The organism is Falcatimonas sp. MSJ-15 (assembly GCF_018918265.1).
In the GTDB taxonomy this organism is placed as follows: domain Bacteria; phylum Bacillota; class Clostridia; order Lachnospirales; family Lachnospiraceae; genus Falcatimonas.
Window position 1 is genome coordinate 115343 of record NZ_JAHLQC010000007.1, and the last position, 57671, is coordinate 173013.

Consider the following 57671-nt stretch of genomic DNA (forward strand, 5'->3'; position numbering starts at 1 on the left):
CTAATCAGTATTATTTAAATCCAATTATTAAGATTGAACCTGATTCAGCTGAGACAGATTATACAGAGGATGAACTTCCAGCATTAACAATTTACTTAAAGAAAGATGTACAGGTTGATCACGAGTGGTTCCCTAAGAAACAGCGTCACGATGTGACAGCATCAAAATATTATGGTACTGCATTAACCAATGCCGCAAAAGTTGTACTTGCAAAATTTAAAAAATAATTGAAAGGGTGTGAACTGTTATGATAATGTCAGTTGCTGAACTTAAACAGTTCATCACTACAGATAAAACAGATTCAGAATTAGAGGGTCTTTTACAGGCCCTCGAGCTGATGATAAGAAGTTATACAAATAATAACTTCCAACAGCGAACATATAGAATTGTATGTAATATACGCAATGGAGTTATTGATGGTATAACTCAGTTGTTTAAGACAGGAGATACCGTTGAAGTCTCAAATAGCGCATATAATAATGGTATCTATACAATTAACCATATAGATACAGAAAACGTCTGTATGAGCCTAAATGACCCCTTAATCGATGAGTTACAGATAACATTAACCAAAATTAAATATCCCGCTGATGTGAAAATGGGAGTTGTAAATCTAATCAAATGGGATATAGATAAACGTTCAAAGGTTGGGGTGCAGTCTGAGACATTAAGCAGACATTCAGTAACATATTTCAATATGGACGGTGATAATTCTGTTATGGGTTATCCAAAGTCATTACTTGGCTTTTTAAAGCCTTATATCAAAGCAAGGTTTTAATATGAGAGGTGGAAGATGGAAGATGATTGATGGTAATACAATAGCACAGATACAGAGGAAGAAAGTCACAACAGGTATTATAGGTGAACAGATTACTGAATGGGAGAATGTTGATACAATAAGTGGTTATCTTGACTTGGCAACAGGTAACAGTAAATATACAGAGCAGAATGTCAAAACACAGGAGTCAACACATATATTCATTGCAGAGTATAAACACATAAACATTACAGCACAGGACGGAAGACTTGTTATAAACAATCAGCCGTATGACATAATGTATATTGATGACGTTATGGGACTGCATCAGCATTATGAGATATATCTTAAATATGTGGATGGTGATAAGAATGTCAGTGATGTTTAAAAATAATACCATGAATGTTAAAAATGCACTCAATGAGAAAGCTATAGCATATCTGTATGAAGCATCAGGAGAACTGCTACATGAAGTACAGGCAAATACAAGAGTTGACACAGGACAGTTAAAAGGATCATGGAGATATAAAGTCAATGAAGGTGACCTTGAATCAGTAATAGGTTCCCCACTTGAAAATGCAATCTGGGAGGAATTTGGTACAGGTGAGTATGCTGTAGGCGGTAATGGCCGTAAAGGCGGTTGGTTCTATGTGGATGCTAAAGGTAAAGGACATTTTACAAGAGGTAAAAAGCCACAGCATGGATTTAAAAATGCTTTTGACAGTATAAAAGATGTACTTATCAGACGTGCTGAGAGTATCCTTGGGGAGATGGGAGAGGAATGACAACAGAGGTATTAAGCTATATTGATAGCAGATTAAAACAACTTAATATAAATTATGCGTTTATGCGTCATGAAAATCATCCGGGTTATCCATACTGTGTAGGTGAATACAGAGAAGTTGATAATAATTGTGAAGATAAATCAAGCGAGAGTGTATTTACTCTTGCTTTTTTTACGCGTAATACGTGGATTGAATTATTAACAATGAATGAACTCATAAAAAGCAGATTTGATAATAAAATTGTTAGACTGTCAGATGGACATACAGCGGCTTTTTATTATGAGGGTCATAATCTTATTGATGATGAAGATCCAAACCTTAAACGCATGGAATTAACAATCAGAATAAAAGAATGGAGTGAATAGCATGAGAAAATCAGGCATTAATAGTAATACACCAAATGATTTTTTACTTGGTGCAGGTGTAGTATTTAAGAATTTTAAATATGTATACTCAAAAGTGGAAGATGAGACAGCAGGAGCATTACAGATAGTTGCAGATGGTACTGTTGAAACAGATAAAACTATTCAGTTGTCAAAAGTAAAATCAGATAAATCATTTATCGGATTAGCACAGACTTACGCAAGTCCTGCCGTTGGCGACTACGTTATCGGAGCATGGACAGATGATGAAGAACATGTACTTGGAACCACGAATGGCGGTAATAAGTTGTCAATTGTGCCAGAGATTACATCTATTGAAGTCGATGGTGCAACTGTTGAGATTAAAGGACTTAGCCAGAAAACAGGTGAGAGTGGTACACTTGAAGTCAACCTCGCTCAGCATACAGTTGAGTCACTCAAAAGAGCAATCGTTGGTAAAGAGGTTGACACACTTATCAAAGGTTATACACAGATCCAAACAAAGTCATTAATTGAATTAAGTGATTATCTTGATAATCTTGCATTTGTTGGTACGAAAACAGATGGTACAGAGATTATTATAATCATGGAGAATGTCATCTGTTCAAGTGGTCTTGAACTTGATAACAAGAATAAAGAGACATCAGTAACAACGGCAACATTTAAAGCTACTGCTGATTTTGCAAGTGGTGTTTATGATACTTTACCAATTTACATTTTTTATCCTAAAAAATCAGCATAATAAGGAGAGATGACCATGAAAGACAACGTAAAACGCGCGTATACGTTAAGAAATTTGAAAGACAGTGATTTATTCCCATTATTAAAAATAATGCGTAAAATCGGCATTAAGGACTTAGAACAGGTATTTACTATTGACCGTACAGATAAAACAGACGAGGATGCAGGTAAACTTGTAGTCCTTGGAATAGCTGATATTGTAATTGGTAATCTGGACAGAGCAGAAACAGAGATATATGAATTTTGGTCAAATCTTAGTGGAATGACAGTTGACGAACTTAAAGACAGTGAATTTGGTACACTTCCACTTATGATTTTTGATACATTTTCAGGAGTAAAGAATACTGATTTTTTCAAGGTGCTTTCCAAATTGCTGTAATTGGTGATTTTGAGTTCATGGATTTGCTGTACAGCCGTTACAGCAATCCAATGGAACTTATGCAGATGTACATTAATGATGGACGGTTTGGAGAGTTTATTATAAAAACAATGCAGAAATGTGATGATGCAAAAATGTGGCAGTTATATTTACATAGTCAATCTGACAAGTCATTTAATGAATGGCGTGAACTTGTAACAAATACAGTCAGTGAGAATAATACAGACAGACTTGCAATGAATGATAAACAGGTCACAAAGCAGATTGATGTCGCACATGACATATTAAAGAGATTTAATCCGGGAAGAGGTGAGACATAGTGGAACTGTTTAAACTATTAGGACGTATAGTTGTGGATAACGAAGATGCAAACAAAGCATTGAAGCAGACATCAGATACAGCAGAGGAGACACACAGTAAGTTTTCAGGTGCAATGAGTAAGATTGGTTCGACTGCTAAAATAGCAGGTGCTACAGTGATAGCAGGAATCGGTTCAGCAGTTACAGCAGTAGCAGGCCTTGGTAAAGCAGCAATCAGTAGTTATGCAGATTATGAACAGTTGTGTGGTGGTGTTGAGACGTTATTCGGTGCAGGTGGTCAGTCTATTGAAGAATATGCAGAATCAGTCGGTAGGTCAGTTGATGAAGCAAGAGATGATTATAACAGACTCATGTCTGCACAGGATAAAGTATTTGGATATGCAAAAACAGCATACAAAGACGCTGGAATGTCAGCGAATGAGTATATGGAGACTGTAACAGGCTTTGCAGCATCTCTTGTTGCATCATTAGGTGGAGATACTGAAGCTGCAGCAGAAAAAGCGAATATGGCACTCGTAGATATGTCTGATAATGCCAATAAGATGGGTTCAGACATGGAATCAATTAAAAATGCTTATGGTGGTTTTGCAAAACAAAACTACACCATGTTAGATAATTTGAAACTCGGTTATGGCGGTACAAAAGAAGAAATGGAACGATTACTCGCTGATGCTGAGAAGTTATCAGGAATTAAATATGATGTATCATCTTATGCTGATATAGTTGATGCAATTCACGTGGTACAGACTGAAATGGGTATAACAGGCACAACTGCAAAGGAAGCAGCATCAACAATCAGTGGTTCAATTGGTATGATGAAATCATCATGGCAGAACTTACTTACAGGTTTTGCAGACGGCAATCAGGACATGACGGAATTAATTGCTGAATTATGGAATAGTATACAGGCTGTAGCTGATAATGTATTACCAAGGATACAGGAGACAATGGCAGGTATCAGTAGATTTATAGTCAGAGCTGTACCAATGTTATTAAAAAAGATTCCACCTATGTTAGGACAGATATTACCACAGATGTTAAGTGCGTCAATGACTCTATTACAGACGGTTATTAAGACTCTTATTGAAGCATTACCATCGTTGTTATCAGAGTTAAGTGGTGCGATAACATCGGTTATAAATAATGCAGTATCAAATGTAAGTGGTGCGCTCGGTGGTGTATTTAGTAGCAGTTTTACATCATATCTATCATATTTTCAGATGGCTTTTGGTAATCTGTCAGAGATGCTTATGCAGTCTGTAATACCGATGTTTACAGCTCAGTTTGAAGGACTCAAGACAATATTTGCTGATGTTTATAATGCAATGCTACCGGTCATAGAGATGATTGGTATGCTTACAGGTGACATTGTATTAAATGCGATAGAATTTACATCAAGTGTAGTAATACCAGTGATAACAGATGTTGTTACTGCATTTACACAGATAGCTAATACAATAATAACTGCAGTCACACCAGCGATAACACAGATATGCGATGCATTTAATACTTTGCAAAGTATAATCAATGAAGCAATATCAGATTACATTATTCCAACTCTGCAGATGTTCATTGATATGATTGAGCAATTATGGGTTGAAAATCAAGATAAAATTACAGCTGTAGGTGAATTATTCAAGACAGTATTTAATGACATTGCAATAGTGGTACAGTGGTTTGTAGGAGTTGTTGAGCAATATATTTATCCATTATTTATAAACCTTGTTAACTGGACTCAGGAGAACATGAGTCAGATAAAAACCGTATTTCAATCTGTATTTGATATAATCGGTGGAATAGTGAATACATTTACAGCAATGTTTAAAGGCGACTGGAGTGGAATGTGGGAAGGTATTAAACAGATTATGAGTGGAGCTGTCGGAGTAATTAAAAATCTGTTTATATTATTAAATGATTTCTTCCAAAGCATATGGAATAGAATAATTTCAATGATGAGCAGTGCAGTTAACAGAGTTAAGGATACCCTTGTTAATACATTTACAACAATCAAGAATAAAGTAACAGAAATATTCAAAGGAATGTGGGATGGAATCAAGAGTGTGCTTAATTCAATTATTGGTGGTGTTGAGGGTATGGTCAATGGAGTTATCAGAGGTATTAATAAACTAATTGACGGACTTAATACAGTAGTTGAGGGTACAGGCGATTTACTTGGTCTTGACTGGTCTGTTAAGACACTGGATACTGTTTCGTTACCACGTCTCGAAAAGGGTGGTATACTCGAAAAAGGACAGGTTGGTTTACTTGAAGGTAACGGTGCTGAGGCAGTTGTACCACTTGAAAATAATAAAAAGTGGATTAAAGCAGTTGCAGACAGTATGAGAGAAGAAAATAGTACTTTATCAGATAAGATGGCTGAAAAAATGATTGATTTATTACAGCAGCTTGTTGACAGTAATTCAGAACTATATGACAATATAGCATCGTTAAAATTTGAAGTTGGACACAGAGAATTTGCAAGGTTGGTGAGAAGTGTATGATAGAGCAGATAGAATATATTAATCACTTAGGTGAAAAACTGAATTTTGGTAAAAATGGACTATATGCTCAGTCGAATGATTTACATGATTTTGCATATGAGCTTGTCAGCTATAATAATAAAATTAGTCGTTTCAAAAAAGGTATCGTGAGTAAGTCATTACCTGTGATTGTGTTTGCCGACTCTGATAATGAAGCTACAATGATAAAAAATAAACTGTATGAAGTGGCAGAAAAAGATATTCTGTCATTACAGGCAGGTAAATTATACATTAATGGATATTATTTAAAATGTTATATTACTGCAAGTAAGAAAACAGAATATCTTAAGGATAAGAAATATCTGACAGCTACACTCACAATACAGACAGATGAGCCAAATTGGATAAAAGAAACAACATATACATATGTTGACGAGTCACACAGAGTTAATGAACCAGGGTATAATTTAGATTTCAATAATGATTTTCCATATGACTATACTTGTATTAACAGTGCAGTAACAAATTACAATTTTTCTGAATGTGATTTTAGGTTAAAAATCTTCGGACCTGTGACAGATCCGGAGATTAAAATTGCAGGTCATAGGTATAAAGTCACATGTACACTCAGAGCAACGGAACATCTGATTATAGACAGTCTCAATAAAACAATAATTAAATATGACAGACAAGGTAACACCACTAATCTGTTTAATAACAGAGATAAAGAAAGTTATATATTTGAAAAAATAATGTCAGGCGGTAATGCTATTACCTGGTCTGAAGCTTTTAAATTTGAATTAACGCTTTTAGAAAAGCGAGGTGAACCACTGTGGATCTGATATATATGACAGATACGAAAGAAGATATCGGAGTATTAAGTGATTATACACTAGACCTTGCTTATGGTGCAGATGAGAACGATTTTGAGTTAACTACTTCAATTAATTCAAAGCTTATGCATCCCGGTTATATAATTTATATTGAGGGTACAGAGTACGGTGGAATTATTGATAGTATTGAAGTGGATACCAAAAATGAGTTACTTATATATCGTGGTCGTACATGGCACGGTATTCTTAATGCTAAGGTTATATCACCACCTGATGGACAAGATTATCTGATAGTAAATGGAGAACTTAACAGTATTATAGGGTTATTAATATCTGAAATGTCACTCAACACATTATTTACTGCTGCTACAGCGGATAGTGGTATTACAGTAACCAATTATAAAATCCCAAGGTATATCAAAGGGTACACAGCATTAAAAAAGTTAGTTAAGTTGAAAAATTGTAAGTTATTAATCACATTCAAAAATGGTATGGTTATGTTATCAGCTGATAAAATTACAGATTATAGTAAAATAGGGCAAATAGATAATGACATGGTTAATTTTGATATTACAAAATATTATAAACCAATTAATCATGTAATATGCCTGGGAGCTGGTCAGTTAAAAGATAGAAAAGTATTACATGTATACAGCGATGCAGATGGTAATTACAGTGAAACAGAGCAGACATTCACAGGTCTTGATGAAGTTATGGATGTGTATGAAGACACCAATGCAGAAGATGATAGTGATTTAATTGATGGTGGAAAACAGATAATACAGGATAGCAGAACACAAAATGCAATGGATGTCACATTTGACGCAATTAATGGACAGTATGATATTGGTGATATTGTTGAAGCAAAAGAGAATGTAACAGGTCTTACGGTTAAAGAGTATATAACCAAGAAGATAGTTAAAATTGAAGATGACACAGTAAAAATAACATACGAGGTAGGTGGTACAGAATGATTACACTTGTAACAGGATATGCAGGAGCACAGCATATAACATCAGATGATGCAGGTAGTTTTAACGCTGCTATGATGGGCAATGGTGAATTTGTGATGGACAGAGGTAATAAATTCACTGCTACAATTGAGGATAACAATATTATAAAAATCGCAGATGGGGATATTCTGATGCAGGGACGTCACATCAGAATAAAACCGGATGACTATGAGGAACTTGATATTGAAGAGGGTATAACAGGTTGTAAACGTCAGGATTTAATTGTTGTTACATATGAGAAGAATGAAGTAACATCAGTAGAAACGGCTAAGCTTGAAGTATTAACCGGTATACCTGTAGCAGATGGTAGTGAGATGGATCCTGAATATGAAACAGGTGATTTATTAGCAGGAGCAATTAAAAATCAGATGCCACTTTATAGAGTGAATATTGACGGACTTACAATCAAATCAATTGACGCACTATTTAAGACTACATCGAATTTTAAGAATATATCTGACAGTCTTAATAAGCAAGTTGCAGATGAAAAAGCGAAGTGGAACCTGCAGGTAAATACAGCAATCACAAATTATGAAAAACAATTTAATGATGCTTATGAAGAGATTACAGATAAGAACATACTTGTTTCATTAGACAACAGGGAAGTATCAATACATAACATAGTTATTGCTACTTCCGATTGGAACAGTGGTTCATATACAATAACATCATCATACATTAAGCAGAATAGTATAATAGATGTTTATTATGCATCTGGTACTGAGATTACACCAGCTTATACCCAAGCAGATGGAAAATTAACAATAACAGTCGAAACAGTACCTGCAGTAGATATCACAATAGATGCTATATTAATAGTTAACTCAAAGGTGGTGAGTGAATAATGGCAGTTAGGGATAACTTAGGTGGTGGATTGAATATTGAAAATCCGACACGAATAACAACATGGAGTGCAAAAACAGATATGAAGAAGAACACTATAGTTGAAGCAGTGTCAGATGGTACAAGTTTCGGTAATTCACTCACATCACAAACATTAACAGGGTACTTGTATACACCTGTTAGAAATGTAAGTGCATATCATCCATATATGTACAGACATTATAGGGATACTACTGACTTAACCAAATTAATTATAGAGTATGGTTATTTAGATAGTGATTGCGTTTTTCATGTAACTGCTTCATCAGTGATTGAAAACGCACATGCGTCATCGTCAGGCGGTTATATTACACCTAAACTGTATAAACTTTATGGTAATTATTATGTTTACACATATTCAAAAACAACAGCTGTGTTTGAAGTTATGATATTACAGGAAAATACATCAACACATACATTTACAGCAGTATCGACATTAACTGAACTATCACGATACAACTATGAATCATACGGAAGTTCCACGTTACTGAGTGCAAGTTATGTAAGTTATACATCTAATGTGTTAACATTTGTATTACAAGTCTTATGTACAACAAGTTCATCATTTTTATATTATTATCAATACACATTCACTTACAATACATCAACCAAAGTACTTGCATGGTCTTCAGTAGCAACAGATACTAAAGATACCAGTAGTAGTACATATGTCTCATCGTATACTGATTTTGACGGTACATTATATAATGTCGTATGGAATGCAAGTAACTGTTCATTACATGTTATGAAGGGGTCTGGTGGTACGCATCATAATAATTTAATAACACTTACATCCTCAGGTAGTAATGCACCTAGTTTAAGTATGAAATCAAGATTTATGAATGGCTTTTTATATGCATATACGACTTCATCGAGAAGTTATTTTTCGGCCGGTGGATTTTCATATACCGCAGGTGGTTCAGCACCGGTTATGTATCCATATAGCACGGATGCTGCAATAAACACATCGACGGCAGGTACCAATAATCGTTATGAAGCGAGAATGTCAAGTAGTTCTACAGTTCTAACTAATTTTAAATCACCACCTTATAATTCAATACAACCCGGTTATGATTATACTGTTAAAACTGCTCCAACGAGTATGATTGGTAAAAATATTATATTGGCGATTGCAAATGATCCGTCATGCTCTAAATACAGAATAATAGCATTTGATAATAACACTAATGTTATTTATAAGAGTGGATTAAATACTGGTGTTCAGGTATCGCAAGTTGGACACACTACTGCAGGTGGTTCTGTCGGTATATTAAAGAGTGCTGCGAGTGCTAATAGTAATGCAAAAGTAGATTTTATATAGAGGAGTGATGTAAAAATGTTTTTAATAACAAATGGAAATGATGTGATTTATTATATTACATCAAGTTGTAACAAGGAATCAGATGGCAGTTATATAATTGATAATGGTATATTAAGAGTATTAGTACCGGAGAGTTTTATAGTGCATGAAGTGGATTCGCTGAAGGATGACATTGAGCCATACAAGCACTGTTACAGTGAGTCTAAAGGATTCTATGCAAATTCAGATTATGTAGAGCCTGTACCAGAGCCTACTATGGCAGATTTACAGGAACAGATAGCAGAGCTATCGGCAAACTTAGACTATATGTCAATGGTTGCTAGTGTAGATTTACCAAACAGTGAGGAGGAATAGACATGAGTAAAAAGTACAATAAAGTGAAAAATTACTATGACAAAGGTTATTGGAATAAAAAGATGGTGTATAACGCAGTGGGTCGCTGGATTACAGCTGACGAATACAAAGAGATTACAGGTGAAGAATACACAAGTAAATAATGTAAAAAAGGGTGGCATAAACATGTCACCTTTTTTAATAAAATTAAGGGAGATGTGAGGATGGAAACTATCATATCATCAGCAATAACAGGTGGACTTGCGTTAGTTGGTATTATATTAACCAATTTATCAAGTAACAAAAAAATTGAGCAACAACTCGACAAAGCACAGGCAGTAACTGATTGTAAAATTGACACATTAACAAGAGAAGTTCGTGAACATAACAATTTTGCGAAACGAATGCCTGTTGTTGAGGAGCAGATTAAAGTAATTAATCACAGAATATCAGATTTGGAGGTAAAAATTAATGACAGATAAGCAGATTAAATGGTTAAAAGCTGCAGGTATAAGAGCAGTTAAGACAGTAGCTCAGACAGCAGTAGCCACAATAGGTACAAGTGTAGCTATGTCAACAGTAGATTGGAGAATGGTATTAAGTGCATCTCTCCTATCAGGTATTTTATCGGTCCTTACATCAGTAGCAGGACTTCCAGAAGTAAAAGAAGGTGAATAATATGGTAATTAATGTACACGCAGGTCATAATGTCAATGGTGGAGCAGTAGGATATGTGAGTGAGTCAGTAGAAGACAGACACATTAAAGATGCTGTAATTAAATATTTAAGACAAAACGGACACACTGTATATGATTGTACTGTTGATAATGCAGGCAGTCAAAACGCAAATCTAACTCAGATTGTTGCTAAGTGTAATGCACATCACGTTGATTTAGATGTCAGCATACATCTTAACGCTGGTGCGGCTGATAAAGATGAACACACGACAGGTACAGAAGTATATATCTACAATCCATTTGATGTAACTAATGCGATTGCTAACAGAATATGCAAGAAAATCGAAGCACTTGGATATTGTAACAGAGGTGTTAAAGTCAATAGGTCGCTGTATGTTTTAAGAAAAACAAAAGCACCAGCTTTATTGATTGAATGTTTTTTCGTAGACGATGAGAATGATGTTGATGTATATAAAAGAACAGGTGCTGACACATTCGGAAAGACGATTGCAGAGGCTATTGTTAATAAGACGATAACTTCACAGACTACAAATAAAAAACCGTTAGAAGTGGCAAATACAAAGTCAGACGGTAATAATACATTTATGGTAAAAGTAATTGTTGATGCACTTAACATCAGACGAGGACCAAGTATTAATAATTCTATTGTTGGATGCATTACCGATAAGGGGGCATATACAATAGTCGATACTAATGGTTCATGGGGAAGACTTAAATCAGGTGCAGGATGGATTAATACATCATCAGCATATTGTAAGAGAATATAAGTAATAAAAAGAGAGTCGGTGAAATATTCCGACTCTTTTTTTATTTGACATATAACGCACTTATGATAAAATATAAATATATAATAATCGATTGGTGAGGTGTGTAATGATGGTAGATTTAAAGACAACAGAGGCACAGAGAAAAGCTGTAAGAACGTATGAAAAGAATAACTATAGATTGAATATAGTTTTTCCAAAAGGGACAAAAGAAAGAATAGAAAGACTAAATTTAGGAAAGACTAATTCGGCATTTATAAGAGATGCAGTATTGAGCAAACTGGATGAATTAGAAAAAATATCAAAATAACGCACTTATATCTTGACTATATAACGCACATATATTATACTGTTGTTATAATCATTAAGAAATGGGGGTAAAAAGATGATAATTAAATATAGCAACAGTGCAAAAAAGTATATTGAATCATTAGATTCAAAAACAAAGAGAAGAATAAAACAGGCGATTGATGGATTACCGAATGGAGATGTAAAAGTGCTTAAAGGATATGACGATAAGCGTAAGAGATTGAGAGTTGGTAAGTACAGGATAATATATAATTATATTACTGAGAGAGAAGTTGAAATATTATATATTATGGATGTTGATTCAAGAGGAGACATATATAAGTAATTTTGACGAAAAGGAGTGATAAACATGAATGCAACAGTAGAAAAAGCAAGAGATTTATTAGAAGTGTTACCAGATGATGAACAGAAATTTGCATTAGAATTCATTAAGAAACTTGTTCTTGCATGGGACCCTGATTATACAAAGGTTACAAAAAGTGAAGCAGAAAGATTAGACAGAGCTATGGAAGAATTTAAAAATGGAGAAGTAGTAGATAGCGAAGATATCAATTGGGATTAAAAGAGATGAACAAAAAGAGAGCTGGAATAATTTACCAACTCTCTTTTTGCGTATGTGCTACCAACTATATCTAAGGAGACCTAAAATGTAAGCAAAGAAGAAAAATAAAGAATACTTACATTAATATAATAAATCCATTTATTGAAAAAAGTCACAAAGAGTGGTAAAATTTGAAAAAAGATATACCGATATTAAATAAATAATATTATAAGTCAAAATAAAGGTATATGACACACGTATGACACACAAAAGGCATAGAACCCTTGAAAATCAAAGATTGCTGTTTCTATCGAGGAAGCCGCTAAAGCTGGTAAATTCTAATTAAAAAATACGGAAAGCCTTGAAATATCAATGTTTCAAGGCTTTTTTTTAGAAGCTTGTAAGGATACGAGAGGGTAAAAGTATGAAAGTTAAAGACGCGTATAATATTATAAAAGCAAAGAATAATAGTGATAAAGAGTTAGTGGAATGTCTTGAATTTGACGGCTTTTTTGCTTTCGCATTTGCTGAAAAAAGTAAAATCAATGAAACTGTAGGTGGTGGATATGATACTGTAGACAAGAAAAGCGGTCAGATATCGGTATTCAATCCAACCGAGAATTTAGAATTATTCATAAGCGCTAAAAAAATACCTGTACCAAACATAATTTAGAAGTAAATGGTACAAGATTATAATTCATACAACTTAATACTATTACAATTCAGACCATGATAAAAACATGGTCTTTTTTATTGTCCGATGGCATGTGATGACGATTAAAAGCATCAGCCAAATATACATTTAAAGTGGGTGAGACATTTAAAATCACAATAAGGGAGAGATTATATATGGATTTTTTAAAAGAATTACTTGGTGATGAGCTATTTGCAACAGTTCAAAAAAAGATTGAGGAACATAACGCAGATGAGAAAAAAGTACTAAAAGAACTTGATAAAGTCTATGCAGAAGCACTTACAGAGATAGATGATAAAATATTACAGCTGTTGGCAAGAGACGATGGTAATATGCAAAATGTCATCTATCAGGTGGAATATCAGAAAGCATTAAAACAGCAGATTGAGAGTGCGATTGATACGCTCCACTCAAAAGAGTTTACATCAGTCAGCGAATATCTGACAGACTGTTATAATACAGGATTCATAGGTACCATGTATAATCTGCATGGTCAGGATATACCACTTATGATATCAATTGACCAGGAGCAGGTGGTACAGGCAACAACCAAAGATACGAAACTATCCGAATTGCTGTATAACAGACTTGGTAAAGAATTAAAACACTTAAGAAGCAGATAGCATCCGAATTATCAGTCGGAATAGCAACAGCACAAACATATGCTGATATCCACCGTAACATTGCAACAGTCGCAGGAATAAATAAAAATAAGGCGATGCGAATTGCAAGAACAGAAGGTCACAGAATACAACAGACTGCTGCCGTAAATGCATGCAATAAGGCTGTTGAAAAAGGTGCTGATATAGTAAAACAGTGGTCAGCAGCATTGGATGGAAGAACACGAGACAGTCACAGATGAGTAGATGGTGAGATAAGGGAACTTGATAAACCATTCAGTAATGGGCTTATGTATCCCGGTGATCCAAATGGTCCTGCTGCTGAAGTTGTAAACTGTCGATGTACAATCTCACAGAGAGCTAAGTGGCGACTTGATAATGAAGAACTTGAAAGACTTAAAGTACGAGCCGGATATTTTGGACTTGACAAAACAGAGAATTTTAACGATTATAAGAGTAAGTATTTAAAATTCAACACTAAGATTTTGAAATCACCATCAATCGGTAATGTCAAGATAGAGCAGGTAAGAGAAGAATTCAGAAAAATTCTTAGTAATTCGAAAGGTGCAGATTTACATGTAACAAAAATGGGAATGTATGCTGATTATACAGATTATATTGAAGATGTAAAATTAGATGCACCATTTGCATATGATAGTAATGCTGATGTAATACGATATAATCCAAAAGCCAGCAGATTCAGTGAGTATGATTTGAATTATGTTCAGACCCATGAGTTGTCTCATAGGATGGATTGTAACGAATATGAAAGCTATAAAAATTCGAAATTTCTAAAAGCAATAGATGGATGCAGTGAAAGGGTACTTGAGAATAAATCTGAAATTCAGCAATGGTTTGATGAAGGGGGAAAATATGAAAATAGCTTTGCTATATGTGATATTATAAACGCCTTAAGCAAGGGTGAGATAAAAACTGGAATAGGACACCCCGATAGTTATTGGAAAGAGAGTATTGACAATATACCGTTGGAAGTGTTTGCTGATATCAGTAGTATTGATGTATTAGACGATAAATCAAAGGTTGAATTCGAATCATTATTGAAAGAATTATATGAATCATATATGGAGATGGTAGAATGAATTTAATTCAAAGACTTAATAGAGACGAGGAAATAAAGGAACTAAAGGCGATTTATAAAAAAAAGTATGGCAAACCTGCCTCGCCTTATTGTATTGATATTGACGGTGGGATTGAAAAATATAAGCAGAGACTCCGAGAAATGATTGACGGAACATATGTGTATAAGGAATCACAATGGGTTGAATATTTTAGGAGACAAAGAGAAAAAGAGGCTGCATTAAAGGAAAAAGAGAACAAATAATAATACTTAGACCATGATAAAAACATGGTCTTTTTTAATACCAGGAGTTGATGAACTTGGGGTTATACATCAGAAAGTCACAGCAAAAAGATGAGTGTCTTTTTTTATCAATGTTTCAAGGCTTTTTTGTGTCCTGAAAATCAAGCAAAAATTGTGTAAAATAGGTCAATTTTTAAGAGGTATGACACACAAGAAAATTAGTAAAAAAGCCACTTTCCAATGGAAAATGGTTGATGGTTGGTGCGCTGAATACAAGGAGCTTGACGGGAAAGTATCTAAAACGACAGATGTGCAGGTTGGAGTAAACTTTCCTCCAATGCATCCTTGGTGTAGGTCTGTAACGATTGCAAATATAGATGATGATACCCTAAAGACACTTGACAGACGAGCGGGGAAAGAGAAAGTTCTTGCGAATATGACTTATTATTTTGTATATTAATTCAGGAATATTGAATACCGATAAATTAATTGAATTACAAAGAAAAATGACTTGTCCAAATAATCCAATGAGTACATATGTGCATGAGCTTATTTATTGGAGAGATGCACAGGAATATAAAAAATACAACACATTGGATAATCAAGGCGAATACTTAAAAAGTTTGAGAAAAAAGAGTAAAAAAAGGCTTGATAAATTGAAAAAGCAAGGGTATGATATAGCAAAGATAAGTGATTATGCTTTAGAAGCATATAATATAGGCAAATATAATGAAACTTGGACAGAGTATAGGACACAAAAAATATTAAGGGAGAGTGAATAATAATGACATTACCAATTTTACCAGAAGTAAGTGAGTTATTAGATAAAGTTCATCCATATTTAAATGAAAAACATGAATTGCCTGAAGATGCACCAGAAGAGATAAAGGCTGCATTAGAAGAAGCAAGAAGATTATCAAGGGAACAGGAAGAATTTGAGCTAAGCTTATAAAAATTAATGAGGTTATTTGATTCTTTCAAGGGTTGTAGTATCGAGATACCACCAGTCAGAGATGGCTTGGTGGTATTTTTTATAAGGAACATAAGAAAAGGAGATTTTACATTTCCACTTGATTTTTTACACTATTATAGAAAATATGATATAGGTATTCCATTAGATTATGAAGAATACATTTGTTCAAAGATGCAATGGAATTATACATTAAGGAGATAGATGATGATTGAAATTATAAAATGTAATTATTGTGAACACAAAAAAATAAAGGATTCAAAATGACATGCGATGCTTTTCCGGATGGAATTCCATTTTCATTTGATTATGATAATGTTGAAAAATTGGAAGAATGTAATAATGGGATAAAATATAAAGAAAAAAGTCAGCAATAAGCATTCTTAGTGCGACATTCCCCATTTTACTTATGTGCGACAAACTATATCTAAAACTATATCTAAGGAGAAAGAATAATGAGAAAACTAACTTATCTAGCAATATTAGAGCCAAGCAAAAGTGGATATGGAATCTATTTTCCAGATGTTCAAGGTTGTATTAGCTGTTGCTCTAATATAAATGAAGCACAAAAATATGCACAGGAGGCTTTAGGGTTACATATTTACGGAATGGAGAAGGATAACGAAGAAATTCCTAGAGCATCAGATAGCGTGGAAGTCCCAGATAATTGTCTTGCGATGCCAGTAACAATCTATCCAGATGTTGTTAAAAACAAACTTGACAATTAAAGGGTAAAAACTAATTGCACAATACCTTATTGGCTAAAAGTACTTGGAGAAACTGACAATGTTAATTTCTCACAATTATTGCAAGAGGCTCTTATTAAAAAAAGGACATGTAAAAATAAGGGGCTGCAAAAACAGCCCTAGAAGAAATTACGAAAGAATAGTTAATAATGCCTCTTGAAGAACTTTAGAACAGTTAATACCACGTTTATCAGCAAGGTTGACCATCCATGCAGGAAGAGATACATTCTTTCTAACTGCTTTGGTATCAGTAGCACTACGATATTTAATCGTATCAGCCTGAACAATAGTCAAGATGTCAGAAGATTCATGAGGTATATCAGATTGTGAAGTTGGTTCTTTTGGTTTGATGTTCTCGTCTTCAAGAGTAACAAGGCAAAGATTAAGCGCATCAGTTATAAGAGTAATGGCTTCTGCAAGAGTAGTACCGGTTGTAATACATCCGTTTATATCTGGAACTTTTGCATAATATGTACCATTAGATTCTGTAATAACTGCGGTATAGGTATATAGCATATAAAAAACCTCCTGTTTTTGCAATAAGTAGAGAGAGTCCCCCTACATCTTTTTATTTTGATTATATTTTTTGTAGGCTTATATTTCTTATTTTTTAATTATACATAAGAATACACAATTTTACTAGTACAAGTGATTATAGAATGAGCAAAAGAGCATCTAAGTAATATAACAGTTACAAGCATCTAAAAAATCAGTATGGAAAACACTAATAAATTTAATTAGGGTAGGTAGAAGAATTACTTATATTAGAAAATGTAAGACCAAAGTAAATATTTGAAATAAAGTATTGATTTTTGTAACCACATTATAATAAACTTATAGTTAAGGAAAAACTTAACGAATAAAACAGGCTAGTAGCCAGAAAGGAGTAACTAATGGAAGACGATATGAATATTGGAGAATTATTAAAAGAGACAGCAGAAGAAAATCAGACAAGAAAAATTCTTGCAATACTTAATGAATGTAAAGATATTGAAGAAGCCAGAGTAAAAGTAAAAGACTTACTTAATAAATAGGCAAGGCTAATCAATTAAACTCGGAAGGCACTTGCCATCACTTGATACTAAGAAAATAATATCATTTATTTGATTCTAAGGCATGAGATGATTAAGGTGGAAAAGGAAAAATGAAACCAAAGAATGATAGCAAAAATTAAGATGAGTATTCGACTTATGTGAGGAGTGTTTTTATCATAAGGATAGCAATAATCAAGTGAAAGATATTAGTTCATCGATAGATGAAATGAGGTGAAGGGTTATGATGTTACAACCGACAGAAGAAGAGTTAAAATTACAAAAGAAAGTGGATGAAGCGAAGACAGAGGAAGAAAGAAAAAAAGCAGAAGAGAAACTGAAAGAATATCTTATAAAGTTCTTTGAAAAAAATAAAGACTTCCCATTTGTATAGAGATACTGCAACCTATAACAAGATACCATTAGTAAAAACAAACTTTTTAAAAAGAATATTGTATATTAAAACTATTAAAGGAGAGTGAATAATAATGACATTACTAATTTTACCAGAGGTAGCTGAGCTATTAGATAAAGTTGAACCATATTTAAATGAAAAACATGAATTGCCTGAAGATGCACCAGAAGAGATAAAAGCAGCATTAGAAGAAGCAAGAAGATTATCTAGGGAACAGGAAGAAGCTTTTTTAGCATTATAAAAATTAATAAGGTGATTAAGCTTAAAAAAAGAAAACGGGTAGACTGACATAAAGTTCAAAGGCTATTACAAAAGGAGCAAAGATGCCAGGGGGAGATGATAGATAATGATGCTACAGATGAGTGAAGAAGAAGGTATTATTTTTGAGAAATTAAAAAAAGAGAAAGATGAAAAGCAAAAAGAAGAACTGTATGACGAACTTCATAGATTAAGAAAAATAAGAGAAGAAAAAGAATTAAAAGATTGCCCATTTGCCCATTAGAAAATACCATTAGTAATGTGCTTGTGGTATCTGAAAAACGATTGGGAGGACAAATTTATGAGTTTAAAAGAGGATTTTTTAAAAATTAAGACATATGAAGAGTATGATGTGCAAAGAGAAAAATTTAGGAAATTAGATTTTAAGGAAAAAGAAATAAAAGAACATTTTTGCTCATTATTTCCAAAACTAGATAATAGTGCCTGGGAAAATGGAATAATAGAAGAAGTATATTCATATCTTCCAGACGGACGAAGAGTTTTAGGTGGAAAAGGAAATACAAAGCCGCCGAAAAAGAAATAGACAAAGAAGGAACACAACAGTTAAAGTAAACATTTCTACTCAAGCAAAGGAATAATGGAACTTCCCCATATACTAATGAGTTTTTCAAGAGAATAAGCAGCATTAGCAGGGCTTGTAGAAGGAAGAACCTCGGCAGGCATATTAAGAGTAACGGATTGATATTTTTTATAATACTTACCTGAAGTAGCACCATTACAGAATATTTTGCTAATATTTGAATTTTCGATAATAGGAGTAAGGTTAGTTGGAGTGACATTTTTAATACTGCTGTCACTTGAACCGATGATGTCACAACTATATATAGCATCCCATAGAGCAATATGATGTTTATGAAGCATATTGCTTTTTTCTTCGATATTATTAGGTAGCTTTTCATCAAGAATACTTGCTAATACTTTCCAGAATCGGTTCTGTGGATGACCATAGAAGAACATCTGCTCTCTTGATTTTACAGATGGAAGACTTCCAAGAATAAGTATCTTGGACTCATTGTCATACAATGGTGGAAATGGATGGATTACATGTGTGGATGTTTTACTGTTGGTATTATTAATCATTATTTAAACTCTCCTTAATTATTCTTAGTAAATTACAATTATTCTTAGTAAATTATATTATAACAAAAAATAGAAGTAATGTAAAAATTCTATTAGTAAATTGCCTTTTATAAAAAATAATTATTTGTTACAATATATTAGAAAATGGGAAAAACTATTAAAGAAAGGTAACAAACGGTGTAGGCGATGAATAACAGATTAATAATGTATAATATCAATAATATAGCAAAAGAAAAACAATTAAAAGAACTGTGCAATAGATTAAATATACAGACAAAACGATTAAATGGCAAGGATACAGATAAGGCACTTGCAATTCTTGCTGGAGTTAATGCGAAAGCAGGCAATGGTATGCATGCTAATATTAAAAACGGTAATATAAAAACATGTAGTAATCTAAGTGCAAAGTCAGGTAATATGCCTATGATACTGCCAGAGATAATAATATTCTCAGGCATTACTGATGAGGAACTTGATACATTTTTAAAAGAATACAAATCAATGAATATTGAACCCGTTAGACTTAAAGCAATATTGACAATATATAATATTAACTGGACACTTGGTGAGCTTATTACTGAGTTGATAAAAGAGAGCAATAGTTTCTAATATTTTTATAAAATCTAGCAAATAAGATAGAAATGTAATGCTTAGTAATAGTTTTTGATATTCGATGTAAAGTTTTAGAATAGTTAAAGAATATTCATAGAAAGTTTCGAAAATAGCATATAGCTTTTTGAAAGTTGTAATATCATGTGACGATACATTTTTCGAAAATAACTAGTCAGACTAATATAAAAACATGGAAACTTTTTTATATAATTCAGTACATAAATTAAACAAAAATGTCATGAAAATGGTTGCATAATATTATATATTATGACATAATGGCACTTGGGTATAAAACTTATCATAGTAATATGCGGAATATTTAAACAGCGTAATGTATAAAATGTGTGGTCAGGAGAAGCATATTTGATATATGAGATGTCAAGAATATGAAGCAGATTATATAATACGTAATATTAGGGGAAAAGCTATGTTAATGCGAAGATAGAGTAATGTTGATAATTATTAAACTATCTTAATATATGCAATAACGTATGTAAGAGTTTGTTACGGGGAAGTAAGTAATGGTGTTATATGGATATGATAAGGAGGAAATGGTAATGGGTTCAAAAAAACACATTAAAAGGTACGCTGCAGTAGGCGCACTTTCACTTTTGGCGTTGTCGGGTATAGCTGTCTATAATAGTCAGCATAATGTATCGGCGGCAACAGCATCTTATAAGAATGTTCAGGAGAGCAATCCGATAGCAACACAGAGGTATACAGCAGATCCAGGAGTTATGGTATATAATGATGAGGTATATATCTATACTACTAATGATGTGTTAGAGTATAAGAATGGAGCTGTATCAGAGAATACTTTTAGTAAAGTAACAACACTTAATTGCTATTCATCTAAGGATATGGTTAACTGGACTGATCATGGAACAATTCAGGTAGCGGGAAGTAATGGCGCAGCAAAATGGGCAGGATGCTCATGGGCACCGGCAGCAGCACATAAGACAATTAATGGAAAAGAAAAGTTTTTCTTATATTTTGCTAATAATGCTAATGGAATAGGTGTACTTGTAGCAGATTCACCAACAGGACCTTGGACAGATCCTATTGGAGGACCACTTGTATCACGTTCAACAGCTAATTGTTCAGGTGTAACCTGGTTATTTGATCCAGCTGTATTTGTAGATGATGATGGTAATGGATATCTGTACTTTGGAGGAGGAATACCTGGAACTAATTATTCTAATCCTAAGACAGCAAGAGTTGTAAAACTTGGAAGTGATATGACAAGCCTTGCAGGAAGTCCTGTTACAATTGATGCACCATATCTTTTTGAAGATTCAGGTATTAATAAGATAGATGGAAAATATTATTATTCATATTGTTCTAACTGGAATGTATCAGGTGGGATGAATAATGCAGCAATAGAATATATGGTATCAGATTCACCTATGGGACCATTTACATATGCTGGAGAGATTATGAAAAATCCTGGTAATTATTTTGGCGTATATGGCAATAATCATCATTCAATATTCAATTTTAAGGGTAAATATTATATGGCATATCATGCAAGAGCTGTTGAGACGAAAGCTATAGGTAAGAGCCTTGGATATAGAAGTACACAGATTGATGAACTTAAAGTTAATAATGGCAAGATAAGTCAGTTAACTCCTACAATGAAAGGTGTAAATCAGGTGTCATATGTTAATCCATATGAGACACAGCAGGCTGAGACAATGTTTATTCAAGCAGGTCTTAATGTAGAAGGAAGCGGAGATACTTATCTGTCAGATGTAAGTAATGGTGATTATACAGGAGTAAAAGGAGTTAATTTTACAGATGGTATGTCATCAATGTCAATAAAAGTTAAATCAACAGGAAGTGGCAGTATTGAAGTTAGAAGTGGCAGTGCTACAGGAACACTTCTTGGAACTATAAAAGTAAGTAATACTAATGGTTCATTTAAAGATTTTTCAGCAAATATGAAGAATATTACAGGCGTTAATGATATTTATTTTGTTATGAAAGGAAACTTTAATGTTGATAGTTGGAAAGCTGTATCTACTAAGGGCAGCTCATCTGCTGGTTCATCAACAGGTTCTAATTCACAGACAGCAAAAGAGAAGAATCTTTTAACAACATATGGTGAGACATTTACAAGACAGGGTACTTGTATTAACTTATATCAGTTAAAAGATGCTAATACACTTGCGCAGGTTAAGAAACAGTATAATAGTATAACACTTGAGAATGAGATGAAACCGGATGCATTATTAGGAAGGAATCCATCACTTATAAGCGTTGATGAAGCTAAGAAGTTAGGATATTATATTCCTGATGGAATGAATGAAGAATATGTACCTAAGATTGATTTTTCAAAAATTGATGAGACACTTAAGATATGTTCTGAGAATGGAATTGGAGTAAGAGCACATACACTTGTATGGCATAGTCAGACACCTGACTGGTTATTCAGAATTGGTTATAGTACTAAATATAATTATGTAACATCACAGCAGATGGATAAGAGACTTGAATATTATGTAAAGACAGTTATGAACCATGTGTGTCTAAGTGAATATGGAAGTTGTGTATATGCGTGGGATGTTACTAATGAGTATCTTCATGCGACTAATTCAAGTTGGGAAAAAGTATATGGTAAAGGTGGTACAAGTCCTGAATTTGTAAAAAAAGCATTTACTTATGCACATCAGTGTCTTGAATATTTCAAATTAACAGATTCAGTAAGTCTGTTCTATAATGATTATAATACATATATGGAAGTTAATGATGTAATTGCACTTGTAAACTTTATTAATTCATCAGGTAAAGTATGTGATGGTGTAGGTATGCAATCACACCTTGGAACTAACTATCCAAGTGTTGATTATTATACAGCAGCATTAAAATCATTCATTAATGCCGGATTTGAAGTACAGATTACAGAGCTTGATGTTACTAATAAGTCAGATGCAGATCAGGCTGATTATATGTATAAGCTTATGAAAAATGTATGTGAACTTAAGAAAAATGGTGCTAATATTACAGGTGTTACATACTGGGGATTATCAGATAAAGTAACTTGGATTAAGAATGCGACACCACTTATATTCTCAGATCTTGGAACACCTAAGGAAGCATATAATAAAGTATTACAGGCATATACAGATGTATTTGGATGGAATGATAATTCAGGTTCTGGAAGTTCAACAGATCAGGGAAACACAGGTAATCAGGGTAATACAGGTAACCAGGGTAATACAGGTAACCAGGGTAATACAGGTAGCAACACAGGTTCTAGTGTGACACAGGCTACACTTTCAGATGGATGGTATTATATTAAGAATACTAATGCACAGAAGTATCTACAAGTAAAAGACAACAAAGGAAGTAACGGAGCCAATGTTGAGATAGGAACAGGCACAGGAGTTGCAGGACAGAAGTGGTATCTGACTAATAAAGGCAACGGATATTTTACACTTAAAAATGCAACAGGATATATGCTTGATATAGTATATGGTAAAGATGAAGATGGAACTAATATACAGTTATATCAGGATAATAGTGCAGATGCACAGCAGTTTAAGGCAGTTGCAACTAAGAAGAATGGTGTATATGGTATTGTAACAAAAGTATCAAAAGATAAGAAGTCGCTTGATGTATATAACTTTGGAACAAGTGATGGTTCTAATGTATGTCAGTGGACATATTATGAGAATTCTTGTCAGACTTGGGTATTTGAACCAACAGATTATAATACAGGTAATAGCAATAATAGTAACACTAACAACAATACAAATGGTAATACTAATACATCAGACAAGAATAATACAACAACTGATAAAAATAATAATCAGACAACAGAAGCAGATAAAGACAACACAGGTAATGAAATAGTAGTTAGTATGAATGGTTCCTCACTTGATCTTACTAAAGTTACAGGAAAGCAGATTACAGGCTTGAAAGTTACATTTAGTGCTAAAGGTTCAGGAAATGGTTCAGCACATTGTAGAACTGCTAATGGCGATTGGCTTGGAACAGGTGATTATTCATTTGAAAACAGCGATACAGTAACAATAGATTTATCAAAGATGTCGAATATAGGCGTGATTGATTTATATTCATGGTGGAATTCATCAGGAGCATCTATCAAAGAAGTAAAAGTTATTGTCAAATAAAAATTAAAAAAATTATTGACACTAGTTAACAATTTAATAATTAAACTAAATATATATATTGACCAGACAACCGGAGGCTATGTTATCACCTTAACAAGCCTCCGGTCTTTTATTTGCTAAACCACATATTTAGAAAATGATAAAATATTATATTGACATATATGATATAGAGTTCTATAATCAACTTAGTTATAAGACGTGTGCGCACACGAAAAATATTTTTTATAAAAGAAAGGTATTATTTGCTATAAAAAAGCAGAAAGGGATAGGATGATGGCATGTACGATAAGAGATATTGCAAAAGCATGCAATGTATCAGAAGGAACGGTTGACAGAGCACTTAATAATAGATCTGGAATAAGTGCTAAGACTAAGGAGAAGATACTAAGGATAGCTAAGGAGATGAATTATGAACCTAATCATCTTGCAAGATGTCTGGCAACAGGAAGTACCAAGACTATAGGTGTTATATGTGCATCGATAACAAGCAACTTTTTCTCGGCACTTGTTGAATCTATAGAATATTGGGCAGGACAGAATGGGTATTTTATTAATCTCATTGTGTCAAGAGGCGATAGAAGCAGAGAATTAGAAGGAGTTCATTATATGATCAATAGAAGAATTGATGGACTTATAATATTCCCGGCGAAGCAAGGTGAGGACTATGTTAATGAGTTTAAAAAACTTAATGTGCCAATTGTGACTATATATAACAGGATATCAGAGGAATTCACTCACGTTGATGTGGATTGTAGAACTATAATGCGTAATGCAGTTAAGATGATGTCAAGAAGAGGTTATAACAGAATTATATATGTGGATTTTTACAGAAATAAAAGTGGAAAAGATAATAATACTTTTTCAATCGATGAGCGAATGAATGGGTATAAAGAGGGTGTTAAACTGCTTGGTATGCCACAGAAGATATATAATGAGTGTCAGGGCGAAGATATAGTTGAGGAGATTATTCTTAATAATGAGAATCAAGGATATAAGATGGCAGTGTTGTGCGTTAATGATATGGTTGCGATAAAACTTCTTAATCTATTTAGAATAAGAGGATTAAGAGTTCCTGATGATGTGGGAATTATGGGATTTGATAATATAGATATGCTTGATGTTATAATCCCAAAGATTAATTCAGTGGATTGTCACATTCGTAACATAGGAAGAACAGCCGTAGATATTCTTATATCAAAGATTAATGGAGAAGAGAACTTAAAAGATGTAGTATTAGATTATTCTTTTACGGAAGGGGATACATTATAAGATGGATGTTATGAGATTTGGTTACAGATACTGGAGAAGGAATATGCCTATGGCAGTATTTGCACAGATTCTTAGTTTTATTGCACTTTTGGCAGAACTTTTTATTCCAATAGTACAGGAGATGCTTGTAGATTATGTAATATTTGATGATGTTGCAAAGACAGACGGAGTATTCTCATTCATGCTTAATGGCAGATATGGAGATATCCATACATTCAGATTGTTTATAAGTCTGTCAGTATTATTCATTATATTATTATCAGTGAGAATTGTGTTTGTATATGTAAGAAATGTAATTAATCAGAGACTTGGACTAAGACTTGAAACAGATCTCAGGATGGCTACATTTGACAAACTAATGGAGCTTGACAGTAGTTCAATATCAGATATTAATACAGGTGAACTTCTTACAACTATTAATTCAGATACAATTATGTATAAGGAACTTTTTTCAAGAATAATATCTAACTGTATTGATAGTATATTTGTAATAATATTGTCAAGCGTGATACTTGCTTCAATTAACATATATCTATTGCTTGTACCAGTATGTATTATGCCATTTTTTATAGTATCGCTTATGAGATTTAAGCGACTTGCAATGACTAATTATCAGGCAATAAGAGATAATAACAGTACTATGAATCTTACAGTTCAGGAGAATATAGAAGCAGTAAGGCTTGTGCGTTCTTTTACTAATGAAAGACTTGAAAAAGATAAGTTTGACACAGCTAACACAAAACTTAAAGATTCATATATTGGACAGATAAAACTTTCAGCAAAATTTGAGGTAATATTCAGTTCAATCAGACAGTTTGCATATATAGGCAGTATTGCAGTCAGTGCAGTTCTTGTAATGAAAGGATATATGCAGGTGGGATTTTTGGTAGCAGCTACAAGTTATGTACTTAAGATTATGAATTTTATTACACTTATTAATAATTGTATATTCCAGATGCAGCAGCAGTTAGTATCAGGCAAAAAGATGATGGAATTTATGAATCTTGAGAGTAAGATAAAAGATGGTGATATCGTGGCTGATGATACTAAAAAAGTTGACATTAAGATAGAAAATGCATCTATGGTTATTGATGGCAAACAGGTATTAAAGAATATTAATCTTGATATTCCTTATGGTAAGAAAGTTGGTATTATAGGCGGAACAGGAAGTGGTAAGAGCGTATTGCTTGAATCATTTGTGCGAATTCATGATATGACTTCAGGCAGGATAACACTTAATGGTATTGATATAAGAGATTATACGATAGAATCTTTAAGAGAACAGTATTCGTATGTATTTCAGGATGTATTTTTGTTCTCTAATACGATTGATTCGAATATAGCTTATTCAGAGCCACATGCAGCTAAAGAGCAGATAATAAAAGCCGCAAAGCATGCTCAGGCTCATAGTTTTATAGAAGAGTTGCAAGATGGGTATGAGACAATAGTAGGCGAGAGAGGTCTTGGAATATCCGGAGGTCAAAAGCAAAGAGTGTCAATAGCCAGGGCATTACTAAAAGATGCACCGGTACTTATAATGGATGATTCAACAAGTGCACTTGATATTAATACAGAGAAGAAACTTCTTAATATGATCAAAGAAAAGTATCCTAAGAAGACTATCCTTATATCAGCACATAGAATATCCTCGGTTGTTAACTGTGATGAGATTATATATCTTCAGGACGGCGAGATAGTAGAGAGAGGAACATTTGATGAGCTTATGAAGATTAATGGACACTTTGCAGCAGTATATAACATACAGGAAGCACAAAAAGCAAAAGCTATTAACTATGATAAAGTTAAGAGTGTGGAGGTGTAATGATGGCATCTAGAAATACATATTTTAAAGACGAAGAGATTGAGAAAAAAGTGGATATTAAGCAATTTGGACGAATAATAAAATATATTATTCCATATAAGAATATGTTCATTCTTGTGTCAGTGCTTATGTTAATTGGAGCTGTTGCTTCAACAGTATCACCACTTCTTCTAAAAGAGATAATCAATAAGACAGTTATAACAGAGGATTACAGACAATTGGTTCTTATAATTACAGGATTAATAGTGCTTTCGGCAATAGAGATTGCAATAACATATATTCATCAGGTGCTTATGGGAAGTGCAGGACATAATATAATTGCCAGAATAAGAGAAGAAGTATTCTACAAGTTGCAGGAACTTCCATTTGACTATTTTGATTCTAAGCCGGATGGCAAGATAGTTGTAAGAGTAACAGATTATGTCAATGATCTTGCTAACTTTTTTACCAACTATGTTGTATTGTTCGTAGTATATATAGTGAAGATAATAGTAGTAACAATATTTATGTTAATGATAAGCCCACAGCTTACACTTGTAGTATTGATAACAGTTGTACCAATGATGATATGTGTATTTGCACTTAGAAAAGTGATAAGAAAGCTTTTTACATTACAAAGAGTTAAGAATTCAAATCGTTCAGCTTTTCTTGTTGAATCGATAATGGGTGAGAAGATTGCTAAGAATTATAATCGTACACAGGAGAACAAGTCAATCTATGAGAGAATACATAATGACAGTGTGCAATATTGGCTTAAGATATTCTACCGTAATGAACTTAATACACCAATAGTTGAGATATTCTGGAATATAGGAACACTTCTGCTATATGGAACAGCACTTTTTCTTATGCTTCATGGAGATACGAATGTGAATGCCGGTGTTGTTGTTGCATTTACAAGTTATATGAGTCTGTTCAGCGGACCAATTACTCAGATAGCAGTTATAATACAGCAGCTTGCACAGGTAAGTTCTAATCTTGAACAGGTATTTGATACAATCGATTATCCGGTAGATATAAGAGATAAAAAAGACAGTATAGTTCTACAGAATGTGAAAGGTCAGGTTGATTTTGACAATATAGATTTTGCTTATGAGGAAGGAATTAATATTCTTGAGAATTTTAATCTTCATGTAAAACCCGGTGAGACAATAGCACTTGTCGGACCTACAGGTGCAGGAAAGACAACAGTAATTAATATGATTACAAGGTTTTATGATGTAAAAAAAGGCAGCGTTAAGATAGATGGAATTGATGTAAGAGATGTTACCATGGAGTCATTAAGACGTGAAGTTGGAGTACTTATGCAAGATCCATTTATTTTTAAAGGAACTATAATGGATAATATAAGATATGGAAGACCAGATGCGACTGATGAAGAATGTATAGAAGCAAGTAAGACGATATTCGCAGATAAGTTTATAAGCAGACTTTCTGATGGATATTATCATGTACTTGAAGAGAGAGGTAATGGTCTGTCAGCCGGAGAGAAGCAGTTACTTAGCTTTGCAAGAATAATACTTAAGAATCCGTCAGTAATAATACTTGATGAAGCGACAAGTTCGATTGATACAGAGACAGAGAATCTCATACAGCAGGCATTAGATATTATTCTAAGAGGTAAGACTGCATTCATTGTTGCACATAGATTATCAACTATAAGGAATGCAGATAGAATTCTATATATAGCGAATAAAGGTATTGCAGAAGAAGGCAGCCATGCAGAACTTATGGCAAAAAAAGGACTGTATTATGCTCTTAATTAGAAGTATAGAATAATATTTTGATTTATTTTACATGAGAAAGGTTGGTAATGGAAATCATACTTTTTTTAGATAGATTCATTAGATGAGAGATATGATATAAGATAAAAATGTAGAAAAACAACGAATTTTGTCAAAAAGATCTTTTGAAATGTTAATCCGTTTTTATTTACAATTAACAATTTTAATAGTAGAATTGAAAGGTACATAGAGATATGTACCTTTCATTAATAATGATAAGTATTCGAGGAGATAATACTTAATATGTAATTCGAGGAGATAATATTCTTATATATATAATATGATGTCCGCTCAAAAAGGTCTAAATTCACCTATGAGTAGGCTCACATGGGTTTAGACCTTGGAACCCGCCACGATAGAGCATAAAAGCGGGCTGATAATTCTACGATATGCGAATATCTGGTAGAATTGTGGGAGTGCATAACATGGAATAATTCATAGGCATCATATAATAAACAGGGGGATAAAAACGATGATGATTGATATAGATGAAGATAATAATTATAAACTTAGAGATGTTCTTGTAATTACTGACCACAATACACAAAGCGGCGGAAGGGCAGCTAATGATAGATATTGGACTGTTACAAAAGGGATTGTAGCAAGATATGAATATCAGTCAGATAAAGTAATAGAAGAAAAAGCTACGATAATCTGGAGGGAAGAAGGGAGCAGCAATAATTGGAAGATTGAATTAAAGCCAGAGACAATATATCGTCTTAAAGTTCGAAGTCTTAAAAAGAATGAATATGGTTATCCTGATATGTCTAAAGATGTTATGAGACTTTATGATGTGCTTGATTGTTATGATGAGAATGAAAGTCTTATGATTCTGTTTAATGAATATATAGGAGAGACTGTTATTGAAGATGAAGAACTTGGAACATTCAGCTATAAGAATGGTTCAGAATGTTATATTAGGAATCAGCTTGAATGGCTTGGATATGATATAGATGTGAAGCTTGAGAGCAGAGATGGAGATAAAGATGAAGGACTTATAGCACTTTCGCATTTTAAGGATATATACAATAACAGAGAAGAGTATGACATAATAGTTAGAGAATATGCAGCTAAGAATACAACAGATGTAGTTAATGAACTTAATTACAGGACTTATGCTGAATATACGGAATATGAAGAGATTAGTATACAGGAATTCTATAATAGAATTATTCTCAAGATGATAAGTATCAGAGCAGATGGAAGATATAGATTTTATTTTGATGATGATGATATGTTTTGGGGACGACTTATTATGGTTGAAGGAGATATGGAGAATGGTATAACAGGAACAGATGTTGTGGTTGCATAAAAAGAATATTAAAAAAATGAAAACAGATTAAAATTGACATAAATATTTTGTAATAGTAGAATGTTTATAAGATTTTAATCTGTTTTTTGGTGAGAGAACTAATAATGCAGACCAGATAAAAAATCACAAGGGATAAGGAGAAAAAATATGAATATTAATGAGGCATTTGCTATACTTGATATAGCAGTAACGAAAGATGAAAACGCAATAAGAGATGCATATCACAAACTTCTTGCAGTTAATAATCCGGAAGATAATCCAGAAGGATTCAAAAGACTTAGAGAGGCATACGAAGTTGCATGCGAATATGCCAGAACACCAGATGAAGAGAGTGGAGATAAGCAAGGAGAATATGATCTGTCAACGCCTATGGGGAGATGGGCTAATGATATAATGCAGATATATAATAGTATATCAAGAAGATGCAATATTGAAGAGTGGAGACAGCTTTTAAAATCTGATATATGTTATGATCTTGATTATTGTGAAGAAGCAAAATGGGAACTTTTTAGAATACTTGCGAGATATTTTAGAGTTCCTAATGAAGTATATAAATTGTTAGATGATACTTATGGAATAGTAGAGAATGAACAGGAATTCAATGAACATCTTCCGGTAGAATTCGTTAATTATATGAAAGACTGTCTTGAACAAAAAGGCTTTGATTTTCAATTTTTTGAAGGTCCGGATGATGCAGATTATGATACATTCAGAGAATATCTCTATCAGATGGAGAATGCAGTATATTCAGGAAGTATAGAGAATGTTGAAGATTATATAAAAGTGATTGAATCAACAGGTATATATCATCCACAGTATACAGAAGTGTTAGCAAGATATTATGCTCTTGCAGGTGACAATGAGAAAGCGATAGAATGTGCAAATAAAGTTATTAATGATGAACGACTTGCAAAAGGCGAAGATACAGAAGGATATATGGTTATATCAGCAGAAGTTCTTATGATGGCTGGAGATAAAGAGAGGGCAAGAGATATTCTTGAAGAATATTCAAAAAAAGGAAGATATTATGTATGTGAGAGATGTCTTACTAAATATTATCTTGAAAAAGATATGCTTAATGAAGCGATTCTTCATATTGATAAAGCTATGGATATTGCAAGTACAGAAGAGATACATGAGATAGCACAAGAGATAGATGCAAGATATATTGACAAATATGAAAAAGAAGCAGAGGAAGGCAGTCTTAATGAAGAGTACTTTTCTAATCTGATGTATGCATATCTTCATATGGAACAGCCAAAAAAAGCACTTGAACTTATTGCTGCTAACAAAGAATTCATGGATAATATAGATAAACACTATAAGATACTTATCTCACTTAACTTGTCTAATGAAGATTGTCCTAAAGCTATGGAATATGCTAAGTGTTATGCCAAAAAGTTAGAAAACGAACTTGAAAAAGGAATATATGAAGAAGATGAGACAGAAGAAGATAAGAAACGAAATCTTGTATATGCATACGGTTCAATGGCTAATATTCTTGTAGAACAAGGACAGAATGAATATGAACAATCTGACAAAGAGGCAGAGCATGAATGTTACTTACAGGCATACGACAAGTGTAAGATAGCAAGAAAATATGGCAAGGATAATATGCAGATGATGTCATTAGAAGCGGATATTCTCTATCTGCTTAATGAATTTGAGAAGTCATGTGATATATGTGATGAGATTCTTGAGATTAATGAGAATGTATTTGAAGCTGTTACGAAGAAACAGAGAGGTTGTTTTAGACTTGGAAGATCCCAGGAGGTTATTGATCTGTTCTACAGAGCAAAAGCTATGTATTCAAAGCGACCAATTATCTATGCGTATGCAGCAAGAGAATTCTTAAAATATAATCAGATTGAAGATGCACGTTCAATCTTAGAGCAGGCGTATGAAGAAGATATTAAGGAAGAATATGCAATAAGAGCAGTAGATCAGCTTGTTAAATATAGTGAGACACAGGATATAAAAGAAAAGATAAATATTATTAACAGCCTTCCTGATTATATAGAAGAAGGTGAGAAAGAACGCTATGATGAACTTGCGGCATATCTTTCATATTTTTATGTAATTGAAGTATATGAGCATAGAGCTGCATTCAAAGTAGAAGATGATGAACTTATAAAATATATTAATAAGGCATTAGACTTTGATGACAGGAGTCCGGCATATCTATCAATGGCAGGAACATTAAATAAGAGTTTTGGCAAGTATGATGAAGCCATGGAATATTATAAGAGAATTAAAGAGATATATGGAGATTCAAGAAATGTAGAACTTGATTTTGCAGATCTGTATATAGAACAGGATAAGAGTGATGAAGCAGTAGAAGCTATTAAGAAAGCAGAAGAACTTGGAGCAGAAGAACCATATACACATAGATTTATCGCATATAGATATGACAGACTTGCAGAGAATATTCATAATGCTAAGTGGTGCAGAGATTCAATCAGACATTATATGAAGCAGATTGAAGAGACACCTGATGATAGTAATTATTATTACTACAGGATTGCGATAAGCTATATGTATCTTGAAGAATATGATGTCGCTTATGATATGATAACTAAGGCAATAGATGCTTCTAACAGGAAACCAACAGATGATATGATGTATATTAAGGCAAAAATATTACTGTTAAAAGGAGAATACCAGAAGTCGGTTGAGATCTTTGGAATGGCAATGAACAGAAGAGCAACACCTTATGCAGATGAGAATGCTAATAGAACTTATGATATTATTAAGATGAAGACAATAGCATATCGAAAGATGGGAGCTTATGACAGAGCTATTAATACAGCGATTGATGCATTTAATGGATTCTATACTAATGAAGACCTTCAGGATTCAGTAGGAAGAATTCTGATTAATACATATATAGAGTGTGGAAGATTTGAGAGAGCAAGACAGTTCCTTGATGAACATCTAAAACGCATAATCTCAGATTATGATTATTCAGAATACAAGGTAAGAATACTTGAAGAAGAGACCTATAAGAAAATGGGAGATCTCAGAACATTATATAATGTATCAGTAGAAGAATATAGAAAGTACAAGAATGAATGGGCATCTTATGTTGCCGGTGTTACTTCTTTGATACTTAATGCATCTGACAGAGAAGGTGTTATGTATCTTGAAGAGACACTTGGTAAGACAACAGATTCAGCAAGAGATAAGATGGACTGGCTTATGGATACAATTCTTATATTAAAACATCTTGGACATGAAGATAAAGCTAATTATTATATAGATATATTTGAACAGATAATATTGGAATGTTATCCTGCAGAGAAAGACTATATACCAATATCTAAATATGTTGATGAATCATATGAGCATCTGTCACACTTAAGTATGGCAATAATGTATTGGTGTATAAAAGGACATGTGGATGTTGCTTCAAAATATATAGACATATTAATGAAAACAGGAGATGAACCATTAAGATGTATATGGAGAAATGATATAAGAAAACAGGCACTTGCTGTATATTATGAAGCTTCAGGAGATAGAGCAAAAGCACTTGAACTTCTAAGAGAACTCTCAGATAACTATGCAAGTTATTATGCAATTGTAAGAATGAGAAGAATGTATGGAGCAGTATTTAAATCATCAGACAGTAATAGTGCTTCTAAGAATGTTAACAGTAATGCTAATAATACGAGTGATAATGCAAAGGAGAATAATACTGGAAAATGGAGTCTTTTGGAACAGTTAAAGAAGCACTTAAAAAAATAGCAGGTCATGGAGTAATGACAGCATATTATTGCGTGGCTGCATCGGGAATTATATTAACAGCAATATGTACAGTTATGAGCTTAACCGGTGTAGTGTCAAAAAATAGAATGGCAATAGTAGTACATATAGCATATTGCATTATGGGAGTAATAATATATTACATAATTGCAAGATGCATTAATTACAAAAAGTGCGATAAGCTATATATGATGGCGACAACGTCAAAGTATATAGACATATTAAATAAAGAAAACTATGCAGCAGATGTTGAATATAGTCTTAAGAACGAAGTTATGCTTGTTAATAAGAGAATGATAGTAACGAGAACATATATCATTGGAAGACTCTACAATAGAGGAAATGATTTTGTAGCAATATCAGCATCGGATATAACTAACTTTAGTTATACAACACATACATACAGAGGCAGACACTCTAGCACCAGAAAGGGCAGTCTTGATATAACACTTAAAAATGGAAAGGAGTTAAGTCTTATTCTTGGTGTGCAGGGGGAGATTGAAAAAAATGTTGATGCACTTGAAGAAGTAGGAATATGGTGTTAACATAATAGTGTGATGTTGGTATAGTAATAGGAAATTAGTATAATAATATGCAATATAAAGCACTGATATTATCAGATGAAAGATAATGTCAGTGCTTCTTTGTGTCACAGCGTATTTTTATGTCAGAATATATTTTTTATGTCATACAATATCTAAAATTTTTTATTCGACATCATTACATGAAGGTGTATTATTAATATAGCACATAGCATTGTCAAGAGAAGTAGTTGCAATGGCTTCAAGCGCCTCTCTTGTGAAGAAACCCTGATGAGAAGTGATCATAACATTAGGGAAAGAGAGAAGTCTTGCTGTTGTAGAGTGATTAAGGATCTCATCAGAGCGATCCTCGAATACATTGTCGCCTTCTTCTTCATATACATCAAGACCGACACCGAAGAACTTATGGGCACGAATACCTTCTATAAGATCAGTGGTATTGACAAGAGCACCTCTTGAAGTATTGATGAGAATTGTACCTGTCTTCATAATAGCTATACTGTCTTTATTGACGAGATGGTATGTGTCATCTGTAAGTGGACAGTGAAGAGATATAAGATCAGATTTGCTGAATAGTTCAGGTAGCTCAACATAAGTTACAAAGTCAGCAAGCTCCGGATTATGATATACGTCATAAGCGAGAATATTCATGCCAAAGCCTCTGCATATTCTTGCCATTGCAACACCAATCTTACCTGTACCGACAATTCCGGCAGTTTTGCCATAGAAGTTAAAGCCCATAAGTCCTGACAGACTAAAATCATTTTCACGAACTTTAACATAAGCTTTGTGAATACGCCTGTTGACTGTAAGAGCAAGAGCCATTGCATGCTCAGCAACAGTTTCAGGTGAATAACCGGGAACACGCATTACTCTTATACCGGCTTTTTTGGCAGCATCAAGATCAACATTGTTAAAACCAGCACATCTTAGAAGAATAAGTTTTATACCACAATCTTTTAGAACTTTAACAACAGGTGCAGATACATCAGAACTTACAAAAGCACATACAGCATCATAACCATGTGATAAGGCAGCAGAATGCATATCAAGATCATCTTTTAAAAAAGTGATTTCTATATCAGGATAAGAAGGTAACTGGTCATTAAAAGACAATTCATCATAAGATTTAGCATCATAAAATAATATTTTCATAAAAAACTCCTTTCATTGATTTGTTTAAATAGGTAATTGCGAAAATATGCTTTGAAAGATTTCGCAATTATTTGATTTGCTTCAAGCAGTATATCGGCGAATTTGGATGATTTGGCATATTAATATTTTTATCAGAAATGAATAAAAATATGTATAAAATGGTGCTTTTGGCATTCTTGAAGATAGAGTATAAGTGTGATAGAATAGATAAGGCATTGTGCAAGAATAGGATTGTATATAGATGTATAGGTGCTTATAAAAACAGGATTGTTTACAGATGTAAACTATTTTTAGACATAAGTGTTTAGGATATATAAGTGACGATGGATTTGTAATAACCTATAAATATATAGTTACATATAAAAATAGAGGGAGAAAAAATGAAAGTAAATATACAGCCTGAGAAAAAGCTCGGAAGACTTGTATGCAAGACAAGGCGAAGTGTGATTAGAGTAGTGACTATTGTTATGACATTACTTATAATAATAGAACTTGTTATGGCTATTGGTGCAGATGCATCTGATAGAGCATTTGCATACGGACTCACAGTAGAGTGTCTTATATTTATAGCTGTCTTATATATTATTCTTGCAATACAGGTACACTCTAAGTGCAGTAAGAATAAGATAGCAGCGAATATATCTACATATCTTAAGGCATCGGATGCAGTGAGTAATGTATCTGATAATATAACAGATAATTCATTAAATAGTATATTAGAAGATGATATAGCTAAGAAGATATATACAGAGCAGCTTTTTGCTAGTATAAGAGATGAACTGCTTATTGCTAATAGCGAGCTAATAGTGACAAAACAGTTTGTTATAGGAACACTTTATTCGGATACAGGTAGTAGTATAATTATTGCATTAAGAAGAGATATGATTAAGAATATTGTCTGTGAGATAAAGTATGTCGGACTTTTGCGTGGAAGAAAAAAGAACAGAGGATATATGACTATTATACTTACTAATGGTAATAGTATACAGCTTAATATTGGAGACACAGGAATGGCAGAATATAATATCAGCCTTTTGAAAAAATGTGGATTAATATATTAACAATAAATAGATAATGAGGAATGAGGTAGAAGTAATGATAATTGGAATTGATTTAGGAACAACTAATAGTCTTGTGGCATATTTTGATGGGGAGAGATCAAGAATTATACCTAACAGACTTGGTAAACCACTTACACCGTCAATAGTAAGTATAGATGAGAATAATAATATTATGGTCGGTGAGACAGCAGGAGAATACGGAATAATACATCCTGACAATGTAGCAAAAGTATTTAAGAGAACAATGGGTACAGAACAGAAGTACAAGCTTGCTAACAGAGAATATACAGCAGAAGATCTTTCATCATTTGTATTAAGAGCACTTAAAGAAGATGCAGAAGCATATCTTAAGGAAGAAGTTACAGAAGCTGTTATAAGTGTACCAGCATATTTTGATGATAAGAGAAGAAAAGCAACTAAGAGAGCAGGCGAGCTTGCAGGACTTAAAGTTGAACGAATTATAAGTGAACCAACAGCAGCAGCTATTGCTTATGGATTATATGAGAAAAAAGAGAGTACAAGATTCCTTGTATTTGACCTTGGTGGAGGTACATTTGACGTATCAATTCTTGAGTTATTTGACAATATACTTGAAGTAAGAGCAGTAGCCGGAGATAACTATCTTGGTGGTGAAGATTTTACAAGAGTGATTATAGAGAAGTTCTACGAAGATAATGAGCTTAAGGAAACAGAACTTAAGGAAAAACAGATTGTAAGAATAAGAGAAGCAGCAGAGTATGCCAAGAAACAGTTCGCAACAGAGAGTAGTGTTACAGTTAAAGCTGTGATAAATGATGAAGAAAAAGAGCTTGTTCTTACAGACAGTGAATATGAGAAATTGTGTGAACCATTACTTGATAAGATTCGTAAACCAGTTCAGAGAAGTCTTTCGGATGCACATATAAAGCTTGCTGATATCAATGAAGTTGTTCTTGTAGGAGGCGCAACAAGACTCCCAATAGTACAGAACTTTATAGTTAAGATGTTCCATAAGTTCCCTGACAGAACAGTTAATCCTGATGAAGCAGTAGCAATAGGTGCAGCAATTCAGGCAGCTATGAAAGAGAGAAAAGAAGCTGTTAAAGAAGTTATTCTTACAGATGTATGTTCATTTACACTTGGAACAGAAGTAAGTGTCGAGAGAGCACAGGGTAACTATGAGCCAGGACACTTCTTCCCTATAATAGATCGTAATACAGTAATTCCTGCGAGCAGAACAGAAAGATTGTATACATGTCATGATGAACAGGATAAGATAGAAGTAAAAGTACTTCAGGGAGAGAGCCGATTTGCATCCAATAATCTTTTACTTGGTTCACTTGTTGTAGATGTGCCTAAGAATAAAGCAGGTAAAGAAGCTATTGATATTACATATACTTATGATATTAACTCACTGCTTGAAGTGGAAGTTAAGATTATATCAACAGGTGAAGTTAAGAAACAGATTATAAAAGGCAAAGAGAATAATATGACACCTGAAGAGATTGCAAAGAGAATGGAAGAACTCTCATATCTTAAGATTCAGCCAAGAGATCAGGAAGAGAACAGACTTCTGTTACTTAAGGGTGAGAGAATGTACGAAGAATGTGCAGGCAAGTACAGAGGAACAATAGATATGTGGCTTAGAAATTTTGAAGACGTATTGTCACGTCAGGATAGAGATGAGATAGCACAGGCAAGACAGGAATTAAAAGATAATCTTGAAGAACTTGAAGAACATATGAAGTGGGATTAGTGGATTGCAAAGCAGTCTTTTCGTATTATATATATCTGGTAATAGTAATATATTGCCAGATTATTTAATATAGAATTGAATTTTGTAATTATATAATGATTAATATTAATATGGAGAGAAAGACGGATGATTGATAACCTTACAGATTTATATACTTATTATAATATACTCAATTATATACTTAATTATGGCATAGATGCGCAGTTCGATGACAGAATATATTCATTATTTGCGGCAAAGAGCAGAGCAGCAGATGTTAAGAATGTATATAATATAATAAGAGAACCATATAGATTGGCTAATAATAAAAAAGTAAAGGTTAGTAAGAGCAGAAATTCTAAGAGAGAAATAGATGCAGTCATAGATTATGAGAATAATGACAGATGGACTAATTATATGTATACCTGGTATGGTGCAAGTAAGATGACATCAGATGGAGAAGATGTTAATAATGGAAGAATTGATACATATTCACTGTATGAGAGTGCACTTGATATGTTGCTTAACAGTGATTCAGAGTATAGATATAGTGAAGATGATATTATTCCCGGAATAGCAGAAGAAGTTATAGAAGATAATTCGAATATTAATAAAATATCTACTTTTGTTAAGGAATGTTTTAACAAAGGTATCTTTGAATATTGTGATGGAAGTATAAAGCTTTGTCACAATATTTTTGATGAATTCAATGAGAATAATCTAATAGATGAAGTATATAGTATAGCAGATATATTCAGCAACATAGCTTCATTAAGTCCGATAGGATATTTTTTAAAGAGAAATATAAAGATGTATCTTAATAATATTGAGAATAGTGATACATACTTAGAAGATACAAGCAAAAAGAGTATTAATAAACAGTCAGAAGATATTAATGAAAGTAATAATACTAAGAGAAATTCATATAACAAGTTGAATACAAATTACATATATATAAAAGGCAATTCAATGTATTATTCATTCTGTAATGAACTTATATATAGAGCATTATATGCAGCAGCAAAGAAAAGATATGTTGTAATTAGAGGTATGAATTATATTGTAGACAAGATATATCTAAAATCTGATGGAATGTTTGGTACAGGAGAATATCCATATCTAAAAGCATATAATCAGAAGACAGGATTGCCTGAAGATATAGCACTTGATGAAGAATATCTTGAAGTTGGAGATAAGATAAAAGAAGATATTCATATAAAGTTGGATATGAATACAAAAGATCTAATAAGTAATAATAATCAATATGATATAGAGGACAATATAATTACAGATACAGTTGCTTTTTATATTAATCAAAGAGAATGTGAGCTAGATGAAGTTAATAACATAAGATGCAATAAATCACATTATCATACAAAAGATTATATACAGGAACGTATAGACAGATCAGCTTATAAGTGTATATTTTCACATAATGCGGAAACAGTAGAATGCTATGATGTATATAAAGGCAGAAATATGATATATGATAAAGCAATCTATAATGTAGAATACAAGGCTTCTCTTAAAAATGATTTTATAAAGTGGGTTAATTCATTTGGTAATTATGCAGAATATAAGGCAGATTCAGTATATATATTCGATGAATCAGAGAAGAAAATAAGTGTCAATAAGAGAGAGAATAGTAACTTCGATAAAAGTCTGTTTGAACCATGGAACTCTATATATCTTGATGAATATAAGAAGAGACATAATATGTTCATTCCGTCAGTGACAGAATTATTCTGGCTTCAGAACATACTTAACAGATATCGTAACGTATGTAAGATATTCGTTGAAGAGAATAGGCTTAATAAGATAGAGAGTATATTGTTAGAATATATATCAAGACATAGATGTGATTATGATGATAGATTTAAAGAAGAGGAGGTGTTCAATCCATTTACATGTGGCTCTTTAGCGGCATTAAAGACAGATACAGAGAATGATTGTGATATAGTGGTAAAGACAGATACAGAGAGTAATTGTGATATAGTGGCATTGCAGATTGATGAGAAGATAGAATTAAGTGAATCTGATATTGCTATTATGCATGAGATAACAGAGTGGATTAAGAATAAGAATATTATCGAATATGAATATAAGGATTATTATGGCAATTATATATCAGGAGTTATCTATCCGTACAGAATGGAGATAGATCTGTTAAATCAAAAGAATGGACTTATGGCATATGATCTTATTAATGAGAAGAACGTCTATATACTCATTAACAGAATAGGAACATTTGAGAATATTAGGAGATATGATAATATCTCTGAATATTATGATTCAAGAAAATATAATACAGATGAGAAATTTTTAAAAGAGATCTTTTATTTTAATAATATGTTCTGTAGAAGCGATGAGTGTGACAGAGTTATAGGACTCTTAAGTCTGTTTAAGACATGGGATTATGAGCGTGATACAGGGAGTAATGAGATTAATTTAAGTCATTCACTTGTAAAAAGAGATGCATCAAAGTTCAAGAATGATTATTACAATATTCTATCTAACGTAAGAAAAGCTACACTTGCTATACAAAATAGTGAAGAAGTTCCTGTAGCTATACTTTGTAAGACATATGAGCAGATAATGAACAGTGGAAGATATAATGATTGTGAGAATATTGATTTTTTTAGAATTGAGATAAAGCAAAAGTATGGATATTATTACAATTATGTAATAAAGAACATTCCGTATGAAGATGGTTACATATCAAGATATGACATACAGAAGAAAGATTATATTCAATTTGATATAACACCTGCAGAGATAAGATATATGACTACAACACTTAAGATGTATCAGTATATATATGAATATCTTATAGGTTATACAGATAGTAATAAGAAGATAAGCCAGAAGAAAAAAGAACGGTGTCATGAGATATTAGTAAGCAGATATTCTGATGTGCTAAGAGAAGAGATTATATATAGAAGCGAGACACTAAAACTTATGAAAGCCAGTATAAGGATAAAGAAGAGATTAAGTATAGCTCTTGCTAATAAGATAAGAAATGATTTAAGAGAATTTGCAGTTAGGATACTGCCTGATGAGACCGATCTAACATTTATAGTAGAGATAATGTATGAAAGTTATAAATACAGAAAAATCCATATGATAATTCTGTCATGGGGAGATAATGTAGAAGTTATAGAGCCAGAAGGATTAAAAAAAGTTATAGAGCAACGAAAAAAATAAAAAAATCCATTTTTTTACTACTTTTTGCACTTTAACAATTAGAAAAGATAAGAAAAATTAAATATAATAATGACATAAACGAAGCACATACAGATGCTTAGATACAGATGAACTAAGACATTGGAAAACTGTTAGAAACTGTAAGACTTCGCATAAGTTGAGAAAGGTTGGTACTATGAGTGAGATACTTGCAAGAATTGATATGCAGATAGAGATAAAGGAGAAAGCAGACTACAATATCTCGTCTGTACTTCAGGGCGTAATGATGGAGAAGATAGAACCAGAATATGCCGGAAAACTTCATGATACGGCAGTTAATCCGTACAGCATGATATTTTTTAAGGAAGGTGATAAATATATATGGCGAATTAATACATTCAATAATGAAGCCAAAGAGAAGATAATAGATGTATTTATGAATCCTGAACTAAAAGATTTTACAATAAAACACAGAAACAATGAGACTGTAAAGATACTTGAAAAGACACTTAAGATGACAACGTATGATGACCTCGTTGAGAAATATTATCTTACAGATTCAAAAAGATATATCAATATTAATTTTAGAACACCAGCTTCCTTCAAAAGCAATGGTAAATACATGATATATCCAACTACGAGGACAATATTTCAGAGTCTTATTAACAGATTTAGCGCATATTCAGACAAGATATCACTTGATGTTAACGACCTTTTAGAAAACTTTGAGAATTACAGTGAGATAACAGATTACAGAATGAGAAGTACAAGATTTCACCTTGAAGGAATAACAATCCCCTCATTCATCGGTGAAGTTACAATTAAGATAACAGGTCCACAGATGATGGTTAATCTCGCTAATATGTTAGCGGCATTTGGAGAATATGCAGGCATAGGAATCAAGACATCAATCGGAATGGGAGCTGTAGAGATTAATAGAGAGAGAAGAGGAGTTAAGAATGCGTGAGAGAGATACTAAGGTAATAATTGGCGCACTTACTCATGACATTGGTAAGCCACTTAACAGATTTGATGATGGCAGAAGTCACAGCAAGAGTGGTTACGAATTCATGAAAGATGAAGTGGGCATAACAGACAAAGAGATACTTAATCAGATACGATATCATCATGGCAAAGAACTTGCCGGAGCAAAGATAGACGATGGTGACTTAGCTTATATTACATATTTTGCAGATAACATATCGGCGGCAATAGACAGAAGAGATATCGAAGACGGAGAAAAAGGATGGGATAAGACAACACCACTTGGAAGTGTATTTAACATTCTTAATGGCAACAGTGAGAAGAAAAAATACAAGCCGGTAATGTTAGACATTAATAGTGTTACATCTGCTTCGGATACAGAATATCCGTACAGTGAGGCATTCTATGGACAGGTAAAAGATAATATAAGAGATTCATTAAAACAGCTTACGATAGATGACAGTTATGTCAATTCACTATTAGAGATTCTTGAAGCGAACCTGTCATTCGTTCCATCATCAACAAGCAAGGAACAGTTAGCAGATATATCATTATATGATCATGTAAAACTGACAGCAGCATTTGCTATATGTATATTAAGATACTTTGAAGCAAACAGAATAACTAATTATAAGAAAGAATTGTTCATAAAAGGTGAATCTGAGAAGTTCTATGATAAAAGAGTATTCCTTATGTATGGAATAGATATATCAGGAATACAGGACTTCATATATACAATAACATCAGCAGGAGCACTTAAGACACTTAGGGCTAAGTCATTCTATCTTGAGATGTTCATGGAGAACATTGTAGATGAATTATTTACAGAACTTGGTCTTTGCAGAACTAATCTTATGTACACCGGTGGCGGACATGCATATATGATATTACCTAATACAGAAGAGACAAAAGCTGTACTAAAAAGATTTGAAAAAGATACCAACAGATGGCTTATGGACAGATTTCAGACAGAGCTATACATAGCAACAGGAATATGTGAATGTAGTTCTAATGACTTCAACAATGAGCCGGCAGGAGCATATAAGAAGATATTCGATACCGTATCACTTATGATATCAGAGAAGAAGATGCGAAGATATGATGCGGATGATATAAGATGGCTGAACAAAGCGACAGTTCCTGATGGAAGTCGTGAATGTAAGATATGTCACAGAACAGACAGACTAGATAAAGACAATATATGTGATATATGTTCAGCACTTGTTAATGGTTCAGATGAGATAGTTAATGCTAAGTTTTTTACAATACTTAAGAAGAAACCAGAGGAGAGAACATCGCTTCCACTTATTAATAACAGCTATCTTGTATTCGATAGCAAAGAAGACCTTATAGAGACTATGAAGAATGAAGAAGGATATACAAGATCCTATGTTAAGAATGAACTGTATTCAGGTTACAACATATCAACTAAACTCTGGGTTGGTGATTACAAAAAAGAAGATACATTTACGTCACTTGTAGATAATGCAACGGGAATAAGAAGACTTGGAGTATTAAGAGCCGATGTTGATAATCTCGGAAGTACATTCGTTGAAGGACTTAAGAGTAAGCAGTATGGGGACAGATTTGTGACAATATCAAGAACATCAACACTCTCGAGAAAACTGTCACTTTTCTTCAAACAGTATGTTAACGTGATACTTAATGATGGAGAATTCTATCTGTATAAAAAAGAATGTGAAGACAACAGAAGAAATGCAATGATTGTATATTCAGGTGGAGATGATGTATTTGTAATAGGAAGCTGGGATGACATAATTGGATTTGCAGTGGATCTGCATAATAATCTCGAAGAATATGCACAGGGAACACTTACAATATCAGCAGGAATTGGTATATTCCCAGACAAGACACCGGTTAACCACATGGCAAGGGTAACAGGAGAACTTGAAGATGCAGCTAAGTCAAGACAGATTAATGGTCAGACAGTTAAGAATGGAATATGCCTATTTGATGCAAGCCAGGTATTTGGCTGGGATGAATTCATAGATGAAGTATGCGGCGAGAAACTTGAATTACTTGAACGATATCTTAATCTTAATCCTGAAAAAGGTAAGAACTTCATCTACAACATGCTTGAACTTATAAGAAATAGTGATGATAAGATTAATATAGCAAGATTTGCATACACACTTGCAAGGATTGAACCTGATGAAAAAGCGGAACAGAAAGTAAAAGATGTATATGCCGAATTCAGAACTAAGATATATGAGTGGTATAAGAATGATAACGGCAAAGACAGACAACAGTTAATAACAGCGATATACATATATGTATATCTGACAAGAAAGGATGAGCGATAGTTATGGAGATAATTAATAGTGAAAATTATGTTGATGTGGCAGAAAAAGTGATAAAGAGTATGAAAACTACTGATAAATGGGGCAATGAAAAAATAGCTCTTTCTACATCAAAGATAAGAAATATACTGTCAATGATATCAGGACTGTATAATGATGTTGTAATGTTAGGAACAGACAAACTTTCAGCAGAATATGTATCAAGAATTAAATACATAAAGATGAGATTTGCTTATGAAGCAGGACGTGAAAAGACAGTAAAAGAATTCATTGACAAAGCAAATATATTCAAGATTATGGACAGTATTAAAGACAGTACAGATAATCTTATCTTATTCTGTAACTATATGGAAGCACTTGTTGCATACCATAAATTCTATGGTGGTTCAGATAAATAGTAAGCGGTAATAAAACAGATAAAATATTAATTAGAACAATATCAGGAGGAAAAGTTATGTATACAAAGATAGAGATAACAGGAACATTAGAAGTAGTAACAGGAATGCATATTGGTGGTTCAGCACAGTTCGCAGCAATTGGAGCAATCGATTCACCAGTAATCACAGATTCATACACAAGACAGCCTATGATACCGGGAAGCAGTCTGAAAGGCAAGATGAGAACACTTCTTGCAAGACAGAAATCAGAGACACTAGTACTTCCTGAACATGATAAAGATGATGAAGTTATATTAAGACTGTTTGGAAGTGCCAAAAAAGGAAGCAATGACAGAGGAATGCAGGGAAGATTAATATTCAGCGATATGTTTTGGAGTAACAAAGAAGAACTTAACAGCATAAGAATTAACAATCCTACAGAAGTAAAATTCGAGAATACAATAAACAGAGCAACAGCAGTTGCCAATCCAAGACAGATAGAACGAGTAATAAGAGGAACTAAGTTCGAATTCAGATTAATCTATGATGCTACTGATATGGATCAGATAGAAGAAGACTTTGAGACAATCAGAGAAGGACTAAAACTTCTTGAATATGATTATCTTGGAGGACATGGTTCAAGAGGATATGGTAAAGTAAAATTCGAAGAACTTGAAGCAGAAGCAGTAGTTGGAGAAATTGACGAGACAATAATAGACAGATGCAATGATATATTAAAGGAAGTGTAGAGAATGAAATATACAATATATAAGATGAGATTTCTCTCAGGTGTACATTTTGGCAAAAGCAGACTTGATAATGGGGATATCACCTGCATGGCAGATACACTTTTCTCGGCTATGTGCATAGAAGCACTTAAGATGGGTGGCGAAGAGAAACTCGAAGAACTGGTTGAACTCTTTAGAACTGGAAACGCACTTATATCAGATACTTTTCCATATTCAGGTGAAACATACTATCTTCCAAAACCATGTGTAAGAGTAGAACGAAATGATACAGACAGAAATGCTAAAAAACAGTTTAAAAAGATGACATATATACCACTTGAGCAACTCGATACATACGTTAAAGGTAATACAGAACCTGAACGCATTAACGAAGACCTTAAGACACTTAGTACAAGAGAATTAAGAACCAGAGTATCCATAGAGGGGATGGATTCAGCACCTTATAATGTAGAAGTTGTAAAATATGGGGAAAACAACGGAATATACATAATTCTTGGATATGAAGAAGACAGCATAAAAGACAAGATAGAAGATATTCTTATATCTCTGTCATATACAGGAATTGGTGGAAAGACATCATCAGGACTCGGTAAATTCGAACTTGTGAACAGAAAAGTTCCAGAAAATCTCACCAGAATGTTAGAAGCGAATGCAGATGTCTATATGACATTATCTGTATCACTTCCAACAGATGATGAACTTGAAGGTGTAATAACAGATGGTCGCTATGTAATAATTAAGAGAAGTGGATTCGTTAATTCGGCAACATATTCGGATAATTACAGCAGGAAGAAAGATATCTATATGATGAAAGCAGGTTCGTGCTTCAGAAAGAGATATTCAGGTGACATATATGATGTATCTGCAGGTGGAAGACATGCAGTATACAGATATGGCAAACCACTGATGATGGGAGTGAAATAGAATGCTTGAGAGATATAATATAAGACTTAAGGTTGCAGGACCTGTATGTATAGGTTCAGGTAAACAGATTAATAAGAAAGATTATATATATAACAAAGCTAAAGATACAGTAGATGTAATAGATATTGATGCGATGTTCATGGATGTAATCACAATGGGCAAAGAAAAAGACTTTGAAAGATTTCTTCTTAATAGAAATGAGACACTTGAATACTGGTTTAAGAGTAATAATATAACAAGGCAGCAGTACTCAAAGTGGATTAAATATTCACTAGCAGCAGGAGATGCAGTAGTGGAAGACAAGTCACTTAAGGAAGTTCAGACATTCGTAAGAGACGCTTATGGACAACCATACATTCCCGGAAGTTCATTAAAAGGTGCATTAAGAACAGTAATACTTGGTTCAACAGCCAAAGTGAGAATAGCCAGTGAACAAAGCGGCAAAAGACCTGGAGATACATATACAACAATACAGAGGAATCTCACTAGAACGAGAATAGAAAAGTCAAAAGATTATAGGCTGATTGAGACAGAGATGAAAAAACTTGAAACATGTGTATTCAATGCTCTAAACAGAGATCCGGAAATAAAGAAGGACAATGCTGTTAATGACTTTATGAGTGGAATAATCATAAGCGACAGCAAACCATTTGGCAATGACCGACTTGTATTATGCCAGCAGATAGATAAGCTTACAACAGGAGCGAAGAACTCGATTATGTTAAGAGAATGTATACAGCCTGGAACGGTAATAGAATTTGAACTTACGGTTGATACAGTAGTATCTAAGATAAAAGTAGCTAATATATCAAGCTGTATCAAGAATTTTATCAAAAGCTATTATGATACATTTGCATATAAGTTTGATAAGACTAACAATTATCCTGATAATACAATATTCCTCGGAGCTGGAACAGGATATCCTACGAAGACGGTTATGTATCAGGTACTTGGCAAAGATGCGGTAAAACAGGTAGCAGATATATTACATGCAAAAGCACCTAAGCATGGACATAAAAAAGATGCTGAAAAAGGAGTATCTCCACATACCAAAAAAGTGACATCCTACAGAGGAATGGAATATAATATGGGTCAGTGTGAGATTGAATTTGAGAAGATTGGATAGATAACTAATAACATGTTTTGTGGTAGAAAGAAGGATGCATATGAGTTATTTGTACGTTAATGAAAGCGGAGCATTAATTTATATAGAACAGGGATATTTTATAGTAAAACATCTTGATAGTAGCATTACAAAGATTCCACAGGAGACGTTAGACTCAATTATACTTGCAGGTAATGTAAGTATGACAACACCATGTGTAAGAGAATGTCTTATAAAAGGAATACCAGTCAGTTATTACAGCCAAAACGGAGCATATTTTGGAAGACTTGATACTACAAAACATGTAAAAATTGACAGACAGAGACAACAGTTTCATGCAACAGAAGATAAGAGATTCTGCCTTGAGATGACAAAAAAAGTTATAGAAGCCAAGATTAATAATCAGCTTGTTGTTATAAAAAGATATACAAGAGGACTTGATGAGACAGAAAAAGAAGTAAAACAAATAAAAATAGCAAGAGAGAAGATTGAAAGTTGTTCAGATATTGAGACTATAATGGGCTATGAAGGAATTGCAGCAAAAAGTTACTTCAAAGCTATATCAACGGTAATTCATGATGAATTCAGATTCGATGGAAGAAGCAAACAGCCACCAAAAGATCCATTCAATGCCATGATTAGTTATGGATATACAATATTATTCCATGAGATATATGGTGAGATTGAGAACAGAGGATTGTGTCCTTATGCAGGATTCATGCATAAAGATAAAGAGAATCATGCAGCACTTGCAAGTGATCTTATAGAAGAGTGGAGAGCACCAATTGTAGATTCAGTAGTACTTAGCCTGATACAGGGCAATGAGATAAGTTATGATAACTTCAATATGGACTTTGAGAATGGTGGAGTATATATGGATTCTACAGCACGTAAGAAGTTCATCAATAAGTTAGAGAGCAAGATGCGAAGTGAGATGTCATATCTAAGGCAGGTATCATATAGAATGAGCTTTAGAAAAGCTGTATGGTATCAGGTAGGAGAACTTGTAAAAGCGATAGAAGGTAATGATACATCATTGTACAACCCGGTTGTTATAAGATAAACTTATAATACAGAAAGTGTAAGTTATTGCAGACTATAAAAACTTAACCCTTGCGCAAAAAGTCTGCGATACAGTTAAGAGAGGTGAACGTTATGATGGAAAATGAAAAATTCATTGAATGTGTAGCTGATACAGAAGTAAGAGAGAGAGATACCAGATATCTTATACTTGTAATATACGATATAGTAGACAACAAAAGAAGAACACAGTTCTGCAAATATGTCTCAAGCTTTGGATTCAGAGTTCAAAAATCATGTTTTGAAGCAGTAATAGACAAACATCGATACAGAAGGCTCGTGGAAGGGATAACACCATTTATAAAAGTGGAAGATAGCATAAGAGTCTATAAGATACGAAGCAGAGATGATGTTATGAACTTTGGTGAATTCATGTCATATACGGAAGAAGATGTTATTGTGATATAATAAAATATATTATATAGCAAATTCTGGAAAAATGGAATTGAAGTATTAGACAGAATGTGATAGAATATTAGATATAATTGTTACATAAATGTTAAATTAATCGAAATTGCCACGATGCCCGTATATACTGGCGTTGAGGCACATATCTGATAACTTCATATATATAATCCAGTTAAAAAACTGTTTTGAGACGCAAACCATGTTTTAAATATAGATAACATGTGGCGTCCCAAGGACAGGATTAAATAAAATAAGTCCCCGATAGGGGACGGAAATAACAAGCCTATGTACTATCATAGTTTAGTTATTTATTAAATAAAATAAGTCCCCGATAGGGGACGGAAATCTTCGTCCTCTGATAACTGTTCACAGATTTTAATAGGATTAAATAAAATAAGTCCCCGATAGGGGACGGAAATGGAAGTAAACCGGCAATGAATAAACGTGTATTTTATTAAATAAAATAAGTCCCCGATAGGGGACGGAAATAATCGTGAACTCGTGGCGGTTACCACGTCAATTCATATTAAATAAAATAAGTCCCCGATAGGGGACGGAAATATCGCTTGACTTATTTGAAGTATATCATGTTACTTATTAAATAAAATAAGTCCCCGATAGGGGACGGAAATTATAAGGTAGGCTGCATAGTTAGCCGTGAAGGTTTTCATTAAATAAAATAAGTCCCCGATAGGGGACGGAAATAAAATATAGCCTTCAAACGCTTCTTTATTTTCATTAAATAAAATAAGTCCCCGATAGGGGACGGAAATGAAATAATGCTTTCTATCAAAAGAATTATTTATTAAATAAAATAAGTCCCCGATAGGGGACGGAAATCAACCGACTTGTCGTGTTGTAGTGTCCCGCCTTCAATTAAATAAAATAAGTCCCCGATAGGGGACGGAAATTCTACCCCATCCTTCTTACAAAATTCTTTTTCATTATCAATGTTTACGCCGATAGGGGACGGAAATTCTACCCCATCCTTCTTAGACTTAGATTGTTCACGTATTAAATAAAATAAGTCCCCGATAGGGGACGGAAAGTCCTACCTCTCAGACACTGACGTGGGTTATATGCATTAAATAAAATAAGTCCCCGATAGGGGACGGAAAGCAAGTATCCTCTTTATATTCGCTATAATCGTTAATAGATTAAATAAAATAAGTCCCCGATAGGGGACGGAAAATAGACTTGCTACAGTGCTAGAATATCTTTTCTAGTATTAAATAAAATAAGTCCCCGATAGGGGACGGAAAGTTGTGAAAACTTTTTTGAAATATTTTTTTGTGTTTATTAAATAAAATAAGTCCCCGATAGGGGACGGAAACGATATTTCCCTTAAGTCTGTAGTCTGATTTTCAAGATTAAATAAAATAAGTCCCCGATAGGGGACGGAAACAAAGCAGGAGCAACACGATACAGGTTGCTGACGTTGTATTAAATAGAAATAACTCCCCATCAGGGGACGAGAACGACTTTTGTTCTGCGTCATCCGATTTCCAAACGAATATTAAATAGAATAATCCCAAAATAGAAAACAATTTATCTTGTCTAACTGGTAAACCATGTTAGAATGAATATATAAGGATACGAGGTGATGTGTATGCAGAATGTGTTATGGTATTCAAGACATATAATGACGATTGAGCAGAGACGTGCTGTAGAGCAGGAGCTTAACACAGATATTAATATAGTACATCTAAGTTGTAGAGATATGAATGCAGAGCAGATTGTTGAATTTGCAAGAGATAATAATATCTTCCTTCTTTTGGTTGTATTGCCTGACAGTATACTTAGTAGACTTCTAACTGTGAAAGATGATAATATGCAGGTATGGTGTTGCGAATCGGAGATTGATAATGGAATATTTATCTTTAGAAACTGGTATGAAGTAGAGACTTTTTCGTATAGAACTGAGTCGCTTTGCAACAGTGGTGAAGACAGAACTTATGATACAGTTAGTAGATATAATCAGAGAAAGTTAAGGCTGTTATGGATATCTGATAGACTACTTACTTATGAGCAGCTAATTTTACTTAGAAAAGTATATGGCGATAATCTGGATATAACCAGACTTTCAAGTGGTTGTACAGTAGATATATCTAATGAATATAATATGAATTATGATATCATTGCTACTAATCTTCCGTTGAGAATATTTTTGAACAGATTTAAGATAGATCTTAGTGCGAGAATTCTTCTTATAGCAGAGTATGAGAGAAGTACAGGTGATGCAGTTATAGATGAGAATACAGAATATAGAATTAAGTATACCGGTTGGCAGAGAGTCCTTGAATATTCGATGAATTATAGGCGAATTGGCTGAATTGGAACAGAGCTTTTAATACAGTACTTTTGTCCACCTTGACCAGATATTTTCTCTATTTTACAATTATCTAAGATAGAAAGGTTAATAAGAGGAATAAGGACAATGAGACGAAGATATATATATGCACTTGCACTTCTTACAATGTTGTCAGGTTGTAACAGAGCAGGTGATGATTATGATGAGATTGTTAATCAGGGTGGATTTCTGATTGAATTCGCATCTAATAGTGATAATGAAGATAACGAAGACAATGACTATGAAGAAGACTCTACGAGTGAAGACAGCGAGAATGATGATATGAGCGATGAACTTAATGATGAAGACAATGAAGAGAAAGAATCTGATAGCGAAGATAGTGATGAAGATGAGTTAGAAGATTCAGATGAAGATAACGAAGATACAGAAGATACAGGGAATATAGACTATGCAAGTGGTGACTATGAAGAAGATGAACTTATGACAGAAGTTGGTGATACAGTTTATGATATATATCATAATGAGAACTTTGGCTATGCTTTAATATATCCTGATACATTTACACAGAGTGATGAATCAGGCAGTGGAGATGGAGTTACTATGAGCGATGATAATGGTTCAACACTTAGAATGTGGGGAGCATATAATGCAGCCGGTTCAACAGGAAGTGAAGCCCTTGACCAGTATATTGCATCATCATCGAATGTAGCATATAGTTCAGCACAGGATAATTATTGGTGTTATACTTGCAGGACTGATGAAGGTAAGATTGAATATAGAGCAGGATATATTGATTCTGATTATGAAGCCGGATTTGAACTTATATATGATGAAGGATTGCAAGAGAATTATGGAGAAGCTGTTAATGCGATGATGGAACATCTTCTTAACGGTAACGTATTTTAACATTTTACTAAAAGTTTATACTTTTTTAGAAAATAATTATAAGACACAAGTATAAAAAGAGAGTATAATTTGTATCATTGATACAATTATACTCTTATGTCAATTATATAGATACGGGAGATAAGAGAATAAAAATTCAAAAATTATATCTAAAGAAAGGGTTGATTACATGAGAGAGATTAAAAAACCTAAGAAGCCCCTTTTGTTCTATTACACAATAGCGATTGTGGTATTGCTTCTACTCAATATTTTTCTTGTTCCAAGATGGAATTCACCAAAAGTTGAGAATGTAGATTATGGAACATTTCTTAACATGTTAGAGGATAAGAGCGTCTCAGAAGTTCAAAAGAAAGGTGAATATATATATTTCACAAAGACAGATGAAAAAGATAAGATATATCAGACACCGGCATTTGATGATGATAAGCTTGTAGACAGACTTGAAGAAAGTGGATGTAAGTTTACAAAAGTGATACAGGAAGAGACATCACCATTTATAACATTCCTGTTAACATGGGTAATTCCAATTCTTATATTTATAGCTCTTGGACAGTTATTAAGTAAACAGCTTATGAAGAAGATGGGCGGTGGAATGGGCGGACCTTCGATGTCTTTTGGTAAGAGCAATGCGAAAGTCTATGTTCAGTCAACAACAGGAATTAAGTTCAAAGATGTAGCCGGTGAAGATGAAGCTAAGGAAGTACTTACAGAGATAGTTGATTTTCTTCATAATCCTAAGAAATATCAGGAGATTGGTGCTGTAATGCCAAAAGGTGCACTTCTTGTAGGTCCTCCGGGAACAGGTAAGACATTACTTGCCAAGGCAGTAGCAGGTGAAGCTAATGTACCATTTTTCTCAATATCAGGTTCTGAATTCGTTGAGATGTTCGTAGGTATGGGTGCAGCCAAAGTCAGAGATCTATTCAAGCAGGCAGCCGAGAAAGCTCCATGTATTGTATTCATAGATGAGATTGATACAATAGGTAAGAAGAGAGATGGAAGTGGTATGAATGGTAATGATGAGCGAGAGCAGACACTTAATCAGCTTCTTACAGAGATGGATGGTTTTGATGGTTCTAAAGGTGTTATTATTCTTGCCGCTACTAACAGACCGGATTCTCTTGATCCAGCACTTCTTAGACCAGGCCGATTTGACAGACGTGTGCCTGTTGAACTTCCGGATCTAAAAGGAAGAGAAGATATATTAAAAGTTCATGCCAAGAAGATAAAGTTAAGTGACAATATAGATTTTAATGCCATTGCAAGAGCAGCATCAGGTGCATCAGGTGCAGAACTTGCCAATATGATTAATGAAGGTGCATTAAGAGCTGTAAGAGATGGAAGAAAGTTCGTTACACAGGCGGATCTTGAAGAGAGTATAGAAGTGGTTATTGCAGGATATCAGAAGAAGAATAAAGTTCTTTCTGATAAAGAGAAACTTATTGTGTCATATCATGAAGTTGGTCATGCACTTGTCGCAGCACTTCAGACACATTCAGCACCAGTAACTAAGATTACTATTATTCCAAGAACTTCAGGTGCATTAGGTTATACAATGCAGGTAGACGAAGGCGAGAGAAATCTTATGAGTAAGGAAGAGATAGAGAATAAGATTGCTACATTCACAGGCGGAAGATGTGCTGAGGACATAATATTCCATTCAATTACAACAGGTGCTTCTAATGATATTGAACAGGCAACTAAGCTTGCAAGAGCTATGATAACAAGATATGGTATGAGCGATGAGTTTGGTATGGTTGCACTTGAGACAGTAGCTAACCAGTATCTTGGTGGAGATACCTCTCTTGCATGTGCACCTGATACAGCCAAAGACATAGATGAACAGGTTGTTGCACTTGTTAAGAAACAGTATGACAAAGCATATAATCTTCTGACTGAGAATATAGGTAAACTTCATGAATTGGCTAAATACTTGTATGAGAAAGAGACTATTACCGGAGATGAATTCATGAACATACTTAATTCCAAGGTAAGCCTTGAGAAGATTGAGGATACACAGGAGTAATTAAGAAGCAACTGCTTTTGCTAACATTATAAAGTATCCCCTTTGATAAGATAGAAGATGTGTAAGAGTAATTAAGGCTGATTTAATGTATAAGATAACAGTATAAAGGTGTTCATTTCGATTAGAATAAGAGCATTTTTACAGAAAAATAGAATACAAGAGATGATAAAATACCTTCGCAGATGTTATTAAGATGTCTAACGAAGGTATTTTTTGCATAATAAAATCATAAATATTACTGTAAAAACTGAAATTAGTGCCGATATAGAAAGCAAGTAATATTGTGAAAATGTTATAAACAACTCTGAAATTTATATGGAAATTTAGTTAAAATTCTGGTAATATTATTAATATAAAATGTTATGATATTAATATAATCAGAGTACATGAACATATTGATGCAGATGTGCTTATATGTGTAGATAAAAATACGAGAAGGGGTATTGGATATGACAAGAGATGAGAGAAGATATTATGGTTCAATGGTTTCGTTGGTATGCATACTGATAATAGCAATTATATTCTTAGGGATTAATGTATATGATAAGAATAAGAAGCCTGATGAAGCGATTGCAGCAGATATAACGTCTAACATGGATGATGCAGAGAAGGTATCAGAAGAAGTAGCAGGAGATCTTATCACTGCTGAGATTCCAAGTGAGCTTAGTGAACTGCTTGAGCGTAATCCTGAAGTTAAAGAGTTCGTTGAATCATATCCTGACAGGGAGATATATATGGGAGATATTGATATATCACAAGACTATAAGAAAGGTGAGATTCCTCTATTCATACAATGGGATAAGAGATGGGGCTATCAGACTTATGGTGACGGGATAATGGCACTTGAGGGCTGTGGACCTACATGTCTGTCTATGGTAGTTGTAGGACTTACAGGTGATACTAAGTATAATCCAAAATATATCGCTGATTTTAGCTATGAGAATGGTTTTTATGCAGATGGATCTTCTAAATGGGAACTTATGACATATGGAGCACAGAAGTTAGGTCTTGAAGTTAAAGAACTTCCACTGTGGAAGAATTCAATAGATCAGGAACTTAGAGATGGTAATCCTATTATATGTATAATGGGTCCGGGAGATTTTACAGATGATGGACACTTTATAGTAATAACAGATGTTGATGATGAAGATATGTATACACTTAATGATCCTAATAGCAGGATAAAAAGTGAGAAGAAGTGGAGTTATGACGAACTTAAGGAACAGATTAAGAATATATGGGCGTATTCAGTGAAAAAATAATAAAAGCCGTAATTACCTGATTTATTATGCCGAGGAGGTGATATTGTGCTTGCATTTGTATTGTGGTGTATAAGATATATAAGCAGAGATGAGCAGACTCTTACATTCTAGATACAGTGAAAGTCACAGTAATTATTGTAATTAGGTATTAAATGATAGATAGCATCATAAGAAAACAGGAGTATGTTTCTTATGATGCTATTTTGTTAGTGTATTAAAAAATGAAGATTATCCTGGTTTATTTTATCTTTAAACAGATTAAGATATTCAAGTTCTCTTTTCTCGGTATTATTAGTACATGCAAGGAGCATCGCATATCCGACAGCAACAAAATTCAGATAAAAAGCTCCATAATATAACTATGCCTACGGATATAGATACTATAAAATTGTGAATAGAATAAAAAATTAATTTTCAGAAAATTTTTTATTAAAAAAGAATTATTCATAATAAAATCACAAAAATTGCCATCATATATGTTATAATTCTACAAGTAAGGGCTTAGAATTAATTACAGAAAAGAGGTAATAACATGAAGAAGAGCATAATTAATCAGATAGAAAACAGTCTTGAAGAAGATGATGATGAAGAAGAGAGAAAAGAAAGCGATGATTACATAGAGATAATTCTTGATGAAACTAAGGAAGAGATATATCTTCCTTCGACAGTAGATTTTCAGGATGTGTCAGCAAAATATCAGCAGATAATGTTCTTCTACGAATCAGGAATTAATCAGGTTATAGCTAAGTTACAGATACTTGTCAATGAGTTTAAGTTCTGTAATGACCGTAATCCGATAGATAATATATCAAGCAGAGTAAAATCGCTTGAGAGTATTACTAATAAGATGAAGAGAAAAGGGCTCCCACTTACTATGAACTATATGGTAAAAGAATTACATGATATAGCTGGCGTAAGAGTTGTATGCCCATTTATATCAGATGTGTATTATGTTGCGAATATACTTGTCAATCAGCATGATGTTGAAGTATTAGAGATAAAAGACTATATTAAGAACCCAAAACCTAATGGATATAGAAGTCTTCATCTCATAATTATGGTTGATGTATATTTCTCGGATCATAAGAGTCAGGTTCCGGTAGAGATTCAGTTAAGAACTATTGCGATGAATTTCTGGGCAAGCACTGAGCATCAGTTAAGGTACAAGAAAGACAGAAAGTTCACTCCA

At 33.4% G+C, this 57671-nt stretch carries 62 protein-coding genes and 1 CRISPR repeat array (2 of these 63 running past the window's edge); of the genes, 59 read left to right on the forward strand and 3 right to left on the reverse strand.

Annotated elements, in window-relative coordinates; genetic code table 11:
* From KQI85_RS07140 to KQI85_RS07285, 30 genes are all read left to right on the forward strand, one after another.
* Positions 1–227, forward strand: partial view of a N4-gp56 family major capsid protein gene (locus KQI85_RS07140; RefSeq protein ID WP_216575398.1) — the final stretch only. 790 nt of this gene lie to the left of the window's left edge; only the last 227 of its 1017 coding nucleotides appear in the window; its start codon lies off the left edge, out of view; its stop codon occupies positions 225–227.
* Between the two features lie 20 nt (positions 228–247).
* Positions 248–778, forward strand: a complete 531-nt coding sequence (locus tag KQI85_RS07145) for a hypothetical protein (RefSeq protein ID WP_216575399.1) — start codon at positions 248–250, stop codon at positions 776–778.
* A 1-nt stretch (position 779) separates the two neighbouring features.
* Positions 780–1145 carry a head-tail adaptor protein gene (locus KQI85_RS07150; RefSeq protein WP_216575400.1) on the forward strand — a complete coding sequence of 122 codons (366 nt, stop codon included), beginning with the start codon at positions 780–782 and terminating at the stop codon, positions 1143–1145.
* A complete protein-coding gene (locus KQI85_RS07155; protein ID WP_216575401.1) occupies positions 1129–1542 on the forward strand; it encodes an HK97 gp10 family phage protein in 414 nt (137 codons plus the stop codon). The genes KQI85_RS07150 and KQI85_RS07155 overlap by 17 nt, the downstream gene beginning before the upstream one ends.
* The gene (locus tag KQI85_RS07160; RefSeq protein ID WP_216575402.1) at positions 1539–1907 is read left to right on the forward strand and encodes a hypothetical protein; all 369 of its coding nucleotides are present in this window, start codon (positions 1539–1541) and stop codon (positions 1905–1907) included. The genes KQI85_RS07155 and KQI85_RS07160 overlap by 4 nt, the downstream gene beginning before the upstream one ends.
* 1 nt (position 1908) lies before the next feature.
* Positions 1909–2646 (forward strand): hypothetical protein, encoded by a 738-nt coding sequence (locus KQI85_RS07165; protein WP_216575403.1) that lies wholly within the window; start codon positions 1909–1911, stop codon positions 2644–2646.
* Between the two features lie 15 nt (positions 2647–2661).
* Entirely contained in the window at positions 2662–3024 is a 363-nt protein-coding gene (locus tag KQI85_RS07170) for a hypothetical protein (RefSeq protein WP_216575404.1), read from the forward strand.
* Between the two features lie 17 nt (positions 3025–3041).
* Complete coding sequence (locus KQI85_RS07175) at positions 3042–3344, forward strand: hypothetical protein (protein WP_216575405.1); 303 nt, start codon at positions 3042–3044, stop codon at positions 3342–3344.
* Complete coding sequence (locus KQI85_RS07180) at positions 3344–5845, forward strand: hypothetical protein (protein ID WP_216575406.1); 2502 nt, start codon at positions 3344–3346, stop codon at positions 5843–5845. Before KQI85_RS07175 ends, KQI85_RS07180 begins: the two co-directional genes overlap by 1 nt.
* On the forward strand, positions 5842–6666 hold the full coding sequence (locus tag KQI85_RS07185; RefSeq protein WP_216575407.1) for a hypothetical protein: 825 nt from the start codon (positions 5842–5844) through the stop codon (positions 6664–6666). The genes KQI85_RS07180 and KQI85_RS07185 overlap by 4 nt, the downstream gene beginning before the upstream one ends.
* On the forward strand, positions 6657–7631 hold the full coding sequence (locus tag KQI85_RS07190) for a siphovirus ReqiPepy6 Gp37-like family protein (RefSeq protein WP_216575408.1): 975 nt from the start codon (positions 6657–6659) through the stop codon (positions 7629–7631). The genes KQI85_RS07185 and KQI85_RS07190 overlap by 10 nt, the downstream gene beginning before the upstream one ends.
* Positions 7628–8515: a hypothetical protein gene (locus KQI85_RS07195; RefSeq protein ID WP_216575409.1), complete on the forward strand. Its 888-nt coding sequence runs from the start codon at positions 7628–7630 to the stop codon at positions 8513–8515. The genes KQI85_RS07190 and KQI85_RS07195 overlap by 4 nt, the downstream gene beginning before the upstream one ends.
* Entirely contained in the window at positions 8515–9873 is a 1359-nt protein-coding gene (locus KQI85_RS07200; RefSeq protein WP_216575410.1) for a hypothetical protein, read from the forward strand. Before KQI85_RS07195 ends, KQI85_RS07200 begins: the two co-directional genes overlap by 1 nt.
* Before the next feature lie 15 nt (positions 9874–9888).
* Positions 9889–10227 carry a hypothetical protein gene (locus KQI85_RS07205; protein WP_216575411.1) on the forward strand — a complete coding sequence of 113 codons (339 nt, stop codon included), beginning with the start codon at positions 9889–9891 and terminating at the stop codon, positions 10225–10227.
* Between the two features lie 2 nt (positions 10228–10229).
* Positions 10230–10370: an XkdX family protein gene (locus KQI85_RS07210; protein ID WP_216575412.1), complete on the forward strand. Its 141-nt coding sequence runs from the start codon at positions 10230–10232 to the stop codon at positions 10368–10370.
* Positions 10371–10430: 60 nt separating this feature from the next.
* Entirely contained in the window at positions 10431–10688 is a 258-nt protein-coding gene (locus tag KQI85_RS07215) for a hypothetical protein (RefSeq protein WP_216575413.1), read from the forward strand.
* Positions 10678–10884: a holin gene (locus KQI85_RS07220; RefSeq protein ID WP_216575414.1), complete on the forward strand. Its 207-nt coding sequence runs from the start codon at positions 10678–10680 to the stop codon at positions 10882–10884. Before KQI85_RS07215 ends, KQI85_RS07220 begins: the two co-directional genes overlap by 11 nt.
* Before the next feature lies 1 nt (position 10885).
* A complete protein-coding gene (locus tag KQI85_RS07225) occupies positions 10886–11671 on the forward strand; it encodes an N-acetylmuramoyl-L-alanine amidase (RefSeq protein WP_216575415.1) in 786 nt (261 codons plus the stop codon).
* Between the two features lie 106 nt (positions 11672–11777).
* Complete coding sequence (locus KQI85_RS07230) at positions 11778–11978, forward strand: hypothetical protein (protein WP_216575416.1); 201 nt, start codon at positions 11778–11780, stop codon at positions 11976–11978.
* A 75-nt stretch (positions 11979–12053) separates the two neighbouring features.
* Positions 12054–12302 carry a type II toxin-antitoxin system RelE/ParE family toxin gene (locus KQI85_RS07235; protein WP_216575417.1) on the forward strand — a complete coding sequence of 83 codons (249 nt, stop codon included), beginning with the start codon at positions 12054–12056 and terminating at the stop codon, positions 12300–12302.
* Between the two features lie 24 nt (positions 12303–12326).
* A complete protein-coding gene (locus KQI85_RS07240; protein WP_216575418.1) occupies positions 12327–12539 on the forward strand; it encodes a hypothetical protein in 213 nt (70 codons plus the stop codon).
* A gap of 403 nt (positions 12540–12942) precedes the next feature.
* On the forward strand, positions 12943–13191 hold the full coding sequence (locus KQI85_RS07245) for a hypothetical protein (protein WP_216575419.1): 249 nt from the start codon (positions 12943–12945) through the stop codon (positions 13189–13191).
* Positions 13192–13367: 176 nt separating this feature from the next.
* Positions 13368–13835 carry a hypothetical protein gene (locus KQI85_RS07250; RefSeq protein WP_216575420.1) on the forward strand — a complete coding sequence of 156 codons (468 nt, stop codon included), beginning with the start codon at positions 13368–13370 and terminating at the stop codon, positions 13833–13835.
* A gap of 47 nt (positions 13836–13882) precedes the next feature.
* The gene (locus tag KQI85_RS07255) at positions 13883–14074 is read left to right on the forward strand and encodes a phage minor head protein (protein ID WP_371820565.1); all 192 of its coding nucleotides are present in this window, start codon (positions 13883–13885) and stop codon (positions 14072–14074) included.
* A 48-nt stretch (positions 14075–14122) separates the two neighbouring features.
* Positions 14123–14932 (forward strand): hypothetical protein, encoded by an 810-nt coding sequence (locus KQI85_RS07260; protein WP_216575421.1) that lies wholly within the window; start codon positions 14123–14125, stop codon positions 14930–14932.
* Positions 14929–15174 carry a hypothetical protein gene (locus tag KQI85_RS07265; protein ID WP_216575422.1) on the forward strand — a complete coding sequence of 82 codons (246 nt, stop codon included), beginning with the start codon at positions 14929–14931 and terminating at the stop codon, positions 15172–15174. The genes KQI85_RS07260 and KQI85_RS07265 overlap by 4 nt, the downstream gene beginning before the upstream one ends.
* A gap of 181 nt (positions 15175–15355) precedes the next feature.
* Positions 15356–15613, forward strand: a complete 258-nt coding sequence (locus KQI85_RS07270) for a hypothetical protein (RefSeq protein WP_216575423.1) — start codon at positions 15356–15358, stop codon at positions 15611–15613.
* Positions 15603–15935, forward strand: coding sequence for a hypothetical protein (locus KQI85_RS07275; protein WP_216575424.1), 333 nt, complete (start codon positions 15603–15605; stop codon positions 15933–15935). The genes KQI85_RS07270 and KQI85_RS07275 overlap by 11 nt, the downstream gene beginning before the upstream one ends.
* A gap of 2 nt (positions 15936–15937) precedes the next feature.
* Entirely contained in the window at positions 15938–16105 is a 168-nt protein-coding gene (locus tag KQI85_RS07280; protein ID WP_216575425.1) for a hypothetical protein, read from the forward strand.
* 473 nt (positions 16106–16578) lie between these two features.
* A complete protein-coding gene (locus KQI85_RS07285) occupies positions 16579–16851 on the forward strand; it encodes a type II toxin-antitoxin system HicB family antitoxin (protein WP_253293779.1) in 273 nt (90 codons plus the stop codon).
* A 147-nt stretch (positions 16852–16998) separates the two neighbouring features.
* On the opposite strand, the gene KQI85_RS07290 is transcribed toward KQI85_RS07285, so the two are convergent.
* Entirely contained in the window at positions 16999–17385 is a 387-nt protein-coding gene (locus tag KQI85_RS07290) for a type II toxin-antitoxin system HicB family antitoxin (RefSeq protein ID WP_216575426.1), read from the reverse strand.
* A 377-nt stretch (positions 17386–17762) separates the two neighbouring features.
* Between KQI85_RS07290 and KQI85_RS07295 the strand changes: the two genes are divergently transcribed.
* From KQI85_RS07295 to KQI85_RS07315, 5 genes are all read left to right on the forward strand, one after another.
* Complete coding sequence (locus KQI85_RS07295) at positions 17763–17903, forward strand: protein phosphatase (protein WP_216575427.1); 141 nt, start codon at positions 17763–17765, stop codon at positions 17901–17903.
* A gap of 241 nt (positions 17904–18144) precedes the next feature.
* A complete protein-coding gene (locus KQI85_RS07300; protein WP_216575428.1) occupies positions 18145–18294 on the forward strand; it encodes a hypothetical protein in 150 nt (49 codons plus the stop codon).
* 94 nt (positions 18295–18388) lie between these two features.
* Positions 18389–18556, forward strand: a complete 168-nt coding sequence (locus KQI85_RS07305; protein WP_216575429.1) for a hypothetical protein — start codon at positions 18389–18391, stop codon at positions 18554–18556.
* 105 nt (positions 18557–18661) lie between these two features.
* Positions 18662–18817 (forward strand): hypothetical protein, encoded by a 156-nt coding sequence (locus KQI85_RS07310; RefSeq protein ID WP_216575430.1) that lies wholly within the window; start codon positions 18662–18664, stop codon positions 18815–18817.
* Positions 18818–18874: 57 nt separating this feature from the next.
* The gene (locus KQI85_RS07315; RefSeq protein ID WP_216575431.1) at positions 18875–19117 is read left to right on the forward strand and encodes a hypothetical protein; all 243 of its coding nucleotides are present in this window, start codon (positions 18875–18877) and stop codon (positions 19115–19117) included.
* Positions 19118–19152: 35 nt separating this feature from the next.
* On the opposite strand, the gene KQI85_RS07320 is transcribed toward KQI85_RS07315, so the two are convergent.
* Positions 19153–19674 (reverse strand): DNA-deoxyinosine glycosylase, encoded by a 522-nt coding sequence (locus tag KQI85_RS07320; RefSeq protein ID WP_216575432.1) that lies wholly within the window; start codon positions 19672–19674, stop codon positions 19153–19155.
* Between the two features lie 186 nt (positions 19675–19860).
* Between KQI85_RS07320 and KQI85_RS07325 the strand changes: the two genes are divergently transcribed.
* The 8 genes from KQI85_RS07325 (at position 19861) to KQI85_RS07360 (ending at position 34919) form a co-directional block, all read left to right on the forward strand.
* Positions 19861–20283 (forward strand): DUF3783 domain-containing protein, encoded by a 423-nt coding sequence (locus tag KQI85_RS07325; RefSeq protein ID WP_216575433.1) that lies wholly within the window; start codon positions 19861–19863, stop codon positions 20281–20283.
* 560 nt (positions 20284–20843) lie between these two features.
* Positions 20844–24422, forward strand: coding sequence for an endo-1,4-beta-xylanase (locus tag KQI85_RS07330; protein ID WP_253293780.1), 3579 nt, complete (start codon positions 20844–20846; stop codon positions 24420–24422).
* Between the two features lie 270 nt (positions 24423–24692).
* Positions 24693–25691: a LacI family DNA-binding transcriptional regulator gene (locus KQI85_RS07335; RefSeq protein ID WP_216575435.1), complete on the forward strand. Its 999-nt coding sequence runs from the start codon at positions 24693–24695 to the stop codon at positions 25689–25691.
* Between the two features lies 1 nt (position 25692).
* Positions 25693–27513: an ABC transporter ATP-binding protein gene (locus KQI85_RS07340; RefSeq protein WP_216575436.1), complete on the forward strand. Its 1821-nt coding sequence runs from the start codon at positions 25693–25695 to the stop codon at positions 27511–27513.
* A gap of 2 nt (positions 27514–27515) precedes the next feature.
* Complete coding sequence (locus tag KQI85_RS07345; protein WP_216575437.1) at positions 27516–29279, forward strand: ABC transporter ATP-binding protein; 1764 nt, start codon at positions 27516–27518, stop codon at positions 29277–29279.
* Positions 29280–29769: 490 nt separating this feature from the next.
* Entirely contained in the window at positions 29770–30609 is an 840-nt protein-coding gene (locus tag KQI85_RS07350; protein WP_216575438.1) for a DUF2262 domain-containing protein, read from the forward strand.
* A 147-nt stretch (positions 30610–30756) separates the two neighbouring features.
* Positions 30757–34356, forward strand: a complete 3600-nt coding sequence (locus KQI85_RS07355) for a J domain-containing protein (protein ID WP_216575439.1) — start codon at positions 30757–30759, stop codon at positions 34354–34356.
* A complete protein-coding gene (locus tag KQI85_RS07360; RefSeq protein WP_216575440.1) occupies positions 34314–34919 on the forward strand; it encodes a hypothetical protein in 606 nt (201 codons plus the stop codon). The genes KQI85_RS07355 and KQI85_RS07360 overlap by 43 nt, the downstream gene beginning before the upstream one ends.
* 162 nt (positions 34920–35081) lie before the next feature.
* Here KQI85_RS07360 and KQI85_RS07365 read toward each other — a convergent pair whose 3' ends face one another.
* Positions 35082–36071, reverse strand: a complete 990-nt coding sequence (locus KQI85_RS07365) for a 2-hydroxyacid dehydrogenase (protein ID WP_216575441.1) — start codon at positions 36069–36071, stop codon at positions 35082–35084.
* Between the two features lie 380 nt (positions 36072–36451).
* Between KQI85_RS07365 and KQI85_RS07370 the strand changes: the two genes are divergently transcribed.
* The 16 genes from KQI85_RS07370 to KQI85_RS07445 form a co-directional block, all read left to right on the forward strand.
* Positions 36452–37132 carry a hypothetical protein gene (locus KQI85_RS07370; protein WP_216575442.1) on the forward strand — a complete coding sequence of 227 codons (681 nt, stop codon included), beginning with the start codon at positions 36452–36454 and terminating at the stop codon, positions 37130–37132.
* A gap of 34 nt (positions 37133–37166) precedes the next feature.
* Positions 37167–38867 carry a molecular chaperone HscC gene (locus KQI85_RS07375; protein WP_216575443.1) on the forward strand — a complete coding sequence of 567 codons (1701 nt, stop codon included), beginning with the start codon at positions 37167–37169 and terminating at the stop codon, positions 38865–38867.
* 126 nt (positions 38868–38993) lie between these two features.
* On the forward strand, positions 38994–42050 hold the full coding sequence (locus tag KQI85_RS07380; protein ID WP_216575444.1) for a WYL domain-containing protein: 3057 nt from the start codon (positions 38994–38996) through the stop codon (positions 42048–42050).
* Positions 42051–42225: 175 nt separating this feature from the next.
* A complete protein-coding gene (gene cas6, locus KQI85_RS07385; RefSeq protein ID WP_216575445.1) occupies positions 42226–42996 on the forward strand; it encodes a CRISPR-associated endoribonuclease Cas6 in 771 nt (256 codons plus the stop codon).
* Positions 42989–45337, forward strand: coding sequence for a type III-A CRISPR-associated protein Cas10/Csm1 (gene cas10, locus KQI85_RS07390; protein WP_216575446.1), 2349 nt, complete (start codon positions 42989–42991; stop codon positions 45335–45337). Before cas6 ends, cas10 begins: the two co-directional genes overlap by 8 nt.
* Positions 45338–45339: 2 nt before the next feature.
* On the forward strand, positions 45340–45732 hold the full coding sequence (gene csm2 / locus KQI85_RS07395) for a type III-A CRISPR-associated protein Csm2 (RefSeq protein ID WP_216575447.1): 393 nt from the start codon (positions 45340–45342) through the stop codon (positions 45730–45732).
* A gap of 56 nt (positions 45733–45788) precedes the next feature.
* Complete coding sequence (gene csm3 / locus KQI85_RS07400) at positions 45789–46460, forward strand: type III-A CRISPR-associated RAMP protein Csm3 (RefSeq protein ID WP_216575448.1); 672 nt, start codon at positions 45789–45791, stop codon at positions 46458–46460.
* Positions 46461–46463: 3 nt separating this feature from the next.
* Positions 46464–47384, forward strand: coding sequence for a type III-A CRISPR-associated RAMP protein Csm4 (csm4, locus tag KQI85_RS07405; protein ID WP_216575449.1), 921 nt, complete (start codon positions 46464–46466; stop codon positions 47382–47384).
* Position 47385: 1 nt separating this feature from the next.
* Complete coding sequence (gene csm5, locus KQI85_RS07410) at positions 47386–48510, forward strand: type III-A CRISPR-associated RAMP protein Csm5 (protein ID WP_216575450.1); 1125 nt, start codon at positions 47386–47388, stop codon at positions 48508–48510.
* 40 nt (positions 48511–48550) lie between these two features.
* Positions 48551–49552 (forward strand): CRISPR-associated endonuclease Cas1, encoded by a 1002-nt coding sequence (cas1, locus tag KQI85_RS07415; RefSeq protein WP_216575451.1) that lies wholly within the window; start codon positions 48551–48553, stop codon positions 49550–49552.
* Between the two features lie 92 nt (positions 49553–49644).
* Positions 49645–49977: a CRISPR-associated endonuclease Cas2 gene (gene cas2 / locus KQI85_RS07420; RefSeq protein WP_216575452.1), complete on the forward strand. Its 333-nt coding sequence runs from the start codon at positions 49645–49647 to the stop codon at positions 49975–49977.
* A 240-nt stretch (positions 49978–50217) separates the two neighbouring features.
* Positions 50218–51455: direct repeats of the CRISPR family, unit length 35 nt; unit sequence ATTAAATAAAATAAGTCCCCGATAGGGGACGGAAA.
* 131 nt (positions 51456–51586) lie between these two features.
* Positions 51587–52309, forward strand: coding sequence for a hypothetical protein (locus tag KQI85_RS07425; RefSeq protein ID WP_216575453.1), 723 nt, complete (start codon positions 51587–51589; stop codon positions 52307–52309).
* A gap of 105 nt (positions 52310–52414) precedes the next feature.
* On the forward strand, positions 52415–53194 hold the full coding sequence (locus KQI85_RS07430) for a hypothetical protein (protein ID WP_216575454.1): 780 nt from the start codon (positions 52415–52417) through the stop codon (positions 53192–53194).
* A gap of 169 nt (positions 53195–53363) precedes the next feature.
* Complete coding sequence (ftsH, locus tag KQI85_RS07435) at positions 53364–55220, forward strand: ATP-dependent zinc metalloprotease FtsH (RefSeq protein ID WP_216575455.1); 1857 nt, start codon at positions 53364–53366, stop codon at positions 55218–55220.
* Between the two features lie 449 nt (positions 55221–55669).
* Positions 55670–56482 (forward strand): C39 family peptidase, encoded by an 813-nt coding sequence (locus KQI85_RS07440; RefSeq protein WP_216575456.1) that lies wholly within the window; start codon positions 55670–55672, stop codon positions 56480–56482.
* A 532-nt stretch (positions 56483–57014) separates the two neighbouring features.
* Positions 57015–57671, forward strand: the 5' portion of a protein-coding gene (locus KQI85_RS07445; protein ID WP_216575457.1) for a GTP pyrophosphokinase family protein. Its footprint extends 99 nt past the window's final position; only the first 657 of its 756 coding nucleotides appear in the window; it begins with the start codon at positions 57015–57017; its stop codon lies beyond the right edge, outside the window.

Coding starts and splice junctions, on each gene's coding strand:
- KQI85_RS07145 (WP_216575399.1), top strand. CDS start 248: ATGATAATGTCAGTTGCTGAACTTAAACAGTTCATCACTACAGATAAA.
- KQI85_RS07150 (WP_216575400.1), top strand. CDS start 780: ATGAGAGGTGGAAGATGGAAGATGATTGATGGTAATACAATAGCACAG.
- KQI85_RS07155 (WP_216575401.1), top strand. CDS start 1,129: ATGTCAGTGATGTTTAAAAATAATACCATGAATGTTAAAAATGCACTC.
- KQI85_RS07160 (WP_216575402.1), top strand. CDS start 1,539: ATGACAACAGAGGTATTAAGCTATATTGATAGCAGATTAAAACAACTT.
- KQI85_RS07165 (WP_216575403.1), top strand. CDS start 1,909: ATGAGAAAATCAGGCATTAATAGTAATACACCAAATGATTTTTTACTT.
- KQI85_RS07170 (WP_216575404.1), top strand. CDS start 2,662: ATGAAAGACAACGTAAAACGCGCGTATACGTTAAGAAATTTGAAAGAC.
- KQI85_RS07175 (WP_216575405.1), top strand. CDS start 3,042: ATGGATTTGCTGTACAGCCGTTACAGCAATCCAATGGAACTTATGCAG.
- KQI85_RS07185 (WP_216575407.1), top strand. CDS start 5,842: ATGATAGAGCAGATAGAATATATTAATCACTTAGGTGAAAAACTGAAT.
- KQI85_RS07195 (WP_216575409.1), top strand. CDS start 7,628: ATGATTACACTTGTAACAGGATATGCAGGAGCACAGCATATAACATCA.
- KQI85_RS07200 (WP_216575410.1), top strand. CDS start 8,515: ATGGCAGTTAGGGATAACTTAGGTGGTGGATTGAATATTGAAAATCCG.
- KQI85_RS07205 (WP_216575411.1), top strand. CDS start 9,889: ATGTTTTTAATAACAAATGGAAATGATGTGATTTATTATATTACATCA.
- KQI85_RS07210 (WP_216575412.1), top strand. CDS start 10,230: ATGAGTAAAAAGTACAATAAAGTGAAAAATTACTATGACAAAGGTTAT.
- KQI85_RS07215 (WP_216575413.1), top strand. CDS start 10,431: ATGGAAACTATCATATCATCAGCAATAACAGGTGGACTTGCGTTAGTT.
- KQI85_RS07220 (WP_216575414.1), top strand. CDS start 10,678: ATGACAGATAAGCAGATTAAATGGTTAAAAGCTGCAGGTATAAGAGCA.
- KQI85_RS07225 (WP_216575415.1), top strand. CDS start 10,886: ATGGTAATTAATGTACACGCAGGTCATAATGTCAATGGTGGAGCAGTA.
- KQI85_RS07230 (WP_216575416.1), top strand. CDS start 11,778: ATGATGGTAGATTTAAAGACAACAGAGGCACAGAGAAAAGCTGTAAGA.
- KQI85_RS07235 (WP_216575417.1), top strand. CDS start 12,054: ATGATAATTAAATATAGCAACAGTGCAAAAAAGTATATTGAATCATTA.
- KQI85_RS07240 (WP_216575418.1), top strand. CDS start 12,327: ATGAATGCAACAGTAGAAAAAGCAAGAGATTTATTAGAAGTGTTACCA.
- KQI85_RS07245 (WP_216575419.1), top strand. CDS start 12,943: ATGAAAGTTAAAGACGCGTATAATATTATAAAAGCAAAGAATAATAGT.
- KQI85_RS07250 (WP_216575420.1), top strand. CDS start 13,368: ATGGATTTTTTAAAAGAATTACTTGGTGATGAGCTATTTGCAACAGTT.
- KQI85_RS07260 (WP_216575421.1), top strand. CDS start 14,123: ATGTATCCCGGTGATCCAAATGGTCCTGCTGCTGAAGTTGTAAACTGT.
- KQI85_RS07265 (WP_216575422.1), top strand. CDS start 14,929: ATGAATTTAATTCAAAGACTTAATAGAGACGAGGAAATAAAGGAACTA.
- KQI85_RS07270 (WP_216575423.1), top strand. CDS start 15,356: ATGACACACAAGAAAATTAGTAAAAAAGCCACTTTCCAATGGAAAATG.
- KQI85_RS07280 (WP_216575425.1), top strand. CDS start 15,938: ATGACATTACCAATTTTACCAGAAGTAAGTGAGTTATTAGATAAAGTT.
- KQI85_RS07285 (WP_253293779.1), top strand. CDS start 16,579: ATGAGAAAACTAACTTATCTAGCAATATTAGAGCCAAGCAAAAGTGGA.
- KQI85_RS07290 (WP_216575426.1), bottom strand. CDS start 17,385: ATGCTATATACCTATACCGCAGTTATTACAGAATCTAATGGTACATAT.
- KQI85_RS07295 (WP_216575427.1), top strand. CDS start 17,763: ATGGAAGACGATATGAATATTGGAGAATTATTAAAAGAGACAGCAGAA.
- KQI85_RS07300 (WP_216575428.1), top strand. CDS start 18,145: ATGATGTTACAACCGACAGAAGAAGAGTTAAAATTACAAAAGAAAGTG.
- KQI85_RS07305 (WP_216575429.1), top strand. CDS start 18,389: ATGACATTACTAATTTTACCAGAGGTAGCTGAGCTATTAGATAAAGTT.
- KQI85_RS07310 (WP_216575430.1), top strand. CDS start 18,662: ATGATGCTACAGATGAGTGAAGAAGAAGGTATTATTTTTGAGAAATTA.
- KQI85_RS07315 (WP_216575431.1), top strand. CDS start 18,875: ATGAGTTTAAAAGAGGATTTTTTAAAAATTAAGACATATGAAGAGTAT.
- KQI85_RS07320 (WP_216575432.1), bottom strand. CDS start 19,674: ATGATTAATAATACCAACAGTAAAACATCCACACATGTAATCCATCCA.
- KQI85_RS07325 (WP_216575433.1), top strand. CDS start 19,861: ATGAATAACAGATTAATAATGTATAATATCAATAATATAGCAAAAGAA.
- KQI85_RS07330 (WP_253293780.1), top strand. CDS start 20,844: ATGGGTTCAAAAAAACACATTAAAAGGTACGCTGCAGTAGGCGCACTT.
- KQI85_RS07335 (WP_216575435.1), top strand. CDS start 24,693: ATGATGGCATGTACGATAAGAGATATTGCAAAAGCATGCAATGTATCA.
- KQI85_RS07340 (WP_216575436.1), top strand. CDS start 25,693: ATGGATGTTATGAGATTTGGTTACAGATACTGGAGAAGGAATATGCCT.
- KQI85_RS07345 (WP_216575437.1), top strand. CDS start 27,516: ATGGCATCTAGAAATACATATTTTAAAGACGAAGAGATTGAGAAAAAA.
- KQI85_RS07350 (WP_216575438.1), top strand. CDS start 29,770: ATGATGATTGATATAGATGAAGATAATAATTATAAACTTAGAGATGTT.
- KQI85_RS07355 (WP_216575439.1), top strand. CDS start 30,757: ATGAATATTAATGAGGCATTTGCTATACTTGATATAGCAGTAACGAAA.
- KQI85_RS07360 (WP_216575440.1), top strand. CDS start 34,314: ATGGAGTCTTTTGGAACAGTTAAAGAAGCACTTAAAAAAATAGCAGGT.
- KQI85_RS07365 (WP_216575441.1), bottom strand. CDS start 36,071: ATGAAAATATTATTTTATGATGCTAAATCTTATGATGAATTGTCTTTT.
- KQI85_RS07370 (WP_216575442.1), top strand. CDS start 36,452: ATGAAAGTAAATATACAGCCTGAGAAAAAGCTCGGAAGACTTGTATGC.
- KQI85_RS07375 (WP_216575443.1), top strand. CDS start 37,167: ATGATAATTGGAATTGATTTAGGAACAACTAATAGTCTTGTGGCATAT.
- KQI85_RS07380 (WP_216575444.1), top strand. CDS start 38,994: ATGATTGATAACCTTACAGATTTATATACTTATTATAATATACTCAAT.
- cas6 (WP_216575445.1), top strand. CDS start 42,226: ATGAGTGAGATACTTGCAAGAATTGATATGCAGATAGAGATAAAGGAG.
- cas10 (WP_216575446.1), top strand. CDS start 42,989: ATGCGTGAGAGAGATACTAAGGTAATAATTGGCGCACTTACTCATGAC.
- csm2 (WP_216575447.1), top strand. CDS start 45,340: ATGGAGATAATTAATAGTGAAAATTATGTTGATGTGGCAGAAAAAGTG.
- csm3 (WP_216575448.1), top strand. CDS start 45,789: ATGTATACAAAGATAGAGATAACAGGAACATTAGAAGTAGTAACAGGA.
- csm4 (WP_216575449.1), top strand. CDS start 46,464: ATGAAATATACAATATATAAGATGAGATTTCTCTCAGGTGTACATTTT.
- csm5 (WP_216575450.1), top strand. CDS start 47,386: ATGCTTGAGAGATATAATATAAGACTTAAGGTTGCAGGACCTGTATGT.
- cas1 (WP_216575451.1), top strand. CDS start 48,551: ATGAGTTATTTGTACGTTAATGAAAGCGGAGCATTAATTTATATAGAA.
- cas2 (WP_216575452.1), top strand. CDS start 49,645: ATGATGGAAAATGAAAAATTCATTGAATGTGTAGCTGATACAGAAGTA.
- KQI85_RS07425 (WP_216575453.1), top strand. CDS start 51,587: ATGCAGAATGTGTTATGGTATTCAAGACATATAATGACGATTGAGCAG.
- KQI85_RS07430 (WP_216575454.1), top strand. CDS start 52,415: ATGAGACGAAGATATATATATGCACTTGCACTTCTTACAATGTTGTCA.
- ftsH (WP_216575455.1), top strand. CDS start 53,364: ATGAGAGAGATTAAAAAACCTAAGAAGCCCCTTTTGTTCTATTACACA.
- KQI85_RS07440 (WP_216575456.1), top strand. CDS start 55,670: ATGACAAGAGATGAGAGAAGATATTATGGTTCAATGGTTTCGTTGGTA.